Raw genomic sequence first — 56918 nt, forward strand, 5'->3', positions numbered from 1 at the left:
GGATGCGATCGCGACGGACGACCCGTCCGACCCGAGCGCGTTCCCGTACATCAACATCTTCGCCGCGAAGGCGGAGGACGCCGACAACCCGACGTACCTGAAGCTCGTCGAGATCTTCCAGACGAACAAGGACGTCCTCGACGGCCTGCAGGAGGCATCCGGCGGCACGGCGGTGTTCGTGAAGACCCCGGCGGCGGACCTGGTGTCCTCGCTCACCGAGGTCGAGGACGACATCCGCGCCAACCAGTAGTCCCGAGCACGCGTGCGGCCCGTCTCCACAGGACGGGCCGCACACGTGCATCGTGAACAGGAGAGCCCATGACGCTGATCCGTCTGACCGACGTCACCAAGTCCTATCCCGCGCCGACGAAGGGCGCGGCATCCGTCGTCGCCGTCGACGGCGTCTCGCTCGAGATCGCCGAGGGGCAGATCTGCGGCATCATCGGTTACTCCGGCGCCGGCAAGAGCACGGTCCTGCGGCTCGTCAACGCGTTGGAGATCCCGACCTCGGGGTCCGTCGAGATCGACGGCCGCGACATCACGACCCTTCGCGAGAAGGATCTGCGGGCGCTGCGCGGCGACATCGGCATGATCTTCCAGCAGTTCAACCTCTTCGACTCCCGGACGGTGGCGGGCAACATCGCCTATCCGCTCGAAGTGGCCGGTCGCTCCCGGACCGAGATCGCCGAGCGCGTCGCCGAGATGCTCGCGTTCGTGGGGCTCTCGGCCAAGGCGAAGAACTATCCCGAACAGCTCTCCGGCGGGCAGAAGCAGCGGGTCGGCATCGCCCGCGCCCTCGCGACGAACCCGCGGATCCTGCTCGCCGACGAGGCGACGAGCGCCCTGGACCCCGACACGACTCAGGAGGTGCTCGAGCTGCTGCGCCGGGTCAACCGGGAGCTCGGCATCACGATCCTCGTGATCACGCACGAGATGGACGTGATCCGCGCCCTCGCGGACAGGGTCGTCGTCATGGAGGACGGGCGGATCATCGAGAGCGGCGACGTGTTCGATGTGCTTTCGGCGCCGCAGAGCGCGGCCGCGCAGCGGTTCGTGGCGAGCATCATCGAGGACGTCCCCGTGGGCGATCAGCTGCAGACCCTCCGCGCGCGCCACCCGGGACGCATCGTGACGTTCACGATCCGCGACGGCGATGTCACGCAGGCCGACGTGTTCGCCGCGCTGTCGGGTCACGGCGTGCGGTTCGAGCTCATCCACGGCGGCATCAACGACATCCGCGGGCGCGTGTTCGGTCATCTCACCCTCGCTCTGGAGGGCGAACCGGATGCCGTCGCGCAGGCGATCCGGGCGGCGTCGCGCTTCGCTCCGCTCATCGAGGAGGACTCCCGTGGATAGGCTCATCGACCTGCTGCCCGAACTCTGGGCGGCGACGTTCGAGACGCTGTACGTCGTCTCGCTCGCGCTCGTGTTCGGCGGCATCGCGGGGCTCCTGCTCGGACTCGCGCTCTATGCCACGCGACCGGGCAGTCTGTTCCCGCAGCGCGCGGTCTTCGGCGTCCTGAACGTCGTCGTGAACTTCTTCCGCCCGATCCCGTTCGTGATCCTGCTCGCTGCGGTCCAGCCGATCGCGCGCGGACTCGGCATCCCCGGAATCGGACCCGAGTTCGGCATCTTCGCGATCACGCTCGCCTCGATGTTCGCGATCAGCCGCATCGTGGAGCAGAACCTGCTGACCGTGCGCCCCGGCATCATCGAGGCGGCGCGGGCTGCGGGGGCGAGCAGGTCGCGGATCCTGTTCCGCCTCATCCCGCGCGAAGCGCTCGGGCCGCTCATCCTCGGCTACACGTTCATCGTCGTCGCGCTCGTGGACATGACCGCGATCGCGGGGGCCGTGGCCGCCGGCGGTCTCGGCGAGTTCGCGATCGTCTACGGCTTCAAGCAGTTCAACCCCGTCGTCACGTGGGCGGCGGTGCTGATCATCATCGTGATCGTGCAGGGCGTGCAGTTCCTCGGGAACCTGCTCGCGCGCCGCGTGCTCCGCCGCTGATCGGGCGCGGCCGGTCTCAGCGGGCGACGAGCTCGCCGAGGCCTGCCGCCGTCCGCGCCGACGCGACGGCGTCGGCGATCGCCCCGGCGATCCGATCGGTCTGCCGGAACGGCAGCGCGTTGGACCGCGGCCGCGTGAAGGCGCCCGCCTCGGTGAGCGAGGTGAACGGGCCGATCGCGAACAGCGTGGGATGCGCGGCGCCGGTGGCGTCGATCACCCGACCGTCGGCATCCACCTCGATGCGCCCGAGCGAGCCCTCGAACGACGCGTCCGCGACGCGGAACTCCCGTCCGTGGACCGCCGCGAGTTCGCGCAGTGCGCCGTTCTCGCTGACGGCGGCCCCCGAGCCGGGCAGCCACGCGTCCACGAGGGCACCGGCGACGGTCTCGCCCGGCACGCGCGGGCTCGATGCGACGAACCCGCGGCCGGTCTCCACCCGCACCGTCACGTCCGGACCCAGGAACCGCACGACACCGGCCTCGGACAGGGCGAGGAGCTCCTCGAGCCGGTGGGCGGGCGGACCGCTCGCGACGTAGCTGAAGAACGTGTGCCACGTGACGGGCAGGCTCACCGCGCGCGAGCGCGCGCTCCACTTCTCCGGTGGCACGTCCGCGAGAGCGAGGAAGGACAGCAGGATCGCGAGGAAGACCGCCTGCGCGCTGCTGCGCTCCTGCGTCGTGCGGAGGGTCAGATCATCCGTGATGTGCTGGCGGATGCGGCGCTGCAGGTCATCGTCGGACGAGAACTCCTCGCCGTCGAGCGGACGGTCGAGGGTCGGGACGTCGAAGCGATCCAGCGGGTCCGGCACGACCTCCGCGACGGCGGCCCGGAGGGCCGCGGTGTCGCCGGCATGCGCGCGCAGCACGTCCTGGAACTGTTCCCACGTACCGGCGACCCGCTCGGGGTGCCCCGTGAACAGTTCGCGGTAGTGGCTCCAGACGAGCTCCTGTGCGATGAGCGGCCAGACATGCCGCTCGAAGTCGACAGCTTCCGGGCGTGCGACGAGGGCGGCGACCGCCTCCTTCGTCACGACGTGCAGCTGCGGCGGGTCGCCCTGCAGAACGGAGGAGACTTTCGAGCGGTAGGGGATGCCGCGCCGCGAGCCGATGTGCAGGCGGGGCTCGAGCCCGGAGGGTTCGTAGCGCAGCGAACCGTCGTCATCGCGGTGGAAGCGACCGCCGCGACCTTCGCCGAGCAGCACGAGCAGGTCGACCGCCGCCAGTCCCATCCCGCGCACGATGACGTCCGCGCCGGGGGCGAGGGCGGAGAGATCGGCGTCGGCGGTGAAAGCGGGGGGTACGTAGATCAGGCGTTCGCGGGTGGCCTGGGCGATGAGCGCGGCCGTCTCGGCTGCGGGTTCGCGTCCGTTGTGGCCGACCGCGTAGACGACGACATGGGCATCGAGCTCCTGCCCGTCGACGAGGCGGACGCGGTGCCGTTCCGCTGCTGTCGCCACGCCGGCGACCGTTCCGGTCAGCCGGTGGACGCGCACGTGCGCCGGAGCCGCATCCACGACCCCGCGCCAGAACCAGTCGAGGTAGTACGACTGCAGTCGGCGCGTGGGGAAGCTCTCGCCCCGGAGCGTCGCGATCTCGGCGAGGACGGCGGGATCGTCGATCGTCACGTCCTCGAGCCCGCCGTCGCGGACGAGCTCCGCCCACGCGATGAGCGTGGGTCCCGGCCGGATCGGGCCGTCGATCGTGCAGGTGTCGTCCGTGAACACGGTGACGTCCTGCGCCATCGAATTGAGCTTGAGCAGCGGCGACTGGTCCGCGCGCCAGATGCGTCCCGCACCGGGCGGGTGCGGATCGATCAGCGTGATCTCCAGCGGCGACTGATCGGTGCGGGCGAGGAGACGCTCGAGGAGCATGACCGCGCGCGGGCCCGCGCCCACCACGACGAGGCGTGTGGTCTGCGCGGAGTCCCGGGGCGCGGCATCCGTCATCGTCACACCCCGACCGGTGCCCCGGTGCGCACCGCGGGCAGGCCGAGCAGGTCGTGCAGGGTGGCGCCGTCCTCGTAGGTGTCGCGGTAGGAGCCGCGTTCCTGCAGGAGCGGCACGACGCGGTCGGTGAATTCATCCAGGCCGTGCGGGGTGAGGTGGCCGACGACCGTGAAGCCGTCCGTCGCGCGCTCCTGCACGTAACGGTCGATCTCGCCCGCCACGAACTCGGGGGTGCCGACGAACGTGTGGTTGGCCGTGAGCCGGATGATCAGATCGCGGATGCTGAGATTCTCGGCTGCGGCCGTCTCGCGCAGCTTCGCGATGCGCGCCCGTACTGCGGCGTGCCGGTTCGCGAAGCCCTGGGCGCTCTCCGGGCCGGTGTCGGGCTCGACCTCCGGCAGCGGGCCGTCGGGGTCGTACCCGCTGAAGTCGCGGTTCCACACCTGCTCGAGGTACGTGATCGCCGTCTCGGGCCGCACCTGGGCCAGGGCGATCTCGCGCGAGCGCTCGCGGGCCTCTTCGGCGGTGTCGCCGAGCACGAACGTGGCCGCGGGAAGGATCTTGAGCGACTCCTCGTCACGTCCGCGGGCGGCCAGGCGCCCCTTCACATCGCGGTAGAAGTCCTGCGCATCTTCGAACTCGGTGTGCAGGGAGAAGATCACATCGGCGTGGTCGGTTGCGAAGTCCCGGCCGTCGGCGGAGTCCCCGGCCTGCACGATCACCGGGCGTCCCTGCGGCGAGGCGGGCACGTCGAACAGGGCGTCCACGTCGAACAAGCGCGTCTGGTGGCGCACCCGCGCGATGCGCTCCGCGTCCAGGTAGACGCCGGCGTCGGCATCCGCCACGATCGCGTCGTCCTGCCATGACCCCCACAGGGCCTTCGAGATCTCGGCGAACTCCGACGCGCGGACGTATCGGTCGGCGTGGTCGAGGTACCCGCCGCGCCGGAAGTTCGCGCCGTGGAAGGCATCCGAACTCGTGACCGCGTTCCAGCCCGCTCTTCCACCGGACAGATGGTCGATCGTCGCGAGCTGGCGGGCGAGCTCGTACGGCTCGTTGAAGGTCGTGCTGAGCGTGCCGACCAGACCGATGTGCTCGGTGACGGCGGCGAGGGCGGCGAGCACGGCGAGCGTGTTCGGCCGGCCGAGCACGTCGAGCTCGTGGATCCGCCCGCGATGCTCGCGCAGTCGCAGACCCTCGGCCAGGAAGAGGTAGTCGAACCGCCCGCGCTCGGCCGTGCGTGCGAAGTACTCGAAGGACGCGAAGTCGATCTGGCTGCCGGCGGTCGGGTCTGTCCAGACCGTGGTGTTGTTCACACCGGGGAAGTGCGCGGCCAGGTGGATCTGACGCTTCGCGGGATTCAGGCTCATGCCGAAACCTCCGATCGGGTGTGGCGACTCGCGCGACGCGGCAGTCCGAGTCGCTCGCGCAGGGTGGGTGCGCCGTCGTCGCCGACGAGCAGCGCGGACGCGCGGGGGAGGACTTCCTCGGCGATCGCGGTGAGGTCGGCGGGCAGTCGCGCGGGCCGCAGACGGATGCCGTCGACACCTGCCTCGGCGAACGCCCGGATCTCGGCCACCACGTCGTCGGGGGTGCCGACCACGATGCGCGCGTCCGTGACGAGGGGCGCGCGGGCTTCGAGTCGATCCCATGCCTCGCGTGCGGCGTCCGCGGTGTCTTCGACGAGCACGATCAGATCGACGAACACCCGCAGCGGTTCCGGCTCGGTCCGCACCTGGGCCACGGCCTCGGCGAGCTCGGCCAGGATCGCGCCGGTCCCGGCAGGATCGGCGGGCGTCACGAACACGACGTCGGCGTGCTCGGCGGCGAAGCGGTAGGGGATGCTCTGGTGCGCGAGCGCCGTGACGAGGGGCTGCCCCTGGGGGGAGCGGGGCACGATCGAAGCGCCGGTGATCGAGAAGAACTCGCCCGAGAAGTCGAGGTTGTGGATTCGGTCGCGGTCGACGAAGCGGCCGGACTCGAGGTCGCGGATGATCGCGTCGTCCTCCCACGAGTCGGCGAGTCCGCGGATCGCCTGGGCGACCTCGCCGGCCTCGCGGAACGCCGCGACGAGCTGCGGATCTTCCTCCACATGGCCCGATTCCGGCAGGCCGGTGGGTCCGTCCGCGCGGCGTCCGAAGTTCGCCCGCTCGGCCGGCGTCGAGCCCGCGACGAGGCGTACGCCCGCGCGGCCGAGGCTCGCGTGGTCGAGCGTCTGCAGGCCGGTGGCGACGTGGAACGGCTCGGGGTGGGTCGTCGTGACGGTGGGAACGAGTCCCACGCGCGTGGTCAGCGGAGCCAGGAACGACGCGAGAAGCACGGCGTCGAGGCGCCCGCGGACGCGGTCGGTGCGCGGCTCGGGCGCGGTGTCGAAGCGCTCGCCGAGGGCGAGGGCGTCCTCGATCGTGACGAAGGCGACTCCCGCCTCGTCCGCGGCTCGGACGAGGTCGCGCCAATAGGCTGCGGTCGTCAGAGCTGCGGGCCGAGCGGAGTGCTCACGCCAGGCGGCCGGGTGCCAACCGGCACCGTCCAGTGCGACGGCGACATGCACGCGATCGGTCATGGTCCACTCCTCACCGCGCCGCGAGAACGACGCGATGATCACTGTCGCCGGGGGAGCGGCGGCGCTCAAATCGCTTCGTAACGTGACGTCGCGGGGCGTCCGGATCAGGGATCCCCGAGGCGGAATGTGACGCCCGATGACGGATCGCAACGTCGCATGACGCCCGGATCCGCGCCGGGTCGCCCGCCCGCCCTACGGTCGAGCCGATCCACCGATCCACCCCATGACCCCGATCCCTGCCGGAGAGGCCAGATCCGCCATGACCAGTCCCGTTCTCGCGCCCAGCGCCCTGGATGCCCTCGTCGCGGCACTCCAGGAGCGGCATCCCGAGATCGAGGTGCGGCCCTCGTCGCCGGCGACGGTGGACTACCTGCACGACGCGGCCACCCGCCTGGCGCCCGCCGGCTCCGCATCCACGATCGGCCCGGCCGTCGCACTCCCGGCCTCGCCCGAGCACGTGCAGGACCTCGTGCGGATCGCCGCAGAGCACGGTGTGCCCGTCGTGCCGCGTGGCGCCGGCAGCGGGCTCTCCGGCGGCGCGTCGGCGACCACAGGCGAGCTCGTGATCTCGACGGAGCGGCTGACGCGGATCCTCGAGGTCTCGCCCGAGGACGAAGTCGCGGTGGTCGAGCCCGGCGTCCTGAACGCCGAGCTGAACGCCCACCTCGCCCCGCTCGGGCTGTTCTACGCGCCCGATCCGGCCAGCTGGCGGATCTCCTCGATCGGGGGGAACATCGCCACGAACGCCGGCGGACTGCGCTGCGCGAAATACGGCGTCACCCGCGAGTCGGTGCTTGCGCTGGATGTCGTCCTCGCCGACGGGAGCCTCATCTCGGTCGGGCACCGATCGATCAAGGGCGTCACGGGGCTCGACCTCGTGTCGCTGTTCGTCGGATCCGAAGGGGTCCTCGGCATCGTCGTCGCGGCCACCGTTCGCCTCCGGCCGATTCCGGCCGCACGCCGCACGGTGACCGCGTTCTTCGACTCGACCGCTGAGGGGGCCGCCGCGCTCGCGGCGATCACCGCATCCCGGGTCCGGCCGAGCATCGTGGAGTTCTTCGACGAGCCGACCCTCGTGAGCATCGATCGGCATTCGCACTCCCGCCTGCGCGAACGCGGCGGCTCGCTCCTGCTGATCGAGCTCGACGGTTTCGGCATCGCCGAGCAGTTCGCCGAGCTCCGCGACGCGCTCACCGCGGTCGGCGGTCGCGTGCAGGCCGAGACGGATGCCGACGGCGAGGTGCTGTGGGAACTCCGGCGCTCCGGACGCGGGTTCGACCTGGACAGCTGGTTCTCGGGTGGCGACATCGCCGTGCCGAAGTCGCGGATCCCCGAGGTGTACGCGTACTTCGCGGTTCTGCAGGAGCGGTACGGCGTCGAGGTCAGCGCGGTCGCCCATGCCGGCGACGGCAATCTGCACCCGCTGATCACGCTGCGGATCCCGGACGGTGCCGATCCGTCCGCACCCCCGGCCACGCTGCACGACGCCACGGACGACCTCGTCCGCTTCGCTCTGAGCGTCGGCGGCACCGTGAGCGGGGAGCACGGCATCGGCACCGTCAAGCGAGAGCTCGCAGCCGTCGAACTGTCCCCGCGGACGCTCGCCGCCCAGCACGCCCTCAAGGCGGCGCTGGACCCCACCGGCCTGTTCAACCCCGGCAAAGCCTTCTGACCTTCACCTCGCCCCACAGCACACCAAGGAGAACGATCACATGTCCACACAGCACCGCACCCGAGGGCGACGCGCCCTCCTGACCGGCATCGGCCTGATCGCCGGCGTCGCACTCATCGCCGGTTGCGCCTCCGGCGGCACCGCACCCGCCGCCGACGAGAGCGCCGCGCCCACGGAGGGCGGCGACGTCACGTTCCTGATCGATTCGCTCGGCGCCACCTGGATCCCCAACAACAGCTCGATCTCGAGCTACCAGGGGCACATCTGGGGACACGTCACCGACAAGCTCATCTATGTCGACGCGGAGGGCAACCTGAGCCCGTGGGTCGCGGAGAGCTGGGAGGAGAGCGAGGACAAGACCGAGTTCACGATCACCCTCAAGGACGGCGTCACCTTCTCGGACGGCACGCCGCTCGACGCCGCGGCGGTCGTCGCGAACATCGACATCTGGGCGAAGGGCCGCCCCGACGAGGGCATCAACCGCATCGGGCTGTTCCCCGCCGCCAACTACGACCGGGCCGAGGCCGTGGACGAGACCACGGTCAAGGTGTACTTCACCGCGCCGACGCTGAGCTTCATCCCCACGCTCGCCTACCACGGCTCGATCCTGCTCTCGCCGGAGACCCTCGCGCTGCCGGCCGATCAGCAGGCCGACCTGTCCAATGACATCGGCAGCGGGCCGTTCGTGGTGGAGTCGTGGGCCGAGGGCGACAGTGTCCTGCTCACCAAGCGCGACGACTACGACTGGGGTCCGGAGGCGCTGAACCACGACGGCGCGGCGTACCTCGACTCGATCACGTACAAGCAGGTCGCCGAGCCGACCCTGCGGACGTCGTCCGTGCAGTCCGGCCAGGCCGACGTCGCCTACAACGCGAGCCCGCAGGAGCTGGATCCGCTCAAGGACGAGGGCTTCGAGATCGCGGTGCCCCGTTATCTCGGCTTCGTGAACGGGTACGCGCTGAACACCACGGTCGCACCCTTCGACGACCCGCTCGTCCGGCAGGCCGTCCAGCACGGCATCGACCGCGACGAGATCCTGTCCACGGTCTACACGAGCGACTGGCAGGCGGCGGAGTCGTTCATCCAGAGCAACGTTCCCGAGGCGACCGATCACAGCGACCAGTTCGCGTTCGACCCCGACCAGGCCGCCGATCTGCTCGACGAGGCCGGGTGGGTCGAGGGCGCGGACGGCGTCCGCACGAAGGACGGGCAGGAACTCGCGTTCACGCTGTACCCGAACCCGTACCTGGCCACCTCGCAGGCCGTCGACGAGCTCGTCGCGCAGCAGCTGTCCGACCTGGGCTTCGCCGTGACCCTCGAGGCCTACGATGTGCCGACGTACGGGCAGAAGGTCATCGGCAATGCCGCGATCCCCGCGAACGAGATCACGCGCAGCTTCGTCGACGTCGGAACCGTCGCCGGTGTCCTCACGAGCCAGAAGAAGGGCGACGAGGACTGGTTCAAGGTCGGCACGAGCGACCAGACGCTCAACGACCTCTCCAACCAGATCGCCACGGCGACCGATCGTGACGAGCGCGCCGCCGTCGCCGACGAGCTGCAGGAGTACGTGCTCGCGCAGGCGTACTTCGTTCCGCTCACCCAGATCGTGCAGCGCGTGTACGTGCAGAACCCCGCCCTCGAGGGCGTCACGTACAACGGCCTGGCCTACGCGTACTACCTCGACGCGTACCTGACCGAGTGATCATCGCGCGTGTGCGCCCGGAGCCGTCCGGGCGCACACGCGTCCCCACCCCGTCGAGCCGGAGGGAACATCCCATGCTCCGCACCTACGGACCGTACGCTCTGCGCCGCATCGGCCAGGCGGTCGTCGTGGTGCTCCTGGCCTACCTGTTCACGTTCTTCGTGATCAGCATCCTGCCGGGCGACCCCATCACAAGCACGCTGCGCAATCCCGAGAACGGGTTCACCGAGGAGGACATCGCGCGGATCGTGTCCTACTACGGTCTGGACCAGCCGCTGCTCGTGCAGCTCGCCGGCTCGCTCGGTCGCTTCGTCACAGGCGACTTCGGCATCTCGCTGCGCTCGAACCTCCCGGTGAGTCAGCTGATCCTCGACGCACTCGGCTCGACGCTGCAGCTGGCCGGGGCCGCCCTCCTGGTCGCGATCGTGCTGGCGGTCACGATCGCCTACGGAACGCAGTTCCTGCCTCCGCGGTTCGGGCAAGGACTTCTGCGCTCCCTGCCCTCGCTCTTCCTCTCCGTCCCCAATTTCGTGATCGGTCTCCTGCTGATCAACGTCTTCGCGTTCGGTCTCGGCCTTTTCACGATGATCGACACCGAGACCCCCTGGGGCACATTCTTCGCCGCGCTCGCGCTCGGCATCCCCGTGTCGGCGCAGCTGGCCGAAGTGCTCATCGCGAACCTGGACCACGAGTCGCGGCAGGAGTACATCGCCGTCGCCCGCTCGCGCGGTCTCGGGCAGAGCAGGCTGTTCCTCCGGCACCTCGTCAAGCCGTCCTCCCTCCCGGCCGTCACCGTGCTCGCCCTCATGGTGGGCGAGCTGCTCGGCGGAGCGCTCATCACGGAGTCGATCTTCGGGCGCGTCGGCATCGGCACCCTGGTGGAGGGCGCCGTGGCCAGCCAGGACCTCCCCGTCCTGCAAGCCGTCGTCTCGCTCGCGGCGCTCGTCTTCGTCGTGGTGAACCTGCTCGCCGACCTCGCCTATCCGCTGCTGGATCCCCGCGTCACGGTCGGCGGGCGCGCGCGCGCCGTCTCGCCCGCGGCCGATCAGGACATCCGCTCCGACCTGCAGGAGGAGGTGAGCATCGTATGACCGGTGCCGCCCTGACCCAGGCGCCCCGCGCGCTGACTCGCCCCCGGGTGCGCGCTCTCGCTGTCCCGCCGAGCGTGCTGCTGTCCTTCGTCGTCGTGACGATCGTCCTCGCGTTCTCGCTCGCGCCGGGCTTGTTCGCCCACCAGGACCCCGCGAAGGGCGACCCGGCCGACAAGCTCCTGCCGCCCTCTCTGGCGCACCTGCTCGGGACCGATCAGCTCGGGCGCGACATGTTCGCGCGCGTCGTCTTCGGTGCGCAGTCCTCGGTGACGAGCGCTCTCGTCGCCGTCGTGATCGGCGTGGTGGTCGGGGGCCTCATCGGGCTCGTCGCCGGCTTCCTCGGTTCGTGGATCGACGTCGTCCTCGCCCGCTTCGTCGACGTGCTGCTGGCGATCCCCGCCTTCCTGCTGGCCGTCGTGATCGTGAGTTCCCTCGGTTTCCAGACCATCAACGCCGCGATCGCGACCGGGGTGTCCGCGGTCGCCGTGTTCGCCCGGGTCATGCGGGCCGAGGTGATCAAGGTGCGCCGGTCGGTGTTCGTCGAAGCGGCGACGCTGCAGGGCGGATCCGCCGCACACATCCTGTTCCGGCACGTGCTGCCCAACGCGTCCCGCTCGCTCATCCCGCTCGCCGTGCTGCAGTTCGGACTGTCGATCCTCGTGATCGCGAGCCTGGCCTTCCTCGGGTACGGCGATCCGCCGCCCGCGTCGGACTGGGGCCTGCTCATCTCCTCCGGCAAGGACTATCCGCGCTCGCCGTGGCTCGTGTTCTGGCCCGCGATCGTGACGATCCTCACGGTGCTGTCGATCAATCGCATCAGTCGCTGGCTGCGAGGAACCTCGTGAGCCGCGCAGACAGGAGTCCCGTCGTGACCACCGCTCCCGATGCCCTGCTGCAGGTGCAGGACCTCTCCGTGTCTTACGGCGGCACCGAGGTCGTCCACGATGTCGGATTCTCCGTCCGCCCCGGCAGCAGCCTCGCCCTGATCGGGGAGTCCGGCTCGGGCAAGTCCACGATCGCCCGGGCCGTGCTGCGGCTCCTGCCCGCCGGAGCGCGGGCATCGGGCGACGTGCGCTTCGCGGGGACGGACGTGCTGTCGCTTCCGGAGCGGAGCTTCCGTGCCCTCCGGGGAACGGGCTTCGGCTTCGTCCCGCAGGACCCGGCGAACGCGCTGAACGCGGTCCGCACGATCGGCGCGCAGGCGCGTGAAGCGGCGGCACTGGCGGGGCTCACGCGCGCCGACGAGCAGCGCGAGGCGATCCTGGACATCTTCGCGCGCGTGGGTCTGCCCGACCCGGCGCGCGTGTTCGACTCCTACCCGCACCAGCTGTCCGGCGGCATGCTGCAGCGGGTGCTGATCGGCCTGGCGGTGCTCCCGCGGCCGAAGCTCCTCGTCGCCGACGAACCGACGAGCGCGCTGGATGTCACGATCCAGAAGCGCATCCTCGACCTGCTCACCGATCTGCAGACCTCGCTCGGCATCAGCCTGCTGCTCATCACCCACGACCTCGCGATCGCCGCCGAGCGCACCGACGAGATCGTCGTGCTCAAGGACGGCGCCGTGCAGGAGGCCGGGCGCACCGCCGAGGTCTTCGACTTCGCGGCCTCGGCGTACACCGCGCGCCTGCAGAGCGACGCGCCGGCGCTGAACCCGACCCGGTACCGTGACGCGCCGCGACGACCCGCGGTGACGGATGCCGCGCCCCGCGTGGACGTCCGCGCGGTGTCCAAGGCATTCACGGTCGACGGCACGTCCCGCACGGTCGTGGACGCCGTGTCGTTCCAGGTTCCTGCGGGCACGACGCACGCCCTGGTCGGCGAATCCGGATCGGGCAAGACGACGACCGTGCGGCTCCTGCTCGGTCTGGAGCACGCGGACGCCGGCGAGATCCGGGTGGACGGCGAGACGGTGACCGGCCGTTCGCCGGCCGCGCTGCGCGGCATCCGCCGTCACCTCCAGCTGGTGTATCAGAACCCCTTCACGTCGCTCGACCCGTCGTGGACCGTGCAGCGCATCGTGCGCGAGCCGCTGGACCGCTATCGGGTCGGCACGCGTCGGGATCGCGCGCGGGCGGTGACGGAGGCGCTCTCGGCCGTCGGGCTGAGCGCGGAGCTCGGCCGCCGGCCTCCCGGGGCGCTCTCGGGCGGCCAGCGGCAGCGGGTCGCGATCGCGCGGGCCCTCGTGCTCGAACCCGACGTCATCGTGCTCGACGAGCCGACCTCCGCGCTGGACGTCAGCGTCCAGGCGGACATCTTCGACGTGCTCTTCCGCCTGCAGGAGCAGCGCGGCCTCACCTACCTGTTCGTCTCGCACGACCTCGCGCTCGTGCGGCAGATCGCCGACACGGTGTCGGTGCTCAAGGACGGCCGCGTGATCGAAGCGGGGTCGGTGACCGAGGTCTTGGAGAACCCGCGCGAGGAGTACACGAAGACCCTCGTGCGCTCGATCCCCCGTCCCCGGTCGTCCCGTGCCGCGTCCGCGCCGGTGCCCGGCGCCGTGGCGGCGCCCACCGCCACGGCCGCGCTGACACCCACCGCGTGAGCTCGAAGGAGAAGCACCCATGACCACGCTGACCGACACCCGCGCCCCGCGCCCCGCGCTCATCCGCGCGCTCACGGCGCCGAAGGGCTTCGGCGACCAGACCCTGCGCGATCGCCGTCCCGATGCGATCGAGCTTCTGGGCGGCATCCCCGACCCGTCTGTCCTGCCCTCGCGGGAGATCGCCGAGGCGACGGCCCGCGTGCTCGCCCAGCCGGGCGCACCCGCGCTGCAGTACTCGCGCACCGAGGGCATCCCGGCGCTGCGCGAGTGGATCGCCGCGCGCGAGGGTGTGCCCGTCGAGCGCGTCGTGATCACGAACGGCGGGTTCCACGGGCTCGCCCTCGCGGTGCAGACCGTGCTCGAACGCGGCGACCTCGTCGCGGTCGACAATCCGATCTTCCCGCTGTTCCTGCGCGGGCTCGAGCTGTCCGACGCGCGGATCCTGCCGATCGGCGTCGGCCGGACGGGCATCGACGTCGACGACCTGGCCGACCGCCTGCGTGCGGGGGAGCGCCCCGCCGCGCTGTACACGGTGCCGGACTTCCACAACCCTTCGCAGTCGACGCTGCCGACCGATCAGCGCCGCGAGCTCGTGCGCCTGGCCGAGCAGTACGGGTTCGTGGTGTTCGCGGACAATCCGTACCGCGAGCTGCGCTTCCGCGGCGAGCAGGAGTCCGTCGAGCCGTTCCACGACTCCGACCTCGTGTGGCACGTCAACACGTTCACCAAGACCCTCGGCCCGGGCCTGCGGCTCGGGTGGGTCGTGCTGCCCGCTCACGCGGTGCCGGACGTCGTGGCGCTCCGCAGCCGACAGGACGGGCACTCGTCGACGTTCGTGCAGGCCGTGATCGCCGAGCTGCTCACGTCCGATCCGCTGCTGTTCGACGCGACGCTCGAGCGGGCGCGGGCGCTGTACCGCGAGCGTGCGGACGCGCTCGCCGACGGGCTGGAGGCCGAGGCTCCCGGTGCGTTCGAGATCGACCGGCCCGACGGCGGGCTGTTCCTGTGGCCGCGGCTGCGCGATGACGGGGTCGATGCGGCGCGCCTCGCGGCAGACGCGAGCGCGGAGGGCGTGGAGTACCAGCAGGGCGCGTTCTTCGCGTCGGGGCCGGGGACGGATGCCGAGCGCCGGCTCCGGCTCGCGTATGGCGACACGTCCGCCGAGCAGCTGCGCGAGGCCGCGCACCGGATCGGCCAGGCGCTGCGCCGTCAGCGCGTCTGACCGTCCGAGTGGCGTCCTGCGGGACGGATCCCCGGGGAGCAGGTGGCGCCGGGGGTGGCGCCAGGCGCAACGCCGGGTCTGAATCCGGGCTCGTGCGCGGCTCCACCCTGCCGACTCGGCGCGGGGTTCAGAAGGGTGCGTCGGAGGTGTCGTCGGTGGGCGCGAACGTGACGGCCGGCGGGTACGTCGTGGGCATGTCGAGATACACGGTGCCGGTGGGGGAGGTCCATTCGAGGACGCCGTTCGGGAGTTGTCGAACCCGCCAGGGGGTGAACTGCTTCATCGAATGATGCCGTTGACACAAATGCGCGAGGTTTCCCGTGTCGGTCGGCCCACCCCTCGCATGGTCGACGGTGTGGTCCACTTCGCAGCGGATCGCGGGGATCCGGCATCCGGGGAACCGGCAGCGCTGATCTCGGGCTCGGAGGTGCCGGTCGATCTGTGCGGTGCGTTGATAGGTGTCAGTGTGCAGGACTGTTCCGGTGATCGGGTGGGTGAGGATCCTCTCCCACGGGGACCGGGTGCCGGCCGCGAGATGCCGGGCGGTGTCCGGGTCGATCGGACCGGTGCCGACGAGGGTTGCGGGCTCGGAGGAGGAGCCGATCAGGGAGAGGGCGGGCACCACGATCTGCACTTTCGCGCGGATCGCCCCGAGCGTGCCGGGTCCGTCGTCGTCCCGGGTGGGATCCGCGCCGGGCTGGGAGGTGAGGAGCATGTCCACCGCAAGATCCGCACGGATCTGGTCCATCGTCCGCGTGTCCGTCGTGATCACCGCGAGGTCCGCGTCGTCGAGCCTGGCTGGTGCGGTTCGCCTCGTGTCGATGATGACGCGGGCTTGCTGGGTGAGCCGGTCGTAGACCGCGTCGGCGAGCAGCGACGGGACGGCCATCATCACCGTCGACATCCCGTCCGTCCCGCGGACCACCTTCACGCACCTCGTTTGGTGCGCGGCATCATGCCGTTCCTGGACGCTGACCGGGTGGACCTGCTCGGCCAGCACCCGTAACCGGGGAGCGACCCGCCCGGCGGTGTCCGACGTGCACAGGTCCACGGCGGCTTGGTCGAACTCCCGTCGGTTCTCTGGGGGAAGGATCGCGCCGGCGTCCTGCACGGCCCGGACGTGCCCGCGGGTTATCCGTCCGTCCTCCCAGGCAGACAGGGTCGCCGGGTAGTCGCCGACGAGCATGGCAGCTTCCCCGATCTGGCGTTGCAGGGACCGGTCGGACACGTGCGTGGCGACCGCGATCTCGGACGCGACCGTCCGCAGCACCATGTCCGCCTGCCGCTCCCGCGCAGAGACACCGACCAGCAGTTCATCCACGAGCTCCGCCGCCTGCCCGAGCACCCGCAGCCGAGCGGCTTCGGTGGCGGCGATCGCCCGATCGAACGCGGCGACCTGGTCGCGCAACCCGCGCAGCGTCTCAGTCTGCGAGTCGGTGAATCCGACCACCGTGTTCGAATGCATGTTCTAAAGTTACCGCCACCCACCGACATCGCCGCTGGCTGAGAGGCACCCTTCGCCGCCGCCTCTCGACATGGTGGGTCTTCCCCCGAGATGGTCGGTTTCCTCCCGAGGTGGTGGGTTTCTTCCCGAGGTGGTGGTGGCCACCTCGGTGGAAGTTCAACAATCTCGCGGCTGAACCCACCATCTCGGCGGGAGACTCACCACCTCGGCGGAAGACTCACCACCTCGGCGGGAGACTCACCACCTCGGCGGGAGCAGCGGGGCGCGGAGGCGGGCGGCAGCCTCAGGCGGGCGTGCGCACGAAGGAGAACGTCGTGTGCCGGCGCAGCGCAAAGCCGAGGCGCTCGTACACCGCGATCGCGCTCACGTTCGTCGCCGCGGCGTGCAGCATCGCCCGATCGCCGCGCTCCTGAATGTGGAACGCCACGTCCAGCACCAGGCGCGAGGCGAGTCCCCGGCCGCGGTGCTCGACATCCGTCGCCACCGCACTGATCTCGGTCCAGCCCTCGGGATGCAGTCGCTCGCCCGCCATCGCCACCAGCCGACCCTCGTGCCGGATGCCGATGTAGCGCCCCAGTTCGTGCGTCCGGGGCCGGAACGGTCCGGGCTGATTGCGCTCGACGAGCGCCAGCATCTCCGGCACGTCGTCCACTCCGAGCTCGATCGCCTCGTCGAACGGGCGCGGCGCGAGCGCCGAGGTCTCCACGAGCTGAACACCGTCGCCGCGCCCCAGAATCTCCCAGCCCTCGGGCGGCAGCTCATCGGTGCTCGAGAGACCGATCTCGGCCGCGGGTCCGACGAGCTCGGCCAGCGCGTCCCACACCCGGGGGTCCTCCCACGTGCGCACGGCGACGAAGGGGGCGACATCGGCAGGGTACTGGCGGACCAGGTCGTCACCTATCGCGAACTGCGCGTGCGGACCGGCGAGCGAGTGCCATGCCGGGTTGTCCAGCACGGCATCCTGCTGCCTCCAAAGGGTCTGGGTCATTCGTGAAGTCCTTCGTCAGCGTTCTGCGTGGTACGAGAGTGTCAGTTCGTGTCGGCTCGGATTCGTCGAGGCGACACGAACCGACACATCTCGAAGCGCAACCGCGGTCGCACCCAGGGTGTTCCGCTTCCGCGTCGTTGTGTGTCATCGCCGCACGGCGTCAAGCGCCGCGCATGGCATCGTCGAAAGTCCGACCGGCATGACAGGAGAGCACGATGGCCGACTACTTCGACCGCGAGAACGACCGCACTTATACGCGCGTCTACAAGAGCGAGACGCCCGACATCCTGCAGGCGTTCGCGCAGTTCGACGATGCCGTGTTCGCCGGGGAGGGCCGGGAGATCCCGTTGAAGTACCGGGAGCTCATCGCGGTCGCCGTCGGCATCAGCACGCAGTGCGTCTACTGCATCGACGGCCACACCCAGCGCGCGATCAAGGCCGGTGCGACGCAGGCCGAGCTCGCCGAGGCGGCGTGGGTCTCGACCGCGATCCGCGCCGGCGGCGGCTTCGCGCACGGCCGCCTCGCGTTCAAGTTCGGCGACCAGAGCGCGGTGGCCCACCGGCACTGAGGACCGATCGTGTGACGTCGGGTGACGCGGGGTGACGTCGGGTGACGGACGCGGGGCCGCAGTCATGTCGCACCTGCCAGCGTGAACGGGCCGTGACAGACGCGGCCGCATCACGAATCGGAGAGCCCATGACGAGCGAGCGGATGCTGGTCCCCCGAGCCGGATTCATCCTGGCCGGCACCCACCCCGAGGACGACCCGCGCGCAGGACTCGAGCAGACCCTGCGCCTGTTCTCGTTCGCCGAGGATCTCGGGTACGACGTGGCCGGTATCCGTCAACGACACCTCGAGCGGGGGATCTCCTCCGCGCTGCCGTTCCTCGCCGCGGCGACGCAGCGGACGCGATCGATCCGGCTCGAGACCGGCGTCGTGCCCCTGGGCTACGAGACGCCGTTCCGCCTCGCCGAGGACTTCGGCACGGTCGACGCCCTCTCGGGAGGGCGGGTCAACGTCGGCATCAGCAGCTCCGCGCCGCACGGCGATCTGCTCGCGGGGCTCGGGCGCGGCGACGCGCCGGTCGACCCGTACGCGCTCATCGAACGGTTCCTCGATGCGCTCGAAGGACACCCGCTCGCGAGCGAACCGCTGCAGACGCCGTACGGCCCGCAGATCCCGCGCATCGAGCCGCATATCCCGGGCCTGCGCGACCGCGTGTGGCTCGGCGGCGGATCGGAGCGCTCCGTGCGCTGGGCCGCACGGCACGGGCTCAAGCTCCTGCTCGGCAACCTGAGCGACGCGGGCGGGCACGACCGGTTCGAGCCGGCGCAGCGCGCGCACCTGGACGCGTACTACTCCGAGTTCGTCGGGAGCGGCATCCCCACGGTCGGCGTGGAACGCGTGATCGTTCCGACCACGACCGCGACCGCGCCGCAGCGCGAGCACTACCGCGCGTACGCCGAGGCGCGCGACGCCCGGACCGCCGCCCCGGCGGAGATCGGCCCGCGTCGCGTCGTGTTCCAGCGCGATCTCGTGGGCACCGCCGCGGAGATCATCGAGCGCCTCGGCGAGGACCCGTCGATCGACGGCCGGACCGAGCTGCGCGTCGCGCTGCCGTACGGCTTCGCCGAAGACGAATACCGGCAGATCCTCTTCGACATCCGTCACGCCGTGCTGCCCGCGCTCGGCTGGACGCCCGCGTCCGAACGCGGCGCCGCGTCGTTGATTACCGCGGATGACCGCGCATGACCCCTCTTGACGGCGCCACGCGCGACGGGCGCGGGATGCCGCGAGGCTGGCGACAGCGGACAGACGGGCTCCGCGACCTGAGTGAGGAACGGGAGACTCCATGACCACCACCGATCGACTGCGTCTGGGCGTGGCGCTCGAAGGCGCCGGCTGGCACCCCGCCGCGTGGCGCGAAGAGTCTTCGCGCCCGACGGAGCTGTTCACACCGAACTACTGGGCCGATCTGGTGCGACGAGCGGATGCCGCCGGCATCGACTTCGCCACGATCGAGGACTCGTTCGTCGTGCAGTCCGGCTCGCCGTTCGGTGCCGACGACCGCACGGACGAGGTGCGTGGCCGCCTGGACGCGTTGCTGATCGCCTCGCGCGTCGCCCCGGTGACGCGCCGGATCGGGCTGATCCCCACGGTGACCACGACCCACACCGAGCCCTTCCACATCTCCACCGGGATCGCCACTCTGGACTACACCAGCCTCGGCCGCGCCGGATGGCAGCCGAAGGTGTCGCCGCGCGCCGACGAGGCGCGGCACTTCGGACGCCGCGACATCCCCGAGTTCACCGACCGAGAAGACCCTCGGCTGTGGGAGATCGCCGCCGAGCTGTTCGCCGAGGCGGAGGACGTCGTCGAGGCGGTACGCCGGCTCTGGGACAGCTGGGAGGACGACGCGGAGATCCGCGACGTCGCGACCGACCGATTCCTGGATGCCGACAAGCTGCACACCGTCGACTTCGAGGGACGCTCCTTCCGTGTGCGCGGTCCGTCGATCACGCCGCGACCGCCCCAGGGGCAGCCCGTGATCGCCGCGCTCGCGCACGCCGAGATCCCGTACCGCTTCGCCGCGGCATCCGCGGACGTCGTCTTCGTCACCCCGCAGGACATCGCCGGTGCGACCGCGATCCTCGATGAGGTCCGCCGTGCGGAGCGCGACGTCGCTCGAACCGGGGAGCCGCTCCGGGTGTTCGCCGACCTGGTCGTGTTCCTGGACGCCGACGAACCGGCATCCGATCGCCTCGAGCGACTCGATGCCCTCGGCCGGCCGCTCTCCTCGGACGCCCGCATCTTCGCCGGGTCGGCCGCACAGCTCGCCGACGAGATCGCCGCGCTCGGCGAGCTCGGCTACGCGGGGGTGCGGCTGCGCCCCGGCGTCGCGACCGACGACCTGCCCCATATCGCCGACGACCTGGTGCCCGAACTGCGCCGACGTGACCTGCTGGCCGGAGACGGAGGATCCCTGCGCGGCGTCCTCGGCCTGCCGACCTCCGTCCCCAACCGCTACGCGCCGGCGCTCGCCGGCTGACCCACTCAGGAGCAGACGATGAGCACGAGAGCACGCAAGCAGATCATCCTCGCCGCCTACGTCGGCGGTGTGAACGAGCACACCGCCTGGGAGCACCCCGACGCGGGCAGTCAGATCGAATTCGACACGTTCCGCCAGGTCGCCCAGACCGCCGAGCGCGGGCGGTTCGACTACTTCTTCCTCGCGGAGGGCCTCGCGCTGCGCGAACGCGCCGGCCGGGTGTTCGAGCACGACATCGCCGGGCGTCCGGACACGCTCGCGGTGCTCGCCTCCCTCGCCGCGGTGACCGACCACATCGGTCTGATCGGAACGCTGAGCTCGACCTTCAACGAGCCGTACGAGCTCGCCCGGCAGCTCGCGAGCCTGGACCACCTCTCCGGCGGTCGCGCGGGCTGGAACGTCGTGACGAGCTGGGACGCCTTCACCGGGCAGAACTTCCGGCGCGGCGGGTTCCTCACGCGTGAGGAGCGCTACACCCGGGCCGAGGAGTTCGTGCGCACGGTGCAGGAGCTGTGGGACTCGTGGGCGGAGGACGCGATCGTCGCCGACAAGCAGAGCGGGCGCTTCCTGGCCGACGACACGGTCGGGCGCTTCTCCCACGCCGGTGCGCAGTTCGACATCGAGGGCCGGTTCACGGTGCCAAGGAGTCCCCAGGGGCGCCCGGTCCTCGTGCAGGCGGGGATCTCGCCGCAGGGCCGGGACTTCGCTGCCGCGAACTCCGATCTGATCTTCTCGCCGTTCTCGCGTCAGCCCGAGGCGCAGGAGTTCTACGCCGACGTCAAGTCGCGGGCGCGGAGCTTCGGGCGCAACCCCGACGACCTCAAGATCATCCCCGGCGCCGGCTTCGTGCTCGGCGATTCGCGGGCGGATGCCGAGGAGAAGGCCCGGCACATCCTGGAGCAGCAGCTCAGCGACAAGGCCGTGCAGGTCCAGTTCGAGCAGCTGTGGAACCGCGATCTGTCGGCGTACGACATCGACGGGCCGCTGCCGAGCATCGACCCGGATCCCGAGGCCCCGCCCATCATCCAGGGGAAGGCCTTCATCTACCAGGACCGCTTCGAGACCGTGCGGCGCTGGCGTGCTCTGGCGGAGGAGAAGGGCCTCAGCATCCGCGGTGTCGCCGCCGAGGTGTCGGCGCGCGCCGACTTCATCGGGACGCCCGAGCAGGTCGCCGATGCGCTTGACGCGTTCATCCAGAACGACGGCGCCGACGGGGTCGTCCTCGGCGGGCACGTCACGCCTGGCGGCATCGACGAGTTCGTCGACAAGGTCGTGCCCCTCCTGCAGGAGCGCGGATCGCTGCGCACCGAGTACACGGGCTCGACGCTGCGCGAGAACCTCGGCCTGCCCGTCCCCGAGCGTCGCGGCGCGCTCGCCGCGACGGTGTGAGGGGGCGATCATGACCGACACGCTCAGCACGGCGACGATCGACCGGGCGGACTTCGGCCGCGGCTGGGAGGCCTGGCATCGTGAACATGAGGCCCGCCGGGCGGACCCGCACGGCTTCCTCGCGATCACCGGCCTGCATTGGCTCACCGCCGCGCCGCAACTCATCCCCGGCGTTCCGGGCGCGTGGTCCACGGGCCCGGAGGGCCCGGTGGTGGCCCTCACCGACGACGATGTGCTGACCTTCGACTGTGAGGTGCTGCGCGGCATCCATGCGTTCGGGGAGATCCCCGAGCGCGGGGGACTCACGGTCGCCTACGACGGCGGTGTGGCCGAAGTGGCCAAGCGCGGCGGGCACGACATCGTCCGTCCCCGCAGGCCCGATCACCCGTTCCTCGCCGCGTACGACGGTACGCCGGTCTATGCGCCCCACCCGCAGTGGCGTGTTCCGGCGCGTTTCGTCGAGTATGCGACGCCGCGTCGCACCGAAGTCGGTGCCGCGGTGGACGGGCTGACGCACGTTTACGAGTCGCCCGGGTACGTGGAGTTCACGCTGCGGGGGGAGACCCACCGGCTCATCGCGTTCGAGGGATACGCGCCGGGGGAGCTCGTCGTGCTGTTCACCGACGAGACGAGCGGGCGGACCACCTACGCCGCGAATCGGACGGTCGGCGTGCCGGCCCCGGACGCCGACGGCGGGACGGTGATCGACTTCACGCGCGCCGTCAACCTTCCCTGCGCCTACACCGACTTCGCGACCTGCCCCCTCCCGCCGGCCGGGAACCACCTGCCGATCGCCGTGGAAGCGGGGGAGAAGACGCCGCTCGCGCGGGTGCACGCCACCCTCTGACGAGGGGTGCCACCTCGTTACGCGGTGTTGCTCGCCCCGCGGGCACCCCGGCGCCGCCCGCTGATACTGGAACCATGTCGGGTGCAGACGCGCCGGCGGTCCCCTCCGCGGAGTGGCTCGTCGAGCAGGTGGAGTGGACCGATCCGCGTGCGCACGCGCTGCGTGACGCGATGGACGCTGAGATCGGACCCCGGTACGCGGGCAGGCTCGACGACGTGCCGCAGGACGTCGCGGAACGGATCGGGGCGGCGCTGTCCGTCGCGCCGGAGACGATCGTCGCGACGGTGATCGTGACGGGTGCCGAGGGCGGAGCCGTCGGTCACGCCGCGCTCCGCGACCTCGGCGCGGAATTCGCGGGGTCGCTCGAGGTCAAGCGGGTGTACGTCGCTCCGGACGCCCGGGGCAGCGGCGTGAGCCGTCTGCTGATGGCGGAGCTCGAGCGGATCGCCGCCGACCTCGGCGCGCAGCGGCTGATCCTGCAGACCGGAGACCGCCAGCCCGAAGCCGTCGCCCTGTACGAGCGGATCGGCTACACGCGCATCCCGATCTATCCGCCGTACCTCGAGATCGCCTTCTCGCAGTGCTTCGAGAAGCCGGTCGCCCGGAGGGCCGCCGCATGAGCGACACCGCCGAGGTGGTCGTCGTCGGCGGCGGTGCGATGGGGGCGGCATCCGCGTGGCAGCTCGCCCGCCGCGGCGTCGACGTCACGCTCCTCGAGCAGTTCGAGCCGGGCCACCGGCACGGCGCGTCGCACGGCGCGTCCCGCAACTTCAATCTCAGCTACGAGGATCCGGGGCTCCTGGCCTGGCTGCATGAAGCCGACGGGCTGTGGCAGGAGCTCGAGGCCGAGACCGGTTCCGAGCTGCTGACCCGCACCGGGATCATCAACCACGGTCCGGGCCGCGACCAGAACCGTGCCGTGCAGGCGCTGCGGGACGGCGGCTTCGACGTCGAGCATCTGGACGCGCGCGAGGCGGCCGATCGCTGGCCCGGCTTCCGCTTCGCCGGTCCGGTCTTCCACACCCCGCAGGCGGGCCGTCTGCACGCCGACCGGGCCGTCGCGGCGCTCGGCTCGGCGGCGGCGGTGCGCGGCGCGCGGATCCGCCATCAGACGGCGGTGCTGGACGGGTCGGCCGGCGACGACGGCGTCCGGGTGCGCGTGCGGACCGCGGACGGCAGCGAGGATACGATCCACGCCCGACGGGCGATCATCACGGCCGGTGCCTGGACGACCGATGTCCTCGCCGCGCTCGGCATCGAGGCGTCCCTCCCGCCGCTGCGCGTCACGCAGGAGCAGCCGGCGTTCTTCGCCTCCCATGACGGGTCGACCGCGTGGCCGGGTTTCAACCACACGCCGGCGGCCGATGACCCCGCCACCGCGTGGTTCCCGAGCGGCGTGTACGGCATGGGTTCGCCGGGCGAGGGCATCAAGGCCGGGTGGCACGGGGTCGGACCCGAGATCCACCCCGACCGGCGCACGTACGCGCCCGACGCAGTCCTGACGGACGCGATCGTCCGGTACGCCCGCGAGTGGCTTCCCGGCGTCGACGCCGACGCGCTCTCCGAGATCACGTGCACGTACACCTCCACCCCGGACTCTGCGTTCGTCCTGGAGCGGATCGGACCGGTCGCCCTCGGCGCCGGCTTCTCGGGTCACGGGTTCAAGTTCACGCCGGTGATCGGTCGCGTGCTGGCGGACTTGGTCGTCGACCCGCGCTGATCGGGCGGGCTCCATAGACCCTGTACGGCGGAAGGGGCGGGACCCGGCACGCCGGATCCCGCCCCTTCCGCATGCCCGCTACGGCTTGGGCAGCCCCGGCGGGTTGACGAGCGACTCGGTCACGCCCTCGGATTCCAGGCCCCAGAAGGCCAGCAGCTTGTCGTACGTGCCGTCCTCGATGATCTTGTTGAGCACGATGCTGACCGGTTCGATCAGGCCGTTGCCCTTCGCGGTGCCGGCCGCGATGTTCGCGGTGTCGGGCCAGCCGCCGGGCACGATGCCGACGAGCTTCGTGTCACCGGTCTCCAGCGCCGCCCAGGCGGCAGTCGCGTTCGGGCCGAAGTTGGCGTCGGCGCGACCCGACTGCAGCGCGAGCGTGGCCGCGGCGGTGTCGTCGTAGTACTGCAGCTCGGCGGGTGCCTTGCCGTCCGCTTCGAGTTCCTCGTTCCAGCGCAGGAGGACCTGCTCTTGGTTCGTCCCCGAACCGACGATGATCTTCAGGCCCGAGATGTCGGCGGCCTCGCTGATCGAGTCGATGTCGCTGTCGGCTTTGACGTAGAAGCCCAGGAGGTCCTCGCGGTAGCTCGCGAAGTCGTAGAGCTCCTTGCGCTCCTCCGTGACCGTGACGTTGGAGGTGATCAGGTCGTACTTGCCCGACTGGATGCCCAGCGGCCAGTCCGCCCACGCCACGACCTGCGGGTTGTACTCGAGGCCGAGTCCCTCCGCGATCAGCAGGCCGATGTTCGGTTCGGTGCCGGCGACGTCGGTCGCGGCGGACGTGCCGTCGGGCTGGTAGCTCAGCGGCGGGACGAACGCCCCGACCGCGACGGTGAGCTTGCCGTCTTCGATCGGCTCGAATCCGCTCGCCTTCAGGGCCTCGACGGCCTCGGGAACGGGGTCGGTGTGGAACCACTCGATCTCGCCGGTCGCGGTGTTCGTCTCGGTCGGCTTCGGGCTGGATGCCGCGGCCTCGGCCGCGCCGCCGTTCAGGTTCACGGCGGCGAACACGCCGCCGACGATCGCGGCCACCGCGACGACGCCGACGCCGATCGCGATGCCCTGCTTCTTGCTGATTGCCATGCTGTGTCTCTCTTTCGGGTGGTGCGTTCCGAGCCGACGGGGCGCGTCAGGCCAGAACCTTGGCGAGGAACTCCCGCGTGCGCGGGTGCTCCGGGTTCGTGAGGACCTTCTCGGGGGATCCGTCCTCGATCACGTGACCGCCGTCGATGAAGACGACGCGGTCGGCGACTTCGCGGGCGAAGCCGATCTCGTGGGTCACGATGATGAGGGTTGTGCCGCCGCGGGCGAGATCGCGGATCACGTCCAGCACTTCGCCGACGAGCTCGGGGTCCAGCGCACTCGTGGGCTCGTCGAACAGCAGCACCTTGGGGTTCAGAGCGAGGGCGCGCGCGATCGCGACGCGTTGCTGCTGGCCGCCGGACAGCTGTCGCGGGTAGTGCTCCGCCTTGTCGGTGAGGCCGACCCGTTCCAGCAGCGACAGGGCGAGCTCGCGCGCGGCATCCTTGCTGAGCAGGCCGAGGTCGACGGGCGCCTCGGTGATGTTCTCCAGCGCGGTGAGGTGCGGGAAGAGGTTGAAGTTCTGGAAGACGATGCCGATCTGCGTGCGCCGCCGCAGGATCTCCTTCTCGCGCAGCTCGTAGAGCTTGTCTCCCCGCCGCTCGTAGCCGATCAGCTGCCCGTCGACCGTGACCGATCCGCGATCGACGGACTCGAGGTGGTTGATCGTGCGCAGCAGCGTCGACTTTCCCGAGCCGCTCGGCCCCAGGATCGCGACGACCTCGCCGGGCGCGATCGTGAGGTCGATCCCGGAGAGCACCTCGACCCCCGCGTAGGACTTGTGGACGTTGTGGATCTCGACGAGTCCCGTCGTCGTGATCCGCGGAGCGGCAGCGGTGTGCGTGCTCATCGGGTCTCCTCGTTCGCGTCGATGGCGGCATCCGGCCGGATGGGAAGGTCGGCGGATACGGGTTCCCGCGGAGGTGCCTTCGCGCCGTTTTCGCCCAGGCGCGCCCACTGCACCGCGGTCCACCGGCGGAACCGCTGCAGGGGAGTCGGCGGCAGCGTGCGGACAGATCCCCGGGCGTAGTACCGCTCGATGTAGTACTGCGCGATGCTCAGGATCGTGGTGATGATCGTGTACCAGACCACCGCCACGAGCAGGAGCGGGATCACGCGGCTGTTGCGGTTGTAGATCACCTGGACCGCGTAGAACAGCTCCGGGATCGCGATCACGAACACCACCGAGGCGCCCTTGACGAGGCCGATCACCTCGTTCGTCGCGTTCGGGATGATCGAGCGCATCGCCTGCGGGAGGATGATGCGGAACAGTCGCTTGCGGGCCGGGATGCCGAGCGCGGCAGCCGCTTCGTGCTGGCCCTGGTCCACGGAGATCAGGCCGCCGCGGATGATCTCCGCCGAGTAGGCAGCCTGGTGCAGACCGAGCCCCAGGATCGCCGCCGCAAAGGCGCTGATGAGCTGGACGGTCGGGAACTCCACGATCCAGAAGTCGGTCGTGAACGGCGTCCCGAGCCCGAGCGTCGGGTAGAGGTAGCCGAGGTTGTACCAGACGATGATCTGCACCACGAGCGGCACCGAGCGGAAGAACCAGATGTACGCCCAGGAGATCGAGTTGAGCAGCGTCGACTTCGACAGCCGGCCCAGCGCCAGCACCGTTCCGAGGATGAAGCCGATGGATGCCGAGATCGCGGTGAGCGAGAGCGTGTAGCCGATGCCGATCAGGACGGGCTCGGAGAAGAAGTACGACGCGAAGACGTTCCACTCGTAGTTCTCGTTCGTGAACAGCGACCACACGAACTGCGCGATCGCGAAGATCAGGATCGCGCTGAGCACCCACCGGAACCAGTGGCGGCTGTGGATGACGCGCACGTCGCCGAGGTCGACGCGTTCGGCCCGCGCCGGTGGGCCGCCCTGTTCCGGCGCGGATACCGCGACGGGCGCTGTGGTGGTCGTGCTCATGTCTGTTCCTCTTCGGTCGGAGGCCGCGGAGGGGACCGCGGGTGCTCGGCAAACCTAGGAGGGCCAAGCGGCGGCCGCACGCCGCGTCATCACATGACGCAATGACCGGTCATCGGCCGTAACACGCGCTCGGTGTGCCCTGCGGGACGGACCGATGTGTCGCCGGGGGTCGTCTGATTTCGGTGTGTTTCACCCCGCCGCGACAGCAGGCGCGGAGGTCCGGAGACTCGGTGTATGCCCCTGCTCATCGACGCTCACGAACTCGCGTCCGAGATCGATTCGGGGCGTCCTGTGCGCCTGCTCGATGTGCGGTGGAGACTGAATGCGCCGGAGGGGCGACCCGCCTACGTCGCGGGGCACCTGCCCGGCGCCGTCTACGTCGACCTCGAGCGCGAGCTTGCCGAGACCGGGCACCCCGAGATCGGTCGGTATCCCCTCCCAGCTCTGGCGGACCTGCAGCACTCCGCCCGGCGCTGGGGGGTGAACGACGGCGACCTGGTCGTCGTCTACGACGACAACGATGCGGTCGCGGCCGCCCGGGCGTGGTGGCTGCTGCGGAGCCGCGGCGTGGACATCCGGGTGCTGGACGGCGGCATCCGCGCCTGGGTCGGTGCGGGCTTCCCGGTGCAACGCGGAGATGTCCTGCCGAAGCGTGGTGACATCACTCTGAGGGACGTCGACCCCGGTGTCGCGACGATCGACGACGCCGCCCGGGCCCCCGGCGAGGGCCATCTGATCGACGTCCGCGCACCCGAGCACTATCGCGGACTCGCCGCCGGCACCGAAGCCGCCGCGGGGCACATCCCCGGCGCCCTGAACATCCCCACCGTCGCGCACATCGCGCGCGACGGCACGCTGCGCGCGCCCGCGGAGATCCGGGCGACCATCGAGGCGGCATCCGTCGACCCCGACGCGCCGATCGTCCTCTACTGCAGCACGGGGATCGCTTCGGCGCACTCGGCGCTCGCTTTCGCGACCGCGGGGATCGATGCGCGCCTGTTCATCGGCTCATGGAGCCAGTGGTCGCTCGCGCCGGACCGGCCCGTCGCGGTCGGGCCGACGCCGACGGGAGTCCTGCAGGGCTGGTGAGGCGCGGGCTCAGCGCGCCTGCAGGTACGGCCACTGCCCGTCGAGCCACTCCGCGATGATCCGGGCGCGCTCGTCGGATTCGGACGCCGGGAACGCGAGCCCCCGCGTCGGGACGGAGGCCCCGAGTTCGACGAGCAGGGGGCGCAGGGTGTGCTCGACGGCGAGCGTGTGCGCGGGGCTGCCGATCGTCAGGATCGGCACGGCCGTCACGGACGCCAGCCCATTCGTCGGATAGCGGTCGAGGAACGCCTTGAGCAGCCCGGTGTAGCTGGCCTTGTAGGTCGGGCTCGCCACGATCAGCAGGTCTGCGCCGGCGACGCGGCCCAGCAGCTCGTCGATGCGCGGTGCGGGGAAGCGGAAGAGCTCGTCCGCCACGTCGGCGAGGTCGATCGTCGGGTGCACCGTCGCGTCGCTGCGTCGAGCGAGCTGCGCGGCGAGTTCTTCCGCGATGAGACGCGTGCGCGACTGCGGCTGCGGGTTGCCGACGAGGACGACGATCGAGGACATGGCTGCTCCTGGGTGCGTGGCGGCGGTCCGAGCCGCCTGGATCCGCACGTTACCGACACTCGCCGGCCGTCGGTGCGCCGGGCGTAACAACGCGGAACGGGGGGCCTGCGCTCGCGCCCGGATGTCAGTCCGAGGCGGCAGGAACCGACACAACCGTGGCCGCACTGAGGAGTGGACGCGACGGCGGGAGTCGAACCCGCAACGCTGCCGGGTATGAACCGGAGCCCGGGACCGCCCGGATCGCCGCGATGTCTTGACGCTAACCCGATCCTGCGGCAGGCGTCCGGATTGTGAAGGGGGGTTGCGCAATGCGTCGGCGTGTGACGCCTCGCGCGTGGTGCGGCAGACTGGAAGCATGACTTCCCGCGCGATCCGCACCCTTCGGGGCGGCATCGCAGCGGCCGTGGCGATCGAGGTCGCCCTGCTCTCGCACGTGCTGGCCGGCGGCGCCGCGCCGGACGCGCTCCTGGTGGCGCTCACGTTCGTCGTCTCCTGGATCGTGTGCCTCGCTCTCGCCGGCCGCCGTCTGTCGCTCGTGCGCCTCGCGCTCGCGGTCGGGCTCAGCCAGTTCGCGTTCCACGCCGCCTTCAGCGTCTTGGGCACGCCTCAGGCCGCCGCCGCGAGCGGCGGCGCTCACGCCCACCACGCGATGACGATGGATGCCGCTCCGCACGCGACCGCGATGGTCGCGGCGGACCCGCTGATGTGGGCCGCCCACGCCCTGGCCGCGGTCGTCACGATCGCCGCGCTGTACCGCGGGGAGCGGGCCGTTCGCGCTCTGCTGGAGCCGCTGGTCACCCTCGTCCGCGCGGTCGTGCACGTCGTCATGGTCACGCCCGCGCGCCCGCGTCGGCTCGCCGCCGCCCGCATCGAGAACAGCGTCCTCCCAGGCCGCCGCTGGGTCGCCGAGCCCGCGACGCGGCGCGGGCCGCCGCGCGGCATCCTTCTCCCCGCGATCTAGGCGACCTCCGCGTCGCCATCGGAGTGCGCCTCGTCCGCGAGGCGCTGCCCGCGCGTACGCCGACGGACGGCTGTGCCCGGGCGAGAAGAGAAAGAAGTGCGCGATGCGTGCACGGCGTTCGGTGTTCCTCGGCGCCGCCGTGATCGGTGTGCTGATCTTCGGATCGGCGCAGTCGGCCGCGGCCCATGACGAGCTCGTCGGCAGCGACCCCGCCTCGGGGGAGGTGCGGCAGAGCCTGCCCGAAAGCGTCGAACTGACGTTCTCAGGCGAGCTCATGGAGCTCGGCGCGATCGTCGAGGTCCGCGACGCGGGCGGCGTCGATCACGCCGCCGGCGACCCCGAGATCGACGGGACGGTCGTGACCGTCCCGGTCGATCCGGGCGGCGGCGACGGCTCGTACGCCGTGGTGTGGCGCGTCGTGTCCTCTGACGGGCATCCGATCTCGGGATCGGTGCCGTTCGTGGTCGGCTCACCCTCGCCGGAGCGCACCGACACGCCGTCCGCGACGCCGACGCCGACTGCCGTCGACGCCGAGGCGACGGATGCCGCGCCGCCCGCCTCGAGCGCGTGGGCGCCCGGCGGCTGGGCGCGCACGGCGGCTGTCGCCGCCGGAGGCGCGACTCTCGCTCTCCTTCTCCTCATCGTGGGGATCACCCTCGGTCGCCGGCGAGCCGCCGCCGACCGCGCGACCGGCATCCGATCCGGCGCACCGGCTGAATCCGCGAAGCGCGCATCCGCGCCCGCACCACACGAAAAGGACCGTTCATGAACACCCTGCACACCCGCACACCGCTCGCCGCCCTGGCGGCGACCGCCGTACTCCTGCTCGCCCTCACCGGCTGCGCGGGCACGGCGACCGCCGAGCCCTCGGCGACGACCGCTCCCGAGGCCGACTCGATCACCGTCGAGGACGCCTGGGTCAAGACCGCCGAAGAGGGCATGTCCGCCGCGTTCGGGACGATCGAGAACACCGGCGACACGGACGTGGTGATCGTCGGTGCGAGCACCGCGGCATCCCCGATGATCGAACTCCACGAGACCGTCGAGGACGACTCCGGCGCGATGGTGATGCGCCAGAAGGAGGGCGGGTTCGTGATCCCGGCCGGCGACCACCTGCACCTGGAGCCCGGCGGCAACCACATCATGCTGATGGGCCTCGCGGACCCGATCGTCGCGGGCGACGAGGTCACCTTCACCCTCGAATTCGAGGACGGCTCGACGCTCGAGTTCACCGCTCCCGGCAAGGACTACGAGGGCGCGAACGAGACGTACGAGGGCGACATGGACATGGATCGGTAGATGTCCCGCCACGACCCGAACGACGGTCGTGCGCGCCTCAGCCGGCGGCAGCTCCTCCTCGGAGGAGCCGTCGCCGGCGTCGGGGCGGTCGCGGCCGCGGGAGCGGATCGCATCCTCGATCCGCCCGCGGCCGTCGCCGCACCGGAGGAGCTCAACGGCACTCAGACGATCGCCTTCCACGGATCCCGCCAGGCGGGCGTCGACACTCCCGTGCAAGCGCATGCCGCCTACTTCGGGCTGACTCTGCGTCCCGAGGTCGATCGTGCGGCGCTCGCTCGGCTCATGCGGATCCTCACCGACGACGCGGCGCGACTGACGCAGGGCGAGCCGGCGCTCGCCGACTCCGAGCCCGAGCTCGCGCTCGTTCCGGCGCGGCTCACGGTGACGTTCGGCTACGGTCCCGAGTTCGTCCGGCGGGCCGGCGGCCCGACCCCTGCGTGGCTCGCGCCTCTGCCCGCGTTCACGATCGACCGGCTCGAGCCGGCGTGGAGCGGCGGCGACCTGCTCGTGCACGTGGCGGCCGACGACCCCATCACCGTGGCGCACGCGAGCCGGATGCTGCTGAAGGACACTCGCTCGTTCGCCGAGCTCGCCTGGACGCAGATCGGATTCCGCCGCGCGTACGGATCGGAAGCGCACGGGGTCACGATGCGCAACCTCTTCGGGCAGGTCGATGGCACCGTGAACCCGACGCCGGAGACCACCGACTTCGATCGGGTGGTGTGGATCGACGCGCCCGGATCCTGGCTGCATAACGGTACGAGCCTGGTGATCCGGCGGATCAGCCTGAACCTCGAGACGTGGGACCGGCTCGACCGCTCGGGCCGGGAGCAGTCCGTCGGGCGCACGCTCGCGAACGGGGCGCCGCTGACCGGAGTGAACGAGCGCGACGAACCGGACTTCGCGGCGACGACCCCGCTCGGTTTCCCGGTGATCGCCGACTTCTCGCACCTCCGCCGCGCGCGCAGCGACGATCCCGACGAGCGGATCTTCCGCCGTTCGTACAACTACGACCTTGCGGGCACCGGCGGCGCGATCTCGGACTCGGGGCTCATCTTCGGGTCGTACCAGCGGGACGTGGCGCGGCAGTTCACCCCGATCCAGAGGCGCTTGGACGAACTTGACCTCCTGAACGAGTGGACGACCCCGATCGGGTCTTCCGTCTTCGCCCTCCCGCCGGGCTGCGCGCCGGGCGGGTTCATCGGGGAGGGCATCCTCGGCTGAGTCCTCCGCCCCGAAAGCCCCGCAGTGCCGAGATCTAGGATGAGGGGATGGCGCAGGCGACACGGCGGGGGATCCTCGCCGTCGTCACCGCGATCGTGCTCCTCGCGCTCGGCGCGGGCGTCGGCGTGGTCCTGGGCGATGCGCTCGGCATCCGCACCGAACCGTCCGCGCAGATGACGCCCGCCGCCCCCGTCGCCCCCGCCTCGGCGACGGTCGTGCTGCCGCCCGAGTTCACCGAGGTCGAGGCGCCCGACACCGAGCGCATGCGGGTCGCCCTCGAGAGCCTCTCGGATGCCGCCGCCGCGGCATCCGGAACGGCGGGCGCGGCATCCCTGACCGTCGTCACCGGCGCGGGCGACCCCGCCGATGAGACGTACGAGCTGACGGGCACCCCCGACGCGCTGCGGGTCGAGGCCGCCGGGGAGGACGGAGCCGTCCGCGGCGTGTACGACCTCGCCGCGCAGATCCGGGCCGGCCGGTCGGTGGCCGAGCGGCTCGGGGAGACCGTGAGCTCGCGACTGCCGCTGCGCATGGTGGACATGGGGGCGGTCGCGGTGGAGCTGGACCCGGCGGAGTGGGAGGCGGGCACCGACTACTCGCACGCATCCAAGGCGTTCGCCGACGTGATCCTCGCCGACGCGCCCTACATCGATCAGGAGTCGCTTGCGGACGCGTACGCGGACTTCGACGCGTTCCTCCGGCACTCGCTCGCGAACGGGTACAACGCGGTCGCCTTCCCCGGCCTCGTCGAGTTCCTCACGTTCGACGACATGCAGGTCTATGCGGCCGGCGACGACCATCGCGCGAAGGCGCTCGCGCTGCGCGACGCGTTCGCTCCGATGTGGGAGCGCGCCGACGAGCTCGGCGTGAAGGTGTTCCTCCGCACCGACATGCTGACCCTCACGACGCCGCTCGAGCAGTACCTGACCGACCGGTTCGGGTCGCTGGACACCGAGAACGCCGACCTCTGGGACGTGTACGCCGCGGGCCTCGACGAGCTGTACGCCGCGGAGCCCGCCCTGGACGGCGTCCTCATCCGCATCGGCGAGGCCGGCCGCGTGTACGACGTCGACGGCTGGGACGTGTACTCGAAGCTCGCCGTCACCTCGGTCGACGCCGTCCGCGCGATGCTGCAGACGCTCACCCCGCAGGCCGAAGGCGCGGACCGCGAGGTGATCTTCCGCTCGTGGAGCGTCGGGGTCGGCGCCGTCGGCGACATGCACACGAGCGACGCCTCGTACGATGCGGTGCTCGGAGGGATCGACTCGCCCGCCCTCATCGTGTCCACGAAGTACACGCTCGGCGACTTCTACAGCTGGCTGCCGCTGAACACGACGCTCGCCCAGGGCGACCAGCGGCGCATCGTGGAGTTCCAGAGCCGCCGCGAGTTCGAGAACTTCGGCGCGTTCCCGAACGACCTGGGCACGCAGTACCAGTTCGCGCTCCAGGAGCTGCTGGCGGCGAATCCGAAGATCGAGGGCGTATGGACCTGGACGCAGGACGGCGGCCCCTGGCGGGCGGGCCCCATGACGCTCTACCTGAAGGCCGGGTTCTGGCAGCTCTACGAACTGAACACGGTGCTCGCGGCCGACCTCGCCCGCGACCCCGACGCCGATGTCGCCCGCATACTGCAGGACTGGGCGCGGCAGTGGTTCTCGGAGGACCCGGCGACCGTCGACGCGATCGTGGGGGCGATGACGCTCTCGCGACCGGCGATCGAGCAGGGCATGTACATCCAGCCGTTCGCCGAGCAGCGGGTGTTCGCGATCGGTCTCGAGCCTCCGCCGATGATGTGGATCTTCGAGTGGGACATCCTCACCGGCGACTCCGCCGTGCTGGATGTCCTCTATGCGATCTCGCGCGACGCCACGGGCGGAGACATCGATGCGGCGATCGCGGGCGGTGCGCAGGCGGTGGCGGATGCCGAGACGATGCGCGACCTGATCTCCTCCACCGACCCGGCCACCTGGCGCGACGCGTCGCTGCGCGACGCCTTCACCGGGACGATGGACTACGAGGTGGACGTGCTGCGGCTTCTGACCTCGTACCGGGCGATGATCCTGCACCAGGCGCAGTGGCACGACACGCTCTCTCCCGACGCGTACGCGACGTGGCAGTCCGACCGCGACCGGTTCGAGGCGCTCGCCGCGCAGCACGTCGAGACCTACGCCGGCGACATCGACTTTCCGGCCTTCAACCTGACCGCCGCCGAGCTCGGGGTGCAGCGCGCCGACCGCGACCTCGCGATGGCGTGGACCGCGCGTGTGCTCCTGCTCCTGGCCGGCCTGTGGCTCGTGATCGGAATGGTGTCCTCGCGCACCCGCCTCGTCCGCCGGCCGGGCGCGGCGGCGGCACGTGCCGCGTGGCTCGGGGCGACCCGCCCGTGGCGTGCGCGGGAGTCCACCCTCGGGATGCTCGGCACGGACCGGGTGCTGCTGATCGGCATCCCCGCCGCGCTCCTCGTGGGCACGCGTGCGGTGCAGACGTCGTTCCTCTCGTGGACGCACCTCGCGCTCACCCTCGGCGCGTGGCTCGTGTTCGCGCTCGTCGTGCGCCTTCTGGTCGGGCGCCGCTCGCCGTGGCCCGTGATCGCCGCGGTCGGCGGCGTGATCGTGCTGCGCTGCATCCTTACGCTTCTCGCGCTGTCCTTCACGGGGCCCGGCGGGTACTGGTTCGCGTTCTGGACCGAGCCCGTGCCGCGGACGCTCTACATCGCGGTGGCGTTCGCTCTGTTCGTGTGGGTGTTCGTCGCCGCCGGGTGGGCGCTCAGCACCCAGCTCGGCGCGCGGCGGGCGACCGGTGTCGTGTTGACCGGTGTGGGCGGGGGGCTCGCTGTGCCGGCCGCGGTCGTCGCCTTCATCGGGCTCGAGCGGGCCCTCACGCTCTGGAACGACGAGATGGGGCTGCTGCCGTGGGGCCTCGCACGCATCCTCGGCATCACGGTCTACCTCGACATCCCGGTCTCCGCCGCGTGGTACGCCGTCGGCGTGGGCCTGGTGGTCGCTGCGGTCGGTGTGCTGCTGACTCTTCCGCGGCGCTCGCGGATCAGCGCGACGTGAGCGTCTGATCGAACGCGCCGCGACGCGTCGAGACGATGTCCTTGCCGAGCGGCATGAGCGAGACCGGCACGAGCTTGAAGTCGGCGATGCCGAGCGGGATGCCGATGATCGTGATGCACAGCGCGATGCCCGACACGATGTGGCCGAGCGCGAGCCACCAGCCCGCCAGGATCACCCAGACGACGTTGCCGAGGAAGGATCCGACGCCCGCGGTCGGCTTGGAGACGACCTCGCGGCCGAACGGCCACAGTGCGTACATGCCGATGCGGAAGGATGCGATGCCCCACGGGATCGTGAGGATGAGGATGCAGAGCACGACTCCCGCGAGCAGATAGCCGAGGAAGAGCCAGCAGCCGGCGAAGATCAGCCAGATGATGTTCAGGAGCGTGCGCACCCGGTCATTCTGGCAGGCCGCGCCTAGGGTGAAGTGATGACCCCCACGATCACGGCGTCGGGTGTGCGCCGCTCGTTCGGCTCCGTTCCGGCGGTGCGCGACATCTCCCTGCAGGTCGAGCCCGGTCGCGTGACGGGCCTGGTCGGTCCGAACGGCTCGGGCAAGACGACCCTGCTCCTGATGCTCGCCTCCCTCCTGGCGCCGGACGCCGGTCAGATCCGCATCGGCGGGATCGATCCCGTGGAGGATCCGTCGGGGGTGCGACGGATCATCGGGTGGATGCCGGACGCGCTCGGCGCGTGGGGGGCGCTGTCGGCGCGCGAGACCCTCTTCGTCACCGGCCGCCTGTACGACCTGCCGCGCGACGCCGCCCGCGACCGCGCGGAGGAGCTTCTGCGCATGGTCGATCTGACGGCCCTCGCCGCGTCCCCCGCGCGCGTGCTCTCGCGCGGTCAGAAGCAGCGGCTGGGGCTCGCTCGTGCCCTCGTGCACGACCCGCAGGTGCTGCTCCTGGACGAACCGGCCTCGGGGCTGGACCCCGAAGCGCGCGTCGGCCTGCGCGTCCTCCTCCGCCAGCTCGCGGCGCAGGGCCGCACCGTCCTCGTCTCCAGCCACATCCTCGCCGAGCTCGAAGAGGTCGTCGACGACGCGGTGTTCCTGGTCGCGGGGGCCACGGTGTCCGCCGAACGCGTCGCCGCCGCGGCACGGAGTCTTCGTACGTGGCGCGTGCGCGTCGCGGATGCCGACCCCGCGGTATCCGTCGAGGCGATTGCCACCGCTCTGCAGCGCGACGCAGCGACCCTCGCCACCGATCGCAGCGGAGTGCTCGTCGGCTTCGCCTCCGACACCGAGGCCGCCGCAGCACTGCGGGCCCTCGTGGAAGCGGGAGTCCCCGTGATCGAATACGCGCCCGCGACGGGGGACCTCGAGCACACGTTCCTCGACCTCCGCGACGGGAGTGCGTCATGAATGCCGCGCGCATCGGTACGATCTTCCGGCTGGAGCTCCTGCAGCGCGTCCGCAGCGTCGCCTGGTACGTGCTGCTCGGCATCTTCGCCGTGCTGCTCCTGATCGTCACCGCGCTGACATTCCTCGCGGTGCCGCCGGATCCGACCGGACCCGCGGGAAGCGCGATCTTCTCGATCATCGTGTACTTCGTCCTCCTGCTCGTGGTGCTGGTCTCGCCGACGCTGAGCGGAAACGCGATCAACGGCGACCGCGATGCGGCCACCCTGGCCCCCGTGCAGATCACCCTGGCGACCACCGCCGACATCATCGTCGGCAAGCTCCTGGCGGCGTGGGCGACCGGACTCGCGTTCCTCGCGGTGGCCGTGCCGTTCCTGATCCTCGCGATGGCCGCCGGTGGGGTGTCGCTCAGCGTGCTCCTGGTCTCCCTCGCGATCCTCGTGGTCGAGATCGGCGTCGTCGCGGCGATCGGCATCGGCTTCAGCGGCATCCTCGCGCGGCCGCTCTTCTCGGTCGCCGTGACGTATCTGGTGGTCGCGGCGCTCGTGATCGGCACTCTGATCGCCTTCGGACTCGGGACGGCGGCATCCCGCATCGAAGTCGAGTCGCGCTCGCGCTATCTCGAGCCCGCGCCGACGCAGTCGCTGCCGACCGTGCCGCCGGAGTGCATGACCGCGGAGCCGGGTCAGACCGAGCCCCTGCCGCAGTGCATGACGCCGATGCCGATGCCGGAGCCCCAGTACGTCTGCGGCCCGTGGTCGACGACCCGCTACGACTCGGCCCGCACCGACACGGTGTGGTGGATCCTGGCGGCGAACCCGTTCGTGATCCTCGCCGACGCCACGCCGTCACGCTTCGAGAACGGCTACCCGGTCGATCTGTTCGGCAATGTGAAGGTGCTCGTCCGCGGTGCCCAGAAAGCGCCCGAAGCGGTCCAGGAGTACGACGGCTGCGTCGAGGGCGAGCAGAGCTATCCGACCTCCGAGGAGCAGATCGCCGGGTCCACGCCGAGCTGGTTCGTGGGTCTGGGCGTGCAGCTCGTGCTCGCGGGGCTGCTGCTCTGGGGCGCCTGGTCGCGGACCCGCACGCCGTCGCGCCGAATGCCGCCCGGGACGCGCATCGCCTGAGTCGGGTGTCGGGTCCCGCGCCTAGACTTGTCGGGCTATGACCGATGCCTCCACGCCCCTGATCATCGTCGGCGGTGGGGCCCCACCCGCCGGTGGGTCGGTCCGCCCCGACGAAGACCTCCTCGACGGCCTGAACCCGCAGCAGCGCGAGGCCGTCGTCTACCGCGGTCAGGCGCTCCTGATCGTCGCGGGTGCCGGATCGGGCAAGACGAGCGTCCTCACCCGCCGTGTCGCCTCGCTCCTGCGCACGAAGGACGCCTGGCCGAGCCAGATCCTCGCGATCACCTTCACGAACAAGGCCGCGGGCGAGATGCGCGAGCGCGTCGGGCAGCTGATCGGCGACCGGGCGCAGGGCATGTGGATCTCGACCTTTCACTCCGCGTGCGTGCGCATCCTCCGTCGCGAGGCGCAGCAGTTCGGCTTCACCAAGTCGTTCACGATCTACGACTCCGGCGATTCGCGGGCGCTGCTGAAGCGGCTCGTGAAGGAGCACGAGGCCGACGCCTACGGCATCACCCCGGCCGGCGCCCAGAGTCGCATCTCCAAGCTCAAGAACGAACTCGCGGATGCCGAGTCCTACGCCCGGTCGGCGAACATGAACGATCCCGCCGAGCGCGTGTTCGTCGACGTGTTCAGCGACTACCAGCGCGAGCTGCAGCGGGCGAATGCGTTCGACTTCGACGACCTGATCGGACAGGTCGTCTACCTCTTCCGGGCCTTCCCGCACGTCGCAGACACCTACCGCCGGCGCTTCCGGCACATCCTCGTCGACGAGTACCAGGACACGAACCACGCCCAGTACGCGCTCATCCACGAGCTCACCCAGCCCGTGTCCGGCGGCGGCGCCGCACCGTTCGAGTCCGGCGGAATGATGATCTTCGAGCCCGAACCGGCGACGGATGCCGAGGGGCCGGCATCCCTCACGGTCGTGGGTGACTCCGACCAGTCCATCTACGCGTTCCGCGGCGCCGACATCCGCAACATCACGGAGTTCGAGCGCGACTATCCGGGCGCGAAGGTCGTGCTCCTCGAGCAGAACTACCGGTCGACGCAGAACATCCTGTCGGCCGCGAACGCCGTGATCGGCAACAACTTCGACCGCAAGGACAAGAAGCTGTGGACCGACGTCGGCGAGGGTGAGAAGATCATCGGCTTCACCGGCTACTCGCAGCACGACGAGGCGCAGTTCGTCGCGGACGAGATCGAGAAGCTGCACCGCGAGGGCGTCGACTACTCGCAGGTCGCGGTGTTCTACCGGACGAACTCGCAGAGCCGTGCGCTGGAGGAGATCTTCATCCGGGCGGCGCTGCCGTACAAGATCATGGGCGGCACGAAGTTCTACGAGCGCGCCGAGATCAAAGACGCCCTGGCCTACCTGATCGCCGTGTCGAACCCGGCGGACGAGATGGCGCTGCGGCGCATCATCAATCGCCCACGCCGCGGGATCGGCGACGTGACGATCGAGGCGATCTCACGGTATGCGGCGAACGAGCAGATCACGTTCCGCGACGCGCTCGCGAACTCCTCGGCGCTCGGAGTGGGGCCGAAGATCCAGGCGGCGATCGCCCACCTGGATGCGGTGCTCGCCGAAGCCACCGAGATCATGCTCCCGGCGACCGGCGAGCTTCCGCCGCCGACCGCCGTTGCGGACGGTCTGCAGCTGCTGCTCGGCAAGAGCGGCTACACCGATGCCCTGCGCGCGAGCAAGGACGCGCAGGACGAGGCGCGCGTCGAGAACCTCGACGAGCTCGTCGCCGTGGCGCGGGAATTCGCGCGGAACAACCCCGAGGGCACGGTCGTGGACTTCCTCGCCGAAGTCCAGCTCGTCTCGGACGCCGACGACCTCGAAGACGCCTCCGGGTCGGTGTCGCTCATGACGATGCACACCGCGAAGGGGCTGGAGTACGACGCCGTGTTCGTCACCGGTGTCGAGGAGGACCTCATCCCGCACCGGATCTCGGCGGGTGAGCCGGGCGGACCGCAGGAGGAGCGGCGGCTGTTCTACGTCGGCATCACGCGTGCCCGCAAGCGCCTGCACCTCTCGCTCGCGATGACCCGCGCCCAGTTCGGCGAGATCTCGGTCGCGATGCCGAGCCGGTTCCTGCAGGAGATCCCCGCCGAGCTGATCCAGTGGCGTCAGTCGCCCGGGGATGTGAATTCCCGCGGCGGAATGCAATCTCGCGCGCTCAACGCCCGCCGGCCCGGTGGTCCGTCCGGAGCCAAGCGCTACGGCGACGATCTGGTGCCGAAGTCGACGTCGATCGAACGCTTCGCGAACCGCATCCCCGCGAAGGTCCGCGACAACGGCGACATGCAGCTCGCGTCCGGGGACCGGATCAGGCACGACGACTTCGGCGAGGGCCGCGTGGATGCCGTCACCGGCGAAGGCGCGAAGCGCGTCGCGCACGTGCGCTTCGACTCGGCAGGACCCAAGAAGCTGCTCATCAAGATCGCCCCGATCGAGAAGCTCTAGGCCGCCGCGGCCGCCGGGTTAGGCTGGCCCGATGGCGCTTTTCTCCCGGCGGAAGAAGACCGACGACGCAGTCCCGCAGTCCGATGAGGTCTCGCCGTCCGGCGAGGTCCTGGAAGTCGGTGAGGTGCCCCAGGTCGGCGAGACCGTGGAGTCCGGCGAGGCTCGGACGTCGCCGACCGCAGAGACCGGCGCGGCATCCGTCAACATCTCCGTCTCGTCCTACCAGGGACTCGGTGCCCAAGCGGCGCCACCGGCACCGCCGGCGCCAGCGGCACCGCCGGCTGAGCCGGTCGCCCAGCCGCCCGCTCCGGCACCTCCCCGACCCGCGGAGGCCCCGGCGCCGACCGAGACGATCCCGGGGCTGCGTGACAACGTCCTGCTCCGCGACGCTCTCGCGGCGCTTCCGGCGCAGCCCGAGTCGACCGACCTGCTCGAGGTCGCCCGCCAGATGATGCAGGGGCATCTTTTCCTGCGGGTCAAGGGCGATGCCCGCGCCCTCCTCGCGGAGGGCAAGGACCTTCCGCTCGGCGTCGCGAAGGTCGGCGACGCCCAGTACGTCCTCGCCTTCAGCAGCGGCGTGGCGCTCCGCAAGAGCCTCGAAGCCGACCGCGACACGGACACCTCGGCGATGGGGCAGCCGGTGCTCGCTGTGCTGCGGCACACGCTCGCCGGTCCCTACACCGGGCTCATCATCGACAACTCCTCGGCTCCGGCGCGCGCCGTGCTGCCGCGCGAGCTCATCGAGAAGCTCGTGGAGCAGGCCGATCCGTCCCTCGAGCTCAAGACCCTGCTGGCGGGGGAGCGCACCGCCGAGACCGGGTCGCGCGTGAGCGATGCGCTGACCCGCGTGAAGTTCTGGGTGGCGGTGAACACGTCCGCCGAGGGTCGGATGGGCGTGGCCGAAGCGCGCGGCACGGACGGATCCCGCCTGATCGAGCTGTACTCGCACCCGCTCGAGGTCGCCACGCTCCGCCGCGGGGACCAGGCGGCGCCCATGACGGCGGCTCAGCTCGGCGCCGCGCTCCGCGCCGACGAGGCGCTCGACGGCGCGATCGTGGACGCGCACGGTCCCTGGATCCGCCTCAGTCGCGACGACCTCGCACCGGTCATCGCGCTGGCCGGTTCACAACTCCCGCTTCTTGCAGGCCCGGCCGGGTCGACGCCCGGACTTCCGGGAGTCGATCCGCGACCCGGGCCCCGAATGCAGGAGTTGTGAACGGTTCGACTCCGACACAAGGCCTGGTCGGAGGTCGCGGGCCCGGCCTAGGCTCCTCAGCATGGCGAGCGAGCGCATCACTCTGACCGTGCCCGGACCCGACGGCGACCGCATGGTCGGTCTGTCGAGTCCGAACCGCGTGTTGTGGCCCGCGGTCGGCATCACGAAGCGCGAGCTCGCCGAGTACGCCGTCGCGGTGGCCGATCCGTTCCTCGCCGCGAACGGAAACCGGCCGGTCTCGCTCGAGCGCTTCCCGGACTCGATCGACGGCGAGTCGTTCTTCTCGAAGAACCCGCCCAAGGGAACCCCGGACTACGTCGAGGCGGTCACCGTCCGATACAACAGCGGCCGCCGGCATCCGCAGCTCGTCCTGACCGAGCCCGCGGCGATCGTCTGGGCCATCCAGATGAACACGATCGTGTTCCACCCGTGGGCCTCGCTCGCCGGGGACACCGACAACCCCGTCGAGCTGCGCATCGACCTGGATCCGCAGCCGGGCACCGACTTCTCGGATGCCGTCCCCGCCGCGCACGCACTGCGCGAGGTGCTCGGCGAGGCGGGCCTGGAGGCATGGGTGAAGACGAGCGGCAACCGCGGACTGCATGTGTTCTGCCCGATCGAACCGACGCACGAGTTCCTCGACGTGCGCCACGCGGTGATCGCCGCGGCGCGCGAGCTCGAGCGCCGGATGCCCGAGAAGGTCACGACGAGCTGGTGGAAGGAGGAGCGTGGCGAGCGCATCTTCGTCGACTTCAACCAGGCGAACCGCGACCGCACGATGGCGGGTGCCTACTCTCCACGCGCGCTCGCCGCGGCCACCGTGTCGACCCCGGTCCTCTGGGACGAGCTCGACGAGGTCGATCCCGCCGCCTTCACGGTGCGCAGCATCCCCGAGCGACTGGCCGCGGTCGGCGATCCGTGGGCCGGCTTCCTCGACCGGCCCGGGCGCATCGACACGCTCCTGGAGTGGTGGCAGCGAGACCTGGACGCGGGCCTGGGCGAACTGCCGTTCCCGCCCGATTTCCCCAAGATGCCGGGGGAGCCGCCGCGCGTCCAGCCGAGCAAGAAGAATCCCGAGAACTGGACCGAGGACGGCGCCCCGCGCTGACCGTCGCGCGCGGCATCCGTTCTGCGTCCCCGCGTCGCGGCACGCCTCGCAGCTCGCGGCACGTCGTGTGCGACGGGCCGCGAGCCCGCGCACGGGCCGCGAGCGCACCTCGCGCCGAGTGGGCGATCAGAGCAGGACGGCGCCGACGTCGTAGGCCGACACGGACTCGAGCTGTTCGAACGTGCAGGACGCCGGCTCGCGGTCCGGGCGCCAGCGCTCGAACTGCACGGTGTGGCGGAACCGCATGCCCTCGAGCTGGTCGTACCGGACTTCGAGCACGCGCTCCGGCCGCAGCTTCACGAACGACGAGTCGCGGTCGGCCGCGGAGAACCGTGACTTCTCTCCCGCGCCGGTGAGCGCCGCACCGTCCTCGCCCGTCTGCACGAGGGGCTCGAGCTCATCGATGAGCTCGAGGCGGCGCTTGTCCGTCCACGCCGAGACCGCGCCCACGTTGTGCAGGCGACGCTCGGCGTCGTACAGGCCGACCAGGAGCGACCCGACACCCGCGCCGGATTTGTGCACCCGGTATCCCAAGGCGACGACGTCCGCGGTCCGTGCGTGCTTGATCTTGAACATCGTGCGCTTGTTCGGCGCATAGGGCTGGGCGAGCGGCTTGGCAACCACGCCGTCGAGCCCGGCGCCCTCGAACTCGTGCAGCCAGCGGCGGGCGAGGTCGGCATCCGTCGTCGTCCGCGTGACGTGGATCGGATGCGGCACCCCGGCGAGCAGCTCGACGAGCTGTGCCCGGCGCTCGGCGAAGGGCGCGTTCTGGAGGTCGCGGTCGCCGCGCGCCAGCAGGTCGAACGCGATGAACATCGCGGGTGTGGTCTCGCTGAGCATGGTCACCCGCGACGCGGCGGGATGGATGCGCTGCGTGAGTGACTCCCAGTCCAGGCGCTGGGCGCCGGGCGCGCCTCGCGGGACCACCACCTCACCGTCCAGCAGGCACGGCTCGGGCAGCAGCCGCGAGAACGCGTCGACGAGCTCGGGGAAGTACCGCGTCAGCGGCTTCGCGCCGCGGCTGCCGATCTCGACGTCCTCGCCGTCCCAGGACACCAGCCCGCGGAAGCCGTCCCACTTCGGCTCGTAGCTCAGCCCGCCCTCGACCCGGTCGGGGTCGGGAACCTCGGGAACGGACTTCGCGAGCATCGGCGCCGGAATCTCGTACGTCATGCCCTCATCCTCGCCGAGGCACCCGCCGCGGTCCATGGCCGGCGGTCTGCAGAACTCCACAGAAATCGGCGCAATGAGCGCCGACAAGCGCTGATCACGGCCGACAGCATCCGGATCCGTGGAGTTCTGCGAGCCGCGTCAGGACGCGACGGGCTTCTTCGGGCGCGCCCAGCGCGCAGGCACCCCGTCGCCGTCCCACACCGAGATCGCGCCCCACACCGCCGCGGTGATCGGCACCGCGAGTACTGCGCCGACGATGCCGCCGAGCACGGTGCCGACGGTCAGGGCGATGAGGATCACGAACGCGTGCAGCTTCATCGACCGGCCCATGAGCACCGGCTGCAGGAAGTTGCCCTCGAGCTGGTTCACGAGCACGACGACGCCGACCACGAGCAGGGCGCTCAGCGGACCGTTCGCGACGAGAGCGACGAGCGCGGCGAGGGTGCCCGCGAGCGTGGCGCCGACGATCGGGATGAACGCGAGGAGGAAGACGAGCACCGCGAGCGGCACGGCCAGCGGCACCTGCAGGATGAGCAGACCGATCAGGATGCCGATCGCGTCCACCGCCGCGACCGTGGCGGTCCCCCGGACGTACGACCCGAGGACCGTGACGGTCTTGGCGCCGATGCGCTGCGCGCGACGGTAGTTCTCGCCGCGGAAGGGACGGAGCAGGAACTCCCACAGCTGCGGCCCGTCCTTGAGGAAGAAGAACAGCACGACGACCATGAGCACGAATCCCGTGACGAAGTTCGCAAGAGCCCCGACGCCCGCGAGGGCTCCCGAGCCGAACTGCGAACTCGTGAGGAAGTCGGTCACCGTGCTGCCGAACTCGTCGAGCTGATCGGCGACCGCGTCGAAGAACGGCAGCGTCTGCACCCAGGCGACCAGATCGCTGAAGCCGTCCTGCGCCTGCGCGTACAGGTCGTCCCACTGGTTGCGCACCGCCCAGACGATCAGCCAGCCGATCCCGCCGAGGATCAGCACGATCGCGAGCAGCGTGAGGATCGTCGCCAGCAGCGACGGGATGCCGTGCCCCCGCATCCAGCCCATGACGGGTGCGAACGCACACGCCAGGATCAGAGCGATGACGAGCGGGATCGTGACGACCGTCAGCTGCTGGTTGGCGATGATGACACCCGCCGCGACGATCACGACCACGATGATCTGGATCGCACGGATGCCGAGCTTGCCGAACCCGTCGGCCCACAGGCTCCACGGAGCCTTGCTCGCCTTCAGCTCGACGTCCTGCGACTCCAGACGCACGGTCTGCGGATCATTGCGGAACAGTCCCATGTCGAAGAGGCTATCCGGACCCCGGTGACCGCTCCCGCCGCTTGCGGGCGCGCCCGCGGACCGCTAAACGGCGCGGCCCGCCGAGCGCTAGACGAAAGCGCTCATCCCGGTGATGTCCCGGCCGATCAGCAGCGCCTGGATGCTCTCGGTGCCCTCGTACGTGTGGATCGCCTCGATGTCGGCCATGTGCTGCATCACCCGGTTCTCCAGCAGGATGCCGTTGCCGCCGAGGAGGTCGCGCGCGACCGCCGCGATCCGGCGTGCAGCCCGCGTGTTGTGGTACTTCGCGAGCGAGGCCTGAGTGGGGCGGAGGGTGCCTCCGGTCTCGAGGTCGGCGAGGTGCCGGCAGTACAGCTGCATCGCGGTCAGCTCGTCGAGCATCTGGGTGAGCCGCTCCTGCACCATCTGGAACTTCGCGAGCGGCTTGCCGAACTGCACGCGCTGCTGCGCGTACGCGAGTGCGGCTTCGTAGCAGGCGGTCGCGTGCCCGAGCGCCGACCAGGCGACTCCCGAGCGGGTCGCGTACAGCACGGTGGAGGCGTCCTTGAACGTGTGGGATCCCGGGAGGACGGCATCTGCCGGCAGTCGCACGTCGGTCAGCGTGATGTGGGCCTGGTGGATCGCGCGGAGGGACGCCTTGCCGAGGATCGGCTTCCCGTTGTAGCCGGGGGTCTCCTGAGGCACGAGGAACGCCCGGACGGCGCCGTGGTCGGCGTCGCCCTCGTGGTCGACCCGCGCCCAGACGACGGTCAGCCCCCCCGACGAGCCGTTGCCGATCCACTTCTTCGCGCCGTTCAGCACCCACTCGTCGCCGTCGCGTCGGGCCTCGGTCTCGAGCGAGACGGAATCCGAGCCATGGTCGGGTTCGGTCAGCGCGAAAGCCGCGAGTACGTCGCCGCGGGCGATCGGTCCGAGCCAGCGGGACTTCTGCTCGGCGCTGCCGAACAGGGCGAGGGAGCGCAGGGCAAGACCTCCCTGGACGGCCACGATCGTTCCGAGCGACCCGTCGCCGCGCGAGATCTCCATGTTCACCAGGCCCGCGGCCAGCGGGGAGGAGTAGCCGAGGCCCTCGTGCTCGATGCCGTCCACGAACAGGTCGAGCTCGCCCATGCGGCGGGCGAGGCTCACGTCGTACTCGGCGCGATCCCACAGCGCGTCCATGCGGGGGAGCACTTCGTCGATGAAGCCTTTCGCCCGCTGCCACACCGCGCGGTCGGCATCCGGGATGTCGTCGAAGACGCCGTAGTAATCGGTGTCGAGGCGATCGGAGACGTCATAGCCGGCGACGCGCTCGCCGGGCACCGGGGTGTGGGTCATGACGACGATCGTACCGGCACTCAGTCCCGCGTGGGGTGGAACTGAATCCCACCGCGAGAGCGGTTCAGGTGTCCAGCTGGGAACGCACGCGTCTGGCCACCTCGGCGGCTGGCATCGACCGCGGGAAGACGGCGACGACGACGTCATCGGATGCCGCCGACGTGCCGTGCGGATGCACGCCGTACCGGCGCAGGGCGTCGTCGAGCGCGCGGCGGAGCGCAGTGAGCGGGACGCGTCGGGTGCCGCGGAGGAGCCGGCGCAGCACGTGGTTGTGGAGTGCCGTCACGAGTGCCGCGAATCCGACCGCGTCGAGGGGGTCGATGTCGGGGATCGACCGGCGCAGGTACTCGTCGAACTGCCGCTCGTAGCGGAACACCGTCACGATCTCGCGCTCGCGCAGTGCGGGCACCTGCCGGACGATCTGGTAGCGCAGCCGCGCGACTTCGGGATCCCGCGCGAAATGCTGGAACACCCGCTCGGATGCTTCGCACACGGCCACCCACGGGTTGGCGTGGCCGCGGGCCAAGTACTCCCGCACGTCGTCGAGAAGCGCTTCGTGGTCGGCGAAGACGACGTCCTCCTTGCCGCCGAACTGGCGGAAGAACGTGCTGCGGGAGACGCCCGCGGCCTGGGCGATCTGCTCCACGGAGGTCGCGTCGAAACCCTGGCGTGCGAACAGATCGAGCGCGGCGGCGACGACGGCGGTGCGCGCGGTGGAGGCGGACGGTGACTCACTCATGATCGACAGAAGCCTAGACCCGCGCGTGCACGCGGATCACGGCATCCGTGGGTCGTCACTCCAGGCCCGGTCAGGAGCCGGGGAGCGGCGGTAGTAGGCTGGACGGCGGTCGAGATATCTCGACATCAAGACGCTTTCGCGTCGTTTCCCCGTCGCCACTGCGAAGGAAATCACTGTGGATCTGTACGAGTACCAGGCACGAGACCTTTTCGAGAAGTACGAGGTGCCGGTGCTCGCCGGCATCGTCGCGGACACGCCGGAGGAGGTGCGCGCGGCCGCGGAGAAGATCGGCGGAGTCGTCGTCGTCAAGGCGCAGGTCAAGACCGGAGGCCGCGGCAAGGCCGGCGGCGTCAAGGTCGCGAAGACCCCCGATGAGGCGTACGAGGCCGCGAAGGCGATCCTCGGCCTGGACATCAAGGGCCACGTCGTCAAGCGCGTCATGGTCGCCCAGGGCGCGCGCATCGACAAGGAGTACTACTTCTCGGTGCTGTTGGACCGGGCCAACCGCTCGTACCTGTCGCTCGCGAGCGTCGAGGGCGGCATGGAGATCGAGGAGCTCGCGGTCGAGCGCCCCGAAGCCCTCGCCCGCATCACGGTCGACCCGCTCACCGGCATCGACAAGCAGAAGGCCGTCGAGATCGCCGAGGCCGCCGGGTTCGCGCCCGAGCTGGTCGACAAGGTCAGCGACGTGTTCGTCAAGCTGTATGCGGTGTACACCGGCGAGGACGCCACGCTCGTCGAGGTCAACCCGCTCGTGCTGACCGAGGCGGGCGATGTGATCGCCCTGGACGGCAAGGTGTCGCTCGACGAGAACGCCGACTTCCGTCACCCCGGGCACGCCCTGCTCGAGGACAAGGATGCCGCCGACCCGCTCGAGGCGAAGGCCAAGGCGAACGACCTCAACTACGTCAAGCTCGACGGCGAGGTCGGAGTCATCGGCAACGGCGCGGGCCTGGTCATGTCCACGCTCGACGTCGTCGCGTACGCCGGTGAGAACCACGGCGGCGTGAAGCCCGCGAACTTCCTCGACATCGGCGGCGGCGCCTCGGCCGAGGTCATGGCCGCCGGGCTCGACGTCATCCTGGGCGACCCGCAGGTCAAGAGCGTGTTCGTGAACGTCTTCGGCGGCATCACCGCGTGCGACGCGGTCGCGAAGGGCATCGTCGGTGCGCTGGCCGAGCTCGGCTCGAGCGCCTCGAAGCCGCTCGTCGTGCGCCTGGACGGCAACAAGGTGGAGGAGGGCCGCGCGATCCTGCGCGACGCGAACCACCCGCTGGTCACGCTCGCCGACACCATGGACGAAGGCGCCGACAAGGCCGCCGAGCTCGCGAACGCGTAAGGGACAAGAACCATGTCGATTTTTCTTGACAAGAACTCCAAGGTCATCGTCCAGGGCATCACCGGTGGCGAGGGCACGAAGCACACCGCGCTCATGCTGAAGGCCGGCACCCAGGTCGTCGGCGGCGTGAACGCGCGCAAGGCCGGCACGACCGTGCTGCATCACGACGCCGAGGGCAACCCGGTCGAGCTGCCCGTGTTCGCGTCGGTCGCCGAGGCAATCGAGAAGACCGGCGCCGACGTGTCGATCGCGTTCGTCCCGCCCGCATTCACGAAGGACGCGATGGTCGAGGCCATCGACGCCGAGATCCCGCTCCTGGTCGTCATCACCGAGGGCGTCCCGGTCGGCGACACCGCCGAGGCCTGGGCGTACGCGCAGTCCAAGGGCAACACGACCCGCATCATCGGTCCGAACTGCCCCGGCATCATCACTCCCGGAGAGTCGCTCGTCGGCATCACTCCGGCCAACATCGCCGGCAAGGGACCGATCGGTCTGGTCTCGAAGTCCGGAACCCTGACGTACCAGATGATGTTCGAGCTGCGCGAGATCGGCTTCTCGACCGCGATCGGCATCGGCGGCGACCCCGTGATCGGCACCACGCACATCGACGCGCTCGCCGCGTTCGAAGCCGACCCCGAGACGAAGGCGATCGTCATGATCGGCGAGATCGGCGGCGACGCCGAGGAGCGCGCGGCCGATTTCATCAAGGCCAACGTCACGAAGCCGGTCGTCGGCTACGTCGCGGGCTTCACCGCGCCCGAGGGCAAGACGATGGGCCACGCCGGCGCGATCGTCTCCGGCTCGGCGGGCACGGCGCAGGCCAAGAAGGAGGCCCTCGAGGCCGCCGGCGTCAAGGTGGGCAAGACGCCCTCCGAGACCGCCGATCTGATGCGCGAGATCATCGCCGGGCTCTGACACTCGGCTTTGCAAGGGGCGGATGCTGCGGCATCCGCCCCTTGGTCGTCTGCGCGGTCGCCCGTAGGCTGGGGGCATGCCGCTGACCGGAGAGTACAAGCCGTCCACCGCCGAATGGGCCCGCACGCAGGCCGAGCGCTACGAGGCCTCGGGAGGCACCGAGGCCAACGACATGCGCGGGGTGCCGATCATCGTGCTCACCACGGTCGGGTCGCAGAGCGGCGCGCTGCGCAAGACCGCGCTCATGCGCGTCGAGCACGACGGGCGCTACGCGGTCGTCGCGAGCAAGGGCGGTGCACCGGACGAGCCGCGCTGGGGCGAGAACATGCGCAAGCACCCGCACGTGGAGCTGCAGGACGGAGCGGTCAAGCGCGACTACCTCGCGCGGGAGCTGTCCGGTGACGAGCGCGCGGAGTGGTGGGCTCGCGCCGCCGCGGTGTGGCCGGATTACGACGAGTACCAGAAGAAGACCGACCGACCGATCGCGATCTTCGTCCTGGAGCCGTTCACCCCCTGACCCACCTTCCGCGGGTTCCCGCGTTTCCCCTTATCCGCCGAGATGGTGGGTTATCCGCCGAGATGGTGGGTCATCCGCCAAGATGGTGGGTCATCCGCCGAGATGGTGGGCACCACCTCGGTGGAAAGGGCACCACCTCGGCGGAAGAAGGACCATCTCGGTGGAAAGGGCACCGTCTCGGTGGAAAGGGCACCGTCTCGGCGGCAGAGGGCGCAGGGCGGGTCAGCCCAGCGCGGCCTCGATCGGACCTCGGGCGAAGAACACCACGAAGCCGGCCGCCACGATCCACAGCAGCGGGCTGATCTCCCGCGCCTTGCCCGACAAGGACCGGATCACGACCCACGAGACGAAGCCCGCGCCGATGCCGTTCGCGATCGAGTAGGTCAGCGGCATCACCGTGACCGTCAGGAACACCGGGATGAGCGCCGACAGGTCGGTCAGGTCGATGTGACGGATCTGCGCCATCATGAGCGCACCGACGATCACCAGAGCGGCCGCGGCGATCTCACTCGGCACGATCGTCGTCAGCGGAGTGAAGAACATCGCCAGCAGGAAGAGCGCTCCGGTCACCACGTTGGCCAGACCCGTCCGCGCACCCTCGCCGATGCCCGAACCGGACTCGATGAACACCGTGTTGGACGACGACGAGGTCACGCCACCGGCGACCGCGCCGACGCCCTCGACGATCAGCGCGGAGCGCAGCCGCGGGAAGTCGCCCTTCGCGTCGGCCAGGCCTGCCTCGCGGGAGAGCCCGGTCATCGTGCCCATCGCGTCGAAGAAGTTCGTGAACACGAGCGTGAACACGAGCATCGTGGCCGCCAGCACGCCGATCCGCTCGAAGCTGCCGAAGCTCACCTGCCCGATCAGGCTCAGGTCGGGAAGGCTCACGATCTGGCTCGGCAGCTCGGGCACGGTCAGGCCCCAGCCTCCCGGGTTCTCGGTGCCGTCCGCGCCGAAGCGGGGACCGATGTTCCAGATCGCCTCGACGATCACGCTCACGACCGTGCCGGTCACGAGGCCGATCAGCAGTCCCGCCTTGACCTTCCGCGCCATGAGCACGCCGGTCAGCAGCAGCGTCAGGACGAACAGCAGCGCCGGAACGGTCGCGATCGATCCCTCGACGCCGAGGCCCACCGGGGGAGAGGACGCGCCGGTCGCCGTCACGAACCCGCTGTCCACGAAGCCGATGAACGCGATGAAGAGCCCGATGCCGACCGTGATCGCGGTCTTGAGCGCCAGCGGCACCGCGTCGAAGATCATGCGTCGCAGACCCGTCGCGGCCAGCAGCACGATGATGAGGCCGTTGATGACGACGAGACCCATCGCCTCCGGCCACGTGACCTGGCCCACGACCGAGACGGCCAGGAACGAGTTGATCCCGAGGCCCGCCGCGAACGCGAACGGCAGACGCGTCACGAGCCCGAACAGGATCGTCATCACACCGGCGGTCAACGCGGTCACCGCGGCGACCTGACCGAAGCCGAGCGAGTTGCCGTCGACATCGACCCCGCCCGACAGGATGATCGGGTTCAGGATCACGATGTACGCCATCGTGACGAACGTGACGATTCCGCCGCGCACCTCGGAGCCGGGCGTCGAACCGCGCTTCGTGATCTCGAAGAAGCGGTCGAGGGGACCTCGTCCTTCCGGTGCGCTCGCGGCTGTGTCGCTCGCCTGTGCAGTGCTCATGGGCAGAACCTCCGCACCCGAGGCTAATGCCCGCCCGGGTCCCTGCCCGCCACTTTGTCGACGGATGCCGCGCAGGGCGCGCCGGGCAGGGTCGCGGCATCCGCCTGGGTAGGGTCGATGAGGCATGCATCGCCTGATCGTCCTCATCCTCTCCGCCGTCGACGCCGCAATCGCGGTGGCCGTCGGCGTCGCGGCGACCCTCGCCCCGCTCACTCTGCTCTGGGTCTTCGGATTCGGCGGAGCGGCCGACTGGGGGACGCTGTGGCCGACGGGCGCGACGATCTGGCAGTTCGGGAACCTGGTGCCGCTGCAGGTCACCTTGCCGGGCGACTACCTGGCCGTCGTCGGCATCGATCCGTCCGTCGCAGCTTTCGTCCTGTCCCTCGCCCCCCTCGCGTTCGCCGCGTTCACCGCGATCTTCGCGGCGCGCTCAGGGCGGCGGGCTTCGCAGGCGGATGCCTGGATCACGGGCGTCCTCACGGGAATCGCGGTCTTCGCCGGGCTGTCGGCGCTCATCGCGGTCACGGCGGCCAATCCGCTTGCGGCGGTCGAGCGCTGGCAGGCGATCCTGCTGCCGACCCTTGTCTTCGCGGTTCCGCTCGCACTCGGTGCCGTTGTCACCGAGTGGCGGGAGGCCGGATCCGGGGCGATCGCACGTCTCCGGGACCGGATCGAGGCGGCGCCGCACGGATGGGGCGAGGTGCCCGGACTCGTTGCGCGTGGCACCGCGGTCGTCGTCGTCGGCCTCATCGGCCTCGGCGCGCTTCTGTTCGCGGTCGCCCTCATCCTGCGGGGCGGGGAAGTGATCGCCCTGTTCGAGGCCGCCCACGTCGACGGGCTCGGCGCGACGGTCGTCACGCTCGCGCAGTTCGCGTACCTCCCGACCCTCGCGATCTGGGGCCTGTCGTTCATCGCCGGGCCCGGCTTCGCCGTGGGCACCGGCACCGCGGTCTCGCCCGCCGGGACGCAGCTGGGGGTCGTGCCCGGCATCCCGATCCTCGGCGCCCTGCCCGAGTCGACGACACCGTGGCTGCTCCTGCTCGCCTTGCTGCCGATCGCCGTCGGCGGCTTCGCGGGATGGATCTGCCGGTCGCGACTCGTCGCCGTACCGGTCATGCCGCAGGTCGCTCCCGAATCGAGTGGGAACGCGACGCTCGATGCACTGCTGGCCCGGACACGCGACGAGCCGGTCGAGCCGTCGACCCCGGCGATCCCGGACGACGACCCGATCGGGGCGAGACTCGTGACGGCGGCGGGCATCGCGGTTCTCGCCGGCGCGGCATCCGCGCTCCTGGCGGTGCTCGCCTCGGGAGCGATCGGTCCCGGCCGCCTCGCCGAGGTCGGTCCGGCGCCCGGGCCGCTGGCGCTCGCGGTCGGACTCGAGGTGCTGATCGGCGCCGCCATCCTGCTGCTGTCGCCGCGCCGCCGCCCGAAACCGGCCGCGCCGGCGGTGCTGGTCGCGGAGGAGGAGGCTCCCGAGCGGCTCGCGCCGACCCCGCTCGAACCGTGGGCTCCCGAGCGGCTCGCGCCGACCCCGCTGTGGTCGCTGCATACCGATCCGGTGCCGGTCGTCGCGGATCCGCAACGCGAGACGAAGGCGCCCGAAAAGCCGGAGCCCGAAGAGCCCGCGCCCGGAGAACCCGACCAGCCCGCCCGCGAAGCCCCTGCGCCGCGCGCGCAAGCCGACATCCCCACCGCCGATCTGGGCCCCCGCCGGCCGCAGCCGCTGCCGCCGATCACGCGGCCCGAAGAGCCCGCCTCACCGCCGGTAGACTGACCCGGTGCTCACGGTCGCGGTCCTCATCTCGGGCGCGGGGTCGAACCTGCGGGCTCTGCTGGAGGCCGCCGCCGAACCCGACTTCCCCGCCCGCGTGATCGTCGTCGGCGCCGACCGCGAGGCGGACGGGTTCCAGCACGCCGAGGACTTCAACATCCCGACGATCCTCGTCCCGTGGCGCGAGTTCGACTCGAGGCAGGAGTGGGCCGACGAGCTGGATTCCCAGCTGCGGGTGTGGAGCCCGGATCTCGTGGTCCTGAGCGGCCTGATGCGCCTGCTGCCGGCATCCCTCGTCGCCGCGTGGTCGCCCCGCATCATCAACACGCACCCCGCCTATCTGCCCGAGTTCCCCGGTGCGCACGGCGTGCGGGATGCGCTCGCGGCCGGCGTCACCCAGACCGGCGCGAGCGTGATCATCGTCGACGACGGCGTGGACAGCGGGCCGATCCTCGCGCAGGAACGCGTGCCCGTCCTCCCCGGCGACGACGAGCACGCGCTGCACGAGCGCATCAAGCCGGTCGAGCGCCGACTGCTGATCGACGTCGTGCGACGTATCGCCTCCGGCGACCTCGACCTGACCGCGGTGCGCTGAGCACCGGCCCGACCCGAACGCGGTGCGCAGCGCCGTCCCGACCCCGACCCGGAGGAGCCCGCATGGCCGGCCCGAGCAACGACCCGTCCCTGTACCGCCACCGCGACCTCGTCCCGATCCGCCGCGCACTCGTCTCGGTCAGCGACAAGACCGACCTCCTGACGCTCGCGAAGGCGCTCGCCGACGCCGGCGTCGAGATCGTCTCGACCGGCTCGACCGCCCAGACGATCCGGGATGCCGGGCACGAGGTCACCGACGTCGCCGCGGTCACGGGCTTCCCCGAGTCCCTCGGCGGACGTGTGAAGACCCTGCACCCCAGCGTGCACGCCGGGCTCCTCGCCGACCTCCGGCTCGAGGACCACGAGAGCCAGCTCGCCGAGCTCGGCATCCTGCCGTTCGAGCTCGTGGTGGTGAACCTGTATCCGTTCGTAGAGACCGTCGCTTCGGGCGCCGAGGGCGACGACGTCGTCGAGCAGATCGACATCGGGGGGCCCGCGATGGTGCGCGCGTCCGCGAAGAACTTCGCGAACGTCGCGATCGCGGTCTCGCCGGACTCGTACCGCCCGATCATCGACGCGCTCGGATCCGGCGGCACGACGCTCGCGCAGCGCCGCGAACTCGCCGCCCGGGCGTTCGCACACACGGCGCAGTACGACCGCGCGGTCGCATCCTGGTTCGCCGAGCAGACCCTCGACGAGCCCGACCTGCCGCGGCACCTGACGATCAAGGCGGAGCGCCTGGCGACCCTCCGATACGGCGAGAACTCGCATCAGCGTGCCGCGATCTATTCGCGCGTCGGCGGTCACGGCATCGCGCAGGCGACCCAGCTGCAGGGCAAGGAGATGTCGTACAACAACTACGTCGACGCGGATGCCGCGCTCCGCGCCGCGTTCGACATGGTCAAGCCCGCCGTGGCGATCATCAAGCACGCCAATCCCTGCGGCATCGCCGTCGCCGCACCTCAGGCTCTGGATCCGATCGCGTCCGCCCACCTGCGCGCGCACGAGTGCGACCCCGTGTCGGCGTTCGGTGGAGTGATCGCGGCGAACCGCACGATCACCCTCAAGATGGCCGAGAACCTGCGCGACATCTTCACCGAGGTCATCGTCGCGCCGGACTACGAGCCGGCGGCGCTGGAGGTCTTCGGGCTGAAGAAGAACCTGCGCGTCCTGCAGCTGCCCGCCGACTGGCAGCAGGAGCCGATGGACGTCCGCCTCGTCTCGGGCGGACTGCTCCTGCAGGATGCCGACCGGTTCCCCGCGGACATCGAGTCCGTCGCGAAGGACTGGCAGCTGGTGTCAGGGGAGCGCCCGGACGACGAGGAGATGCAGAACCTCATCTTCGCCTGGAAGGCGTGCCGGGCCGTCAAGTCGAACGCGATCGTGCTGGCGAAGAACTCCGCCACGGTGGGAATCGGCATGGGGCAGGTCAACCGCGTCGACTCCTGCCGGCTCGCGGTGGAGCGGGCGGGGGAGCGTGCGGCCGGCTCGGTGGCGGCATCCGATGCGTTCTTCCCCTTCGCGGACGGCCCGCAGGTGCTGCTGGACGCCGGGATCCGCACGATCGTGCAGCCCGGTGGCTCGGTGCGCGACGAAGAGGTCATCGACGCGGTCCGCAAGGCCGGCGCGACGATGTTCTTCACCGGCGAGCGGCACTTCTTCCACTGACCCGCGCGGTTCCCGCTGACGCTGAGACGACAACTGCACGGCGAGACGGTGGGGTAACCCCACGATCTCGACGTGCAGTTGTCGTCTCAGCGGGGGAGGGTCAGGACGGGGTCGGGCGTCCGTAGGCCTCGAGCCAGCGCAGCCACACCTCGCTGACCGTCGGGTACGGCGGCACGGCGTGCCAGAGGCGGTGCAGCGGCACCTCGCCGACGATCGCGACGGTGGCGGAGTGCAGCAGCTCGGCGACCTCGGGACCCACGAACGTCGCACCGATCAGCACGCCGCGGTCCTCGTCGACGATCGCCCGCGCCATTCCCTCGTAGTGGTCGGCGTACGCGCTGGATCCGGCGACCCACGACAGGTCGTAATCCAGAACGCGGATGCGGCGCCCCGCCTTCCGGGCGGCGGCCTCGGTGAATCCCACCGAGGCCACTTCCGGATCCGTGAAGGTGACCTGAGGCACGTGCTCGTGGTCGGCGGTCGCGACGTGCACGCCCCATGGGGCGTCGTCGACAGGGAGCCCCTTCGCCCGCGCGGCGATCACGTCGCCGGCGGCACGCGCCTGGTACTTGCCCTGGTGCGTGAGCAGGGCGCGGTGGTTCACGTCGCCGACTCCATAGAGCCAGTCGGTGCCCTCCACCAGGAGCGTGTCGTCGACGTCGAGCCACGCGCCGGGCTCCAGGCCGATGCTTTCGAGTCCGAGATCACCGGTTCGCGGCGTGCGCCCGACCGCGACGAGCACCTGCTCAGCGACGACGCGGCCCCCGTCGGAGAGCGAGAGCACCGCGTTCTTCTCCGTCCGGTGCGCACCGGTCACCTCGACGCCCGTGCGGATCGTGACCCCGAGCTTCTCCAGGGAGGCGCTCACCAGCTCTCCCGCGAACGGCTCGAGGCGGTCCAGCACCGCACCGCGGACGATCAGGGTGACCTTCGTGCCGAACCCGGCGTATGCGGTCGCCATCTCGACGCCGACGACGCCGCCGCCGAGGATCGCGAGGGATGCCGGAACCTCCTGCGCGCTCGTCGCCTCCCGGCTCGTCCAGGGCTCGATCTCGCGCAGCCCCGGGATGTCGGGCAGGAGCGCCGCTGATCCTGTGGCGACGGCCACGGCATGACGGGCGACGAGATCGGTGACCGTGCCGTCGGCGGCGGTGACCCGCAGTCGCTTGGGTCCGGTGAACTCGGCGTGGCCTCGGACCAGATCGATTCCCGCGCCGTCGAGCCATTGCACCTGCGACCCGTCGTCCCAGTCGTGGGTGATGGTGTTGCGCCGGCG

Annotated in this window: 49 protein-coding genes and 1 tRNA gene (2 of these 50 only partly in view); 33 read left to right on the forward strand and 17 right to left on the reverse strand. The window is 70.7% G+C overall.

The features are described 5' to 3' along the window. The 3 genes from AB0P18_RS10180 to AB0P18_RS10190 all read left to right on the forward strand — a co-directional run. On the forward strand, positions 1–250 hold the final stretch of the coding sequence (locus tag AB0P18_RS10180; protein ID WP_363359914.1) for a MetQ/NlpA family ABC transporter substrate-binding protein. Its footprint begins 650 nt before the window's first position; the window shows 250 of its 900 coding nt (coding positions 651–900); its start codon lies beyond the left edge, outside the window; the stop codon is at positions 248–250. Positions 251–318: 68 nt separating this feature from the next. Continuing rightward, a complete protein-coding gene (locus AB0P18_RS10185) occupies positions 319–1356 on the forward strand; it encodes an ATP-binding cassette domain-containing protein (RefSeq protein ID WP_363359915.1) in 1038 nt (345 codons plus the stop codon). Next, the gene (locus AB0P18_RS10190) at positions 1349–2008 is read left to right on the forward strand and encodes an ABC transporter permease subunit (RefSeq protein WP_363359916.1); all 660 of its coding nucleotides are present in this window, start codon (positions 1349–1351) and stop codon (positions 2006–2008) included. The genes AB0P18_RS10185 and AB0P18_RS10190 overlap by 8 nt, the downstream gene beginning before the upstream one ends. A 16-nt stretch (positions 2009–2024) precedes the next feature. On the opposite strand, the gene AB0P18_RS10195 is transcribed toward AB0P18_RS10190, so the two are convergent. Genes AB0P18_RS10195 through AB0P18_RS10205 form a run of 3 tightly spaced genes read right to left on the reverse strand, consistent with a single transcriptional unit; the run spans position 2025 to position 6516 of the window. After that, positions 2025–3953, reverse strand: a complete 1929-nt coding sequence (locus tag AB0P18_RS10195) for an FAD/NAD(P)-binding protein (RefSeq protein WP_363359917.1) — start codon at positions 3951–3953, stop codon at positions 2025–2027. 2 nt (positions 3954–3955) lie between these two features. Then, positions 3956–5323: an NtaA/DmoA family FMN-dependent monooxygenase gene (locus tag AB0P18_RS10200; RefSeq protein WP_344052029.1), complete on the reverse strand. Its 1368-nt coding sequence runs from the start codon at positions 5321–5323 to the stop codon at positions 3956–3958. After that, a complete protein-coding gene (locus AB0P18_RS10205) occupies positions 5320–6516 on the reverse strand; it encodes an LLM class flavin-dependent oxidoreductase (RefSeq protein ID WP_363359918.1) in 1197 nt (398 codons plus the stop codon). The genes AB0P18_RS10200 and AB0P18_RS10205 overlap by 4 nt, the downstream gene beginning before the upstream one ends. A gap of 259 nt (positions 6517–6775) precedes the next feature. Here AB0P18_RS10205 and AB0P18_RS10210 point away from each other — a divergent pair, with 259 nt between their 5' ends. From AB0P18_RS10210 to AB0P18_RS10235, 6 genes are all read left to right on the forward strand, one after another. Further along, entirely contained in the window at positions 6776–8188 is a 1413-nt protein-coding gene (locus AB0P18_RS10210; RefSeq protein WP_344052033.1) for an FAD-linked oxidase C-terminal domain-containing protein, read from the forward strand. Between the two features lie 40 nt (positions 8189–8228). Further along, positions 8229–9890, forward strand: a complete 1662-nt coding sequence (locus AB0P18_RS10215) for an ABC transporter substrate-binding protein (protein ID WP_363359919.1) — start codon at positions 8229–8231, stop codon at positions 9888–9890. A gap of 74 nt (positions 9891–9964) precedes the next feature. Next, positions 9965–10981, forward strand: a complete 1017-nt coding sequence (locus AB0P18_RS10220; RefSeq protein ID WP_363359920.1) for an ABC transporter permease — start codon at positions 9965–9967, stop codon at positions 10979–10981. Then, positions 10978–11826, forward strand: a complete 849-nt coding sequence (locus AB0P18_RS10225; RefSeq protein ID WP_363359921.1) for an ABC transporter permease — start codon at positions 10978–10980, stop codon at positions 11824–11826. Before AB0P18_RS10220 ends, AB0P18_RS10225 begins: the two co-directional genes overlap by 4 nt. A 23-nt stretch (positions 11827–11849) precedes the next feature. After that, entirely contained in the window at positions 11850–13523 is a 1674-nt protein-coding gene (locus tag AB0P18_RS10230; RefSeq protein WP_363359922.1) for an ABC transporter ATP-binding protein, read from the forward strand. Between the two features lie 19 nt (positions 13524–13542). Next, complete coding sequence (locus AB0P18_RS10235; RefSeq protein ID WP_363359923.1) at positions 13543–14745, forward strand: PLP-dependent aminotransferase family protein; 1203 nt, start codon at positions 13543–13545, stop codon at positions 14743–14745. A gap of 127 nt (positions 14746–14872) precedes the next feature. On the opposite strand, the gene AB0P18_RS10240 is transcribed toward AB0P18_RS10235, so the two are convergent. Both AB0P18_RS10240 and AB0P18_RS10245 read right to left on the reverse strand, forming a co-directional pair. Further along, positions 14873–16210, reverse strand: coding sequence for a DUF222 domain-containing protein (locus tag AB0P18_RS10240; RefSeq protein ID WP_363359924.1), 1338 nt, complete (start codon positions 16208–16210; stop codon positions 14873–14875). Between the two features lie 283 nt (positions 16211–16493). Then, positions 16494–17198 (reverse strand): GNAT family N-acetyltransferase, encoded by a 705-nt coding sequence (locus tag AB0P18_RS10245; protein WP_363359925.1) that lies wholly within the window; start codon positions 17196–17198, stop codon positions 16494–16496. Between the two features lie 215 nt (positions 17199–17413). On the opposite strand from AB0P18_RS10245, the gene AB0P18_RS10250 reads away from it, so the two are divergent. The 7 genes from AB0P18_RS10250 to AB0P18_RS10280 all read left to right on the forward strand — a co-directional run bounded on the left by AB0P18_RS10250 (position 17414) and on the right by AB0P18_RS10280 (position 24204). Beyond that, the gene (locus tag AB0P18_RS10250; RefSeq protein ID WP_363359926.1) at positions 17414–17767 is read left to right on the forward strand and encodes a carboxymuconolactone decarboxylase family protein; all 354 of its coding nucleotides are present in this window, start codon (positions 17414–17416) and stop codon (positions 17765–17767) included. Positions 17768–17910: 143 nt separating this feature from the next. Further along, the gene (locus AB0P18_RS10255) at positions 17911–18951 is read left to right on the forward strand and encodes an LLM class flavin-dependent oxidoreductase (RefSeq protein ID WP_363359927.1); all 1041 of its coding nucleotides are present in this window, start codon (positions 17911–17913) and stop codon (positions 18949–18951) included. Positions 18952–19051: 100 nt separating this feature from the next. After that, positions 19052–20248 carry an LLM class flavin-dependent oxidoreductase gene (locus AB0P18_RS10260; RefSeq protein WP_363359928.1) on the forward strand — a complete coding sequence of 399 codons (1197 nt, stop codon included), beginning with the start codon at positions 19052–19054 and terminating at the stop codon, positions 20246–20248. An 18-nt stretch (positions 20249–20266) separates the two neighbouring features. After that, positions 20267–21637: an NtaA/DmoA family FMN-dependent monooxygenase gene (locus tag AB0P18_RS10265; RefSeq protein WP_363359929.1), complete on the forward strand. Its 1371-nt coding sequence runs from the start codon at positions 20267–20269 to the stop codon at positions 21635–21637. A 10-nt stretch (positions 21638–21647) separates the two neighbouring features. Next, entirely contained in the window at positions 21648–22484 is an 837-nt protein-coding gene (locus AB0P18_RS10270; RefSeq protein WP_363359930.1) for a DUF1684 domain-containing protein, read from the forward strand. 74 nt (positions 22485–22558) lie between these two features. Next, the gene (locus AB0P18_RS10275) at positions 22559–23104 is read left to right on the forward strand and encodes a GNAT family N-acetyltransferase (protein WP_363359931.1); all 546 of its coding nucleotides are present in this window, start codon (positions 22559–22561) and stop codon (positions 23102–23104) included. Continuing rightward, a complete protein-coding gene (locus AB0P18_RS10280; protein WP_363359932.1) occupies positions 23101–24204 on the forward strand; it encodes an FAD-dependent oxidoreductase in 1104 nt (367 codons plus the stop codon). The genes AB0P18_RS10275 and AB0P18_RS10280 overlap by 4 nt, the downstream gene beginning before the upstream one ends. A 78-nt stretch (positions 24205–24282) precedes the next feature. On the opposite strand, the gene AB0P18_RS10285 is transcribed toward AB0P18_RS10280, so the two are convergent. From AB0P18_RS10285 to AB0P18_RS10295, 3 genes are read right to left on the reverse strand one after another with little or no spacing between them, the layout of a single operon-like run. Further along, on the reverse strand, positions 24283–25284 hold the full coding sequence (locus AB0P18_RS10285) for an ABC transporter substrate-binding protein (protein WP_363359933.1): 1002 nt from the start codon (positions 25282–25284) through the stop codon (positions 24283–24285). 46 nt (positions 25285–25330) lie between these two features. After that, positions 25331–26131 carry an amino acid ABC transporter ATP-binding protein gene (locus tag AB0P18_RS10290; RefSeq protein ID WP_363359934.1) on the reverse strand — a complete coding sequence of 267 codons (801 nt, stop codon included), beginning with the start codon at positions 26129–26131 and terminating at the stop codon, positions 25331–25333. Further along, positions 26128–27201, reverse strand: coding sequence for an amino acid ABC transporter permease (locus tag AB0P18_RS10295; protein WP_363359935.1), 1074 nt, complete (start codon positions 27199–27201; stop codon positions 26128–26130). The genes AB0P18_RS10290 and AB0P18_RS10295 overlap by 4 nt, the downstream gene beginning before the upstream one ends. A gap of 234 nt (positions 27202–27435) precedes the next feature. Here AB0P18_RS10295 and AB0P18_RS10300 point away from each other — a divergent pair, with 234 nt between their 5' ends. Continuing rightward, positions 27436–28290 (forward strand): sulfurtransferase, encoded by an 855-nt coding sequence (locus AB0P18_RS10300; protein WP_363359936.1) that lies wholly within the window; start codon positions 27436–27438, stop codon positions 28288–28290. A 9-nt stretch (positions 28291–28299) separates the two neighbouring features. On the opposite strand, the gene AB0P18_RS10305 is transcribed toward AB0P18_RS10300, so the two are convergent. Then, a complete protein-coding gene (locus AB0P18_RS10305; RefSeq protein ID WP_344052071.1) occupies positions 28300–28797 on the reverse strand; it encodes an NAD(P)H-dependent oxidoreductase in 498 nt (165 codons plus the stop codon). Between the two features lie 172 nt (positions 28798–28969). Further along, a tRNA-Met gene (locus AB0P18_RS10310) sits at positions 28970–29045 on the reverse strand. 107 nt (positions 29046–29152) lie between these two features. Here AB0P18_RS10310 and AB0P18_RS10315 point away from each other — a divergent pair. The 5 genes from AB0P18_RS10315 to AB0P18_RS10335 all read left to right on the forward strand — a co-directional run bounded on the left by AB0P18_RS10315 (position 29153) and on the right by AB0P18_RS10335 (position 35340). After that, complete coding sequence (locus AB0P18_RS10315) at positions 29153–29758, forward strand: hypothetical protein (protein WP_363359937.1); 606 nt, start codon at positions 29153–29155, stop codon at positions 29756–29758. A gap of 103 nt (positions 29759–29861) precedes the next feature. Continuing rightward, on the forward strand, positions 29862–30527 hold the full coding sequence (locus tag AB0P18_RS10320) for a copper resistance CopC family protein (protein ID WP_344052075.1): 666 nt from the start codon (positions 29862–29864) through the stop codon (positions 30525–30527). Then, positions 30524–31057 (forward strand): copper chaperone PCu(A)C, encoded by a 534-nt coding sequence (locus tag AB0P18_RS10325; RefSeq protein ID WP_363359938.1) that lies wholly within the window; start codon positions 30524–30526, stop codon positions 31055–31057. Before AB0P18_RS10320 ends, AB0P18_RS10325 begins: the two co-directional genes overlap by 4 nt. After that, a complete protein-coding gene (locus tag AB0P18_RS10330; protein WP_344052079.1) occupies positions 31058–32281 on the forward strand; it encodes a Dyp-type peroxidase in 1224 nt (407 codons plus the stop codon). It begins immediately after the preceding gene. A gap of 47 nt (positions 32282–32328) precedes the next feature. Then, positions 32329–35340 carry a hypothetical protein gene (locus tag AB0P18_RS10335; protein ID WP_363359939.1) on the forward strand — a complete coding sequence of 1004 codons (3012 nt, stop codon included), beginning with the start codon at positions 32329–32331 and terminating at the stop codon, positions 35338–35340. Here the strand turns inward: AB0P18_RS10335 and AB0P18_RS10340 are convergent. Then, positions 35327–35734 (reverse strand): YccF domain-containing protein, encoded by a 408-nt coding sequence (locus tag AB0P18_RS10340; protein WP_363359940.1) that lies wholly within the window; start codon positions 35732–35734, stop codon positions 35327–35329. The genes AB0P18_RS10335 and AB0P18_RS10340 overlap by 14 nt on opposite strands. Before the next feature lie 36 nt (positions 35735–35770). On the opposite strand from AB0P18_RS10340, the gene AB0P18_RS10345 reads away from it, so the two are divergent. From AB0P18_RS10345 to ligD, 5 genes are all read left to right on the forward strand, one after another. Further along, positions 35771–36703, forward strand: coding sequence for an ABC transporter ATP-binding protein (locus AB0P18_RS10345; RefSeq protein WP_363359941.1), 933 nt, complete (start codon positions 35771–35773; stop codon positions 36701–36703). Further along, positions 36700–37827, forward strand: coding sequence for an ABC transporter permease (locus AB0P18_RS10350; protein WP_363359942.1), 1128 nt, complete (start codon positions 36700–36702; stop codon positions 37825–37827). The genes AB0P18_RS10345 and AB0P18_RS10350 overlap by 4 nt, the downstream gene beginning before the upstream one ends. 37 nt (positions 37828–37864) lie before the next feature. After that, entirely contained in the window at positions 37865–40300 is a 2436-nt protein-coding gene (locus tag AB0P18_RS10355; RefSeq protein ID WP_363359943.1) for a UvrD-helicase domain-containing protein, read from the forward strand. Between the two features lie 31 nt (positions 40301–40331). Then, positions 40332–41516, forward strand: coding sequence for an SseB family protein (locus AB0P18_RS10360; RefSeq protein WP_363359944.1), 1185 nt, complete (start codon positions 40332–40334; stop codon positions 41514–41516). A 61-nt stretch (positions 41517–41577) separates the two neighbouring features. Beyond that, on the forward strand, positions 41578–42624 hold the full coding sequence (gene ligD, locus AB0P18_RS10365) for a non-homologous end-joining DNA ligase (RefSeq protein WP_363359945.1): 1047 nt from the start codon (positions 41578–41580) through the stop codon (positions 42622–42624). 126 nt (positions 42625–42750) lie between these two features. Here ligD and AB0P18_RS10370 read toward each other — a convergent pair whose 3' ends face one another. The 4 genes from AB0P18_RS10370 to AB0P18_RS10385 all read right to left on the reverse strand — a co-directional run bounded on the left by AB0P18_RS10370 (position 42751) and on the right by AB0P18_RS10385 (position 47146). Then, positions 42751–43797, reverse strand: a complete 1047-nt coding sequence (locus tag AB0P18_RS10370; protein ID WP_363359946.1) for an ATP-dependent DNA ligase — start codon at positions 43795–43797, stop codon at positions 42751–42753. A 138-nt stretch (positions 43798–43935) separates the two neighbouring features. Next, positions 43936–45090, reverse strand: a complete 1155-nt coding sequence (locus AB0P18_RS10375) for an AI-2E family transporter (protein ID WP_363359947.1) — start codon at positions 45088–45090, stop codon at positions 43936–43938. 87 nt (positions 45091–45177) lie between these two features. Continuing rightward, a complete protein-coding gene (locus AB0P18_RS10380; RefSeq protein ID WP_363359948.1) occupies positions 45178–46407 on the reverse strand; it encodes an acyl-CoA dehydrogenase family protein in 1230 nt (409 codons plus the stop codon). Positions 46408–46471: 64 nt separating this feature from the next. Beyond that, positions 46472–47146 carry a TetR family transcriptional regulator gene (locus tag AB0P18_RS10385; protein WP_363359949.1) on the reverse strand — a complete coding sequence of 225 codons (675 nt, stop codon included), beginning with the start codon at positions 47144–47146 and terminating at the stop codon, positions 46472–46474. 175 nt (positions 47147–47321) lie between these two features. Between AB0P18_RS10385 and sucC the strand changes: the two genes are divergently transcribed. The 3 genes from sucC (at position 47322) to AB0P18_RS10400 (ending at position 49917) form a co-directional block, all read left to right on the forward strand. Beyond that, a complete protein-coding gene (sucC, locus tag AB0P18_RS10390) occupies positions 47322–48485 on the forward strand; it encodes an ADP-forming succinate--CoA ligase subunit beta (RefSeq protein ID WP_363359950.1) in 1164 nt (387 codons plus the stop codon). Positions 48486–48497: 12 nt separating this feature from the next. Then, positions 48498–49400, forward strand: coding sequence for a succinate--CoA ligase subunit alpha (gene sucD, locus AB0P18_RS10395; RefSeq protein ID WP_363359951.1), 903 nt, complete (start codon positions 48498–48500; stop codon positions 49398–49400). Positions 49401–49476: 76 nt separating this feature from the next. Beyond that, positions 49477–49917, forward strand: coding sequence for a nitroreductase family deazaflavin-dependent oxidoreductase (locus AB0P18_RS10400; RefSeq protein WP_363359952.1), 441 nt, complete (start codon positions 49477–49479; stop codon positions 49915–49917). 222 nt (positions 49918–50139) lie between these two features. On the opposite strand, the gene AB0P18_RS10405 is transcribed toward AB0P18_RS10400, so the two are convergent. Next, positions 50140–51606, reverse strand: coding sequence for an NCS2 family permease (locus AB0P18_RS10405; RefSeq protein WP_363359953.1), 1467 nt, complete (start codon positions 51604–51606; stop codon positions 50140–50142). Between the two features lie 124 nt (positions 51607–51730). Between AB0P18_RS10405 and AB0P18_RS10410 the strand changes: the two genes are divergently transcribed. The 3 genes from AB0P18_RS10410 (at position 51731) to purH (ending at position 55642) form a co-directional block, all read left to right on the forward strand. After that, positions 51731–53383: a DUF6350 family protein gene (locus tag AB0P18_RS10410; RefSeq protein WP_363359954.1), complete on the forward strand. Its 1653-nt coding sequence runs from the start codon at positions 51731–51733 to the stop codon at positions 53381–53383. Positions 53384–53387: 4 nt separating this feature from the next. Next, positions 53388–53975: a phosphoribosylglycinamide formyltransferase gene (gene purN / locus AB0P18_RS10415; RefSeq protein ID WP_344052117.1), complete on the forward strand. Its 588-nt coding sequence runs from the start codon at positions 53388–53390 to the stop codon at positions 53973–53975. A 62-nt stretch (positions 53976–54037) separates the two neighbouring features. Beyond that, the gene (purH, locus tag AB0P18_RS10420) at positions 54038–55642 is read left to right on the forward strand and encodes a bifunctional phosphoribosylaminoimidazolecarboxamide formyltransferase/IMP cyclohydrolase (RefSeq protein WP_363359955.1); all 1605 of its coding nucleotides are present in this window, start codon (positions 54038–54040) and stop codon (positions 55640–55642) included. A 100-nt stretch (positions 55643–55742) separates the two neighbouring features. On the opposite strand, the gene AB0P18_RS10425 is transcribed toward purH, so the two are convergent. Continuing rightward, positions 55743–56918, reverse strand: the 3' portion of a protein-coding gene (locus AB0P18_RS10425; RefSeq protein WP_363359956.1) for an NAD(P)/FAD-dependent oxidoreductase. Its footprint extends 252 nt past the window's final position; only the last 1176 of its 1428 coding nucleotides appear in the window; the start codon falls outside the window, past its right edge; the stop codon is at positions 55743–55745.

The sequence above is a fragment of the Microbacterium sp. NPDC064584 genome (genome assembly GCF_040687315.1).
GTDB lineage: Bacteria > Actinomycetota > Actinomycetes > Actinomycetales > Microbacteriaceae > Microbacterium > Microbacterium lacus.

Coding starts and splice junctions, on each gene's coding strand:
- AB0P18_RS10385 (WP_363359949.1), bottom strand. CDS start 47,146: ATGAGTGAGTCACCGTCCGCCTCCACCGCGCGCACCGCCGTCGTCGCC.
- AB0P18_RS10195 (WP_363359917.1), bottom strand. CDS start 3,953: ATGACGGATGCCGCGCCCCGGGACTCCGCGCAGACCACACGCCTCGTC.
- AB0P18_RS10250 (WP_363359926.1), top strand. CDS start 17,414: ATGGCCGACTACTTCGACCGCGAGAACGACCGCACTTATACGCGCGTC.
- AB0P18_RS10300 (WP_363359936.1), top strand. CDS start 27,436: ATGCCCCTGCTCATCGACGCTCACGAACTCGCGTCCGAGATCGATTCG.
- AB0P18_RS10220 (WP_363359920.1), top strand. CDS start 9,965: ATGCTCCGCACCTACGGACCGTACGCTCTGCGCCGCATCGGCCAGGCG.
- AB0P18_RS10325 (WP_363359938.1), top strand. CDS start 30,524: ATGAACACCCTGCACACCCGCACACCGCTCGCCGCCCTGGCGGCGACC.
- AB0P18_RS10410 (WP_363359954.1), top strand. CDS start 51,731: ATGCATCGCCTGATCGTCCTCATCCTCTCCGCCGTCGACGCCGCAATC.
- AB0P18_RS10205 (WP_363359918.1), bottom strand. CDS start 6,516: ATGACCGATCGCGTGCATGTCGCCGTCGCACTGGACGGTGCCGGTTGG.
- purH (WP_363359955.1), top strand. CDS start 54,038: ATGGCCGGCCCGAGCAACGACCCGTCCCTGTACCGCCACCGCGACCTC.
- AB0P18_RS10245 (WP_363359925.1), bottom strand. CDS start 17,198: ATGACCCAGACCCTTTGGAGGCAGCAGGATGCCGTGCTGGACAACCCG.
- AB0P18_RS10200 (WP_344052029.1), bottom strand. CDS start 5,323: ATGAGCCTGAATCCCGCGAAGCGTCAGATCCACCTGGCCGCGCACTTC.
- AB0P18_RS10345 (WP_363359941.1), top strand. CDS start 35,771: ATGACCCCCACGATCACGGCGTCGGGTGTGCGCCGCTCGTTCGGCTCC.
- AB0P18_RS10305 (WP_344052071.1), bottom strand. CDS start 28,797: ATGTCCTCGATCGTCGTCCTCGTCGGCAACCCGCAGCCGCAGTCGCGC.
- AB0P18_RS10280 (WP_363359932.1), top strand. CDS start 23,101: ATGAGCGACACCGCCGAGGTGGTCGTCGTCGGCGGCGGTGCGATGGGG.
- AB0P18_RS10370 (WP_363359946.1), bottom strand. CDS start 43,797: ATGACGTACGAGATTCCGGCGCCGATGCTCGCGAAGTCCGTTCCCGAG.
- ligD (WP_363359945.1), top strand. CDS start 41,578: ATGGCGAGCGAGCGCATCACTCTGACCGTGCCCGGACCCGACGGCGAC.
- AB0P18_RS10295 (WP_363359935.1), bottom strand. CDS start 27,201: ATGAGCACGACCACCACAGCGCCCGTCGCGGTATCCGCGCCGGAACAG.
- AB0P18_RS10315 (WP_363359937.1), top strand. CDS start 29,153: ATGACTTCCCGCGCGATCCGCACCCTTCGGGGCGGCATCGCAGCGGCC.
- AB0P18_RS10335 (WP_363359939.1), top strand. CDS start 32,329: ATGGCGCAGGCGACACGGCGGGGGATCCTCGCCGTCGTCACCGCGATC.
- AB0P18_RS10330 (WP_344052079.1), top strand. CDS start 31,058: ATGTCCCGCCACGACCCGAACGACGGTCGTGCGCGCCTCAGCCGGCGG.
- sucD (WP_363359951.1), top strand. CDS start 48,498: ATGTCGATTTTTCTTGACAAGAACTCCAAGGTCATCGTCCAGGGCATC.
- AB0P18_RS10260 (WP_363359928.1), top strand. CDS start 19,052: ATGACCACCACCGATCGACTGCGTCTGGGCGTGGCGCTCGAAGGCGCC.
- AB0P18_RS10265 (WP_363359929.1), top strand. CDS start 20,267: ATGAGCACGAGAGCACGCAAGCAGATCATCCTCGCCGCCTACGTCGGC.
- AB0P18_RS10405 (WP_363359953.1), bottom strand. CDS start 51,606: ATGAGCACTGCACAGGCGAGCGACACAGCCGCGAGCGCACCGGAAGGA.
- AB0P18_RS10225 (WP_363359921.1), top strand. CDS start 10,978: ATGACCGGTGCCGCCCTGACCCAGGCGCCCCGCGCGCTGACTCGCCCC.
- AB0P18_RS10240 (WP_363359924.1), bottom strand. CDS start 16,210: ATGCATTCGAACACGGTGGTCGGATTCACCGACTCGCAGACTGAGACG.
- AB0P18_RS10355 (WP_363359943.1), top strand. CDS start 37,865: ATGACCGATGCCTCCACGCCCCTGATCATCGTCGGCGGTGGGGCCCCA.
- AB0P18_RS10285 (WP_363359933.1), bottom strand. CDS start 25,284: ATGGCAATCAGCAAGAAGCAGGGCATCGCGATCGGCGTCGGCGTCGTC.
- AB0P18_RS10360 (WP_363359944.1), top strand. CDS start 40,332: ATGGCGCTTTTCTCCCGGCGGAAGAAGACCGACGACGCAGTCCCGCAG.
- AB0P18_RS10215 (WP_363359919.1), top strand. CDS start 8,229: ATGTCCACACAGCACCGCACCCGAGGGCGACGCGCCCTCCTGACCGGC.
- AB0P18_RS10275 (WP_363359931.1), top strand. CDS start 22,559: ATGTCGGGTGCAGACGCGCCGGCGGTCCCCTCCGCGGAGTGGCTCGTC.
- AB0P18_RS10270 (WP_363359930.1), top strand. CDS start 21,648: ATGACCGACACGCTCAGCACGGCGACGATCGACCGGGCGGACTTCGGC.
- AB0P18_RS10375 (WP_363359947.1), bottom strand. CDS start 45,090: ATGGGACTGTTCCGCAATGATCCGCAGACCGTGCGTCTGGAGTCGCAG.
- AB0P18_RS10380 (WP_363359948.1), bottom strand. CDS start 46,407: ATGACCCACACCCCGGTGCCCGGCGAGCGCGTCGCCGGCTATGACGTC.
- AB0P18_RS10320 (WP_344052075.1), top strand. CDS start 29,862: ATGCGTGCACGGCGTTCGGTGTTCCTCGGCGCCGCCGTGATCGGTGTG.
- AB0P18_RS10290 (WP_363359934.1), bottom strand. CDS start 26,131: ATGAGCACGCACACCGCTGCCGCTCCGCGGATCACGACGACGGGACTC.
- AB0P18_RS10255 (WP_363359927.1), top strand. CDS start 17,911: ATGCTGGTCCCCCGAGCCGGATTCATCCTGGCCGGCACCCACCCCGAG.
- AB0P18_RS10400 (WP_363359952.1), top strand. CDS start 49,477: ATGCCGCTGACCGGAGAGTACAAGCCGTCCACCGCCGAATGGGCCCGC.
- AB0P18_RS10350 (WP_363359942.1), top strand. CDS start 36,700: ATGAATGCCGCGCGCATCGGTACGATCTTCCGGCTGGAGCTCCTGCAG.
- AB0P18_RS10210 (WP_344052033.1), top strand. CDS start 6,776: ATGACCAGTCCCGTTCTCGCGCCCAGCGCCCTGGATGCCCTCGTCGCG.
- AB0P18_RS10235 (WP_363359923.1), top strand. CDS start 13,543: ATGACCACGCTGACCGACACCCGCGCCCCGCGCCCCGCGCTCATCCGC.
- AB0P18_RS10185 (WP_363359915.1), top strand. CDS start 319: ATGACGCTGATCCGTCTGACCGACGTCACCAAGTCCTATCCCGCGCCG.